Source organism: Bacillus cereus (assembly GCF_002577405.1).
Classification (GTDB): Bacteria; Bacillota; Bacilli; order Bacillales; family Bacillaceae_G; genus Bacillus_A; species Bacillus_A cereus_AU.
Window position 1 is genome coordinate 115,343 of record NZ_NULR01000006.1, and the last position, 47,346, is coordinate 162,688.

Genomic DNA, 47,346 nt, shown 5'->3' on the forward strand with positions numbered 1-47,346 from the left:
ATGGGAATTAGTTCTTTCTTGCCTGAAACGATTCGTTCTAGCAGCCTAGCGCTATTTTTATACACAGTCATCTTCTTTTCTATCGTATTTTGGCTTAGTTTAAATCCTTCTAAGCTCGTCGACCGTATCGGAAATATATTAACACCTATTTTATTACTCTCTATTTTCTTATTATTTGTTAAAAGTGTATTTACACCACTCGGGCAATCAGGACCAGCAATGCAAGAGTATCAAACTTCTCCACTCTTCAAAGGTTTCATGGAAGGATACTTAACGATGGATACCATTTCAGCACTTGCATTTGGCATTATCGTTGTAAATGCCATTCGTTCTAAAGGTGTGAATGATCGCAAATCCATTGCCATCGCAACAGCAAAAGCAGGGCTAATTGCCGCTACTGGGCTCGTACTTGTATATGGTGCACTTGGCTGGCTAGGTGCGACTAGCGTCTCTCTCGGATACGCAAAAAATGGTGGACAGCTGCTTACTGTTATCGTGCAGCAACTACTTGGTCCATCTGGTCTGCTTCTACTATCACTTATCGTTACACTCGCTTGCTTAACGACATGCGTTGGACTTGTATCTGCATGCAGTCAATATTTCTCAACATTATTGACAAAATTTTCATACAAAATGTTCGCAAGTATCATTTGCTTTTTAGGACTACTAGTTGCCAACTTAGGTTTAACAAAACTTATTGCAATCTCTCTTCCTATTTTACTTGTTGTATATCCAATAGCCATTGTACTCGTGCTACTATCGCTACTTCATAAATATTTCGGCGGATATCGCTCTGTTTATGTAGGTGCTTTAATTGGAGCAGCAGCTGTGAGCGTATTTGACGGGTTAAAGCAAGGAAACATTCCTGTTTCATTCATCACGTCTTATTTTGAATTTATTCCATTGTATAATGAAGGAATCGGCTGGCTAGTACCAGCATTAACCGGAGCTCTTATCGGCTTTACTACCGCTAAGCTAAGCGGTGCAAAAAAAGTACCACTAATAACCGACTCCCATGAAACAAAAGTATCCTAAAAAAACTCCCGAAAGGGAGTTTTTCACATTTGATAAGCACTATGATTAAAACTGCTTATTTTATACGCTTTCGTATAATAATCAATATCTGTATCTACTGTTTCTACTTTGACGACATCATAGCACTCTTCTTGCTTTACTAAAAATAAATAGTATTCTTCTGTCGCTTCAACAATAGTAATTCGATCTGTTTCAACATTATATTGCTCACAAAGCGCTTGTAATGCGTTCACATAATCCCCTAATTTTTTCGATTTATCCATTCCAAATATTGTTTGAACTAACATACACATTCTCTCCCTTGTATGTACTGTTAACACAACAATAATAACGCTTACATTAATAATCATCAATAAAAAGCTTTGGCAATATTAATAGCCAAAGCCCTTTATCATTTCGTCAATTGATGTCTAAAGGCATAAATGACTGCCTGCGTTCGATCACTCACATTTAACTTATTTAATATATTACTTACATGTGTTTTCACTGTTTTAAGAGCGATAAATAGTTCATCTGCAACTTCTTGATTGCTTTTCCCCTCTGCAATTAATAACAAAATCTCATACTCTCTTTCTGTTAACTCTTCATGCAAAGGTTGTTCCTTCTTTTGGCGCATACGAGACATCATTTTACCAGTAACTTTAGGCTCTAACACTGTCTCCCCATCATAAGTAGCTCGCACAGCGTCCGCAATATCACTCGCTCTTGATGTTTTTAATAAATAACTTGTCGCCCCAGCCTCAATAACAGGATACAATTTTTCATCATCTAAAAAGCTCGTTACAACAACAATCTTCGCTTCTGGCCATTCTTGAATAATTGCTCTTGTTGCTTCAACCCCATCCATTTCATCCATGACAAGGTCCATTAAAATAATATCCGGTCTTAATTGCAGTGCTAATTCTGAACCTTTCTTTCCGTTTTCAGCTTCTCCCACTACTTCAATATCTGGCTGTGTCGATAAATATGCCGATACACCCATGCGAACCATTTCATGATCATCAACAAGTAATACTTTGATCATACTTCTCCCCCGCTCTCAATCATAATCGGAACTTTTACTTCTATTTGCGTACCTTTGGCTGGAAAGCTAAGTACTTTTAATGTCCCACCAATTTCATGAACACGCTCTTGCATTGATCGTAAGCCGTATGAACCCACCTTATTAACTCCTACTTCAAATCCAACACCGTCATCAATAATTTTTAAAATCGCATATTGATCAATTTTACGAAGACGCACTTCCGTTTTCTTTGCCTTCGCGTGTCGTAACGTATTTGATAACGCTTCTTGTACAATACGGAATAAATGATCTTCTACACCTTTTTTTAATTCAATTGGCTCAATTAGCCATTCAATTTTCATATGTTGTTTTCTCGATAGTTCCGTTAATAATTCTTCTATACCTTCTGTCAGTTTTTTACCTTCCAATTGTACAGGACGTAAATGAAGAAGTAGTGCTCTCATTTCTGATTGTGCATTTACAACCATATTCTCAACAAGCTGTAACTGTTTTTTCGTCGTGTCTGGAATTTCAGCTACTTTTTCATTAATAGCTGACATCATCATCGACATTGCAAAAAGCTGCTGACTTACTGAATCATGCAGTTCCCTTGCTAATCGATGCCTTTCTTGAGAAATCGCTTCTTGTCTCATCTCTTCATTCCAATGAGCTCGTTCATTCGTTACTTTTTGAAATAGTCCAGCCTGCTCCTCTAATCGACGAGCAAGGCTGATTACTTTTCGTTCCACTTCATGAAATTCATCATCCGCAGTAAACGAAACATCACTTGGAAAATTTCCTCGCTCTACTTCAAACAGAAACGTATTTAATCCTTGTATACGCTGCTCTATATAATAACTGATTGCATACCCTACAATTCCTCCGATAAGAAGACTAGTACTCATAATAAACAAGCCAATTGGAACAGAAGCTATGGATTCTTTCCATAATAAATCATAAACTGGTTGCTCGCTTTTCCATACATATACAATTGTACAAATAAGTGCGATACTCACAGAGGACAACAGGGAATAACGAATATACATCCAGGAAATATTCTTTTGTTTTTTCATTATACTTTCCTCACTTCCGTATCGCCTACGACAAGCGAAGAAATAATTTTTATACGGCGAGGAGCTTCTTTATACTGTTCTGTTCTAAACGTAACATTACGATTAAATCCTGTTTCTTCGTGTCCTGGCAGAAGCACCCGCCCAACAATAACAGAGTGATTTAAAGACAGTTCCAAATCATACGGAACATATAACCGAATATTACCAACAACACCCCGAATAACAATTACCGTTTCTCCTTCTGGAATCATCGCATTCGTTAAATCTATTTCAACATCACAAGCACCATATTGAACATTTATATCTTCCAGTTCATAAATATGATCCATCATCCGGACATTACCTACAAACATATTTTTCAAATATGGCTCTGTACGATATATTTGCTTCTCTTCATCTATATATCCTTTTTCTTTAATTTCAACTTTCATCGTTTTTTGCTGATGCCCTTGCTGGATAAGTTGATAACCAATTAAAGCTAGACAAGCAAATACTACGAGTACAAAGGCTGCTGATGAAAATAAGAAGAATAAAAATACTATACCACCAACAAATAAAAATACATTTCCCCTTACATAACGATTCTTCTTCCGATAATGCCTACCAAACATAATCATAATAAATGCAAAAATTAGACCACCTGGTTCAAAATGTCCAAGTACCATATCAAGAAAAAGACCGAATCCAAATATGATGAGGAGCATCCCCATTAATTGTGTTTTTGAAAATTGCTTTTTCATTTCAGCTCCCCCCTTCTAATCACATATACATAGAAGAAAAGGCATTGCTTTCCAACACCTTTTCTTCTATCACTATATCATAAGCCTGTTTTATTATATACTACAATTATTTTGTTACTTCTTTCGTTAACGATACTTCATTTTTCTCTTTCATCTCACGCTCTAATTTTGCAATTTTCATATCAAATGTATCACGCTCATGCTCTTCATTTATACGAAGCTCTAAATCACGAATATGATCTTCAATTTCTTCGAATCGTAAGAACGGATTATTTTCATCCATTTTATGAATAGCAGTATTCATACGACGGTTTGCATGCGCCATATTTTCACGTGCCATTAATTCCATACGCTTTGCGTTCATTTCTTTTAATTTATTTTTCATTTCTGAAAGACGACGCTCTAACTCATCAATTTGCTCTACAACACCAGCATACATTTCTTCTAAGCGAGTTACTTGCCCTTCATAATATGCTACTTCTTCTAATGCACGTTCATGCAATTGGATTTCGCCTGCTTCTTGTGCGATGATAGCTTGCTTTGATCTTTTGTTAACGAAATAACGTGCTTGCTCAAGCTCACGAGCGAAGTTAGATTTTAATGTTTTATGACGCTGAATTAACTTCTCAATTTTTGTTATTTCACGCTCACTATCGCGTAAATATTGATTTAACATAGCAATTGGATTTTTTCTTTCTTTCTCATCTAACACATTATGAAAATCAGCTAAAATTGCATCGCGTACACGTCCGAATAAAGATTGTTTCATTATAAATCTTCCTCTCTTCTACTTTATAATTTGATTTATTTTATATTAGTTTTTCATTAACTTGTTCCACTCATCTTCAAAGTTGCTATATGGTTTAGAACTTTCTGGAGCAGAATCAACAACTACATTTTTTTCTTTTTTCCACTCACGGTATCCGTAGTATAAAACTACTAGTGCTGCGATACCGATTAATGCTGGGGAATGAGAAAGTGCAATGGACAAACCGATTAAACCAACAATACCCCAAGCTAACTTTCCAAAGAATGATTTAGCTCGCACAAATGATTTATAGCTCCAGTACACAACTCCTGCTCCAATTGCGAATCCTACAATACCAGCAAGACTACCAAGAGCAATTAAAGCCAAAATACCGGCCGCGATAAACGCTAGAAATTGTTTCATCTTGTGCTTGCCTCCCTTCGATTTGATACTCTTATCTTAACTATTTTTTCATTTTTCCATAACGAGCTTAAGAACCGTTTTCGCCTCAGACTTAAGACTGAGTTGAATTCAGCCTTTTGTAAAAACACAGGTGATTTACTCTTTTACCGCACATAAAAAGCCGTACAGAGAATGTTCTCTGTACGGCTTGGCTTCTGTTACTACTAATAAAATTCAATTTAATTATGCTGTTTTATGATACTCTTTCTTTCCCGCCACTTTAGAAAACCTCGGGAAACCAATTAATATAGAAATGATTCCACATACTCCAACTAAGATCGGATAAAACGCATATGGTAACAATTCAATCGGAGATAAAGCCGCAAATCCTGCTGCCGTTAACATTTGCGCACCATACGGAATTAACCCTTGCACACAACATGAGAAAAGATCTAGTACACTCGCTGATTTACGAGGATCAATTTCATATTGATCTGCAATGTTTTTCGCAAGCGGACCTGTAAAGATAATAGAAATCGTATTATTCGCTGTACACATATTCGTCATACTCACTAAGCCAGCAATACCAAACTCTGCTCCTTTTTTTGAACGAATATTACGTGTTAAAAGATTCATTAAATATTGAATACCACCATTATATTGAATCAGTTCGACCATACCACCAATTAAAATAGCAAGTAATACTAACTCCATCATACCGCCCATTCCAGTCGTTACACTTTTAAAGAAACTCTCTAACGTGTAACTGCCATCTAAAAGACCAATAACGCCGGATAATACAGTTCCACCAGTTAACACAATAAGTACATTCCAGCCAAGTAGCGCTGTAATAAGTACTCCTGCATACGGTAAAATCTTTATCCAGTCAAAGCTATGAGCTTTAATTTCTGTATCATTACCTAAAGTAATCATTACTAATAGTACAATTGTAATGATTGCAGCTGGTAATACAATTAAAAAGTTCGTTTTAAACTTATCTTTCATTTCTGTTCCTTGTGAACGTACAGCTGCAATTGTTGTATCTGAAATAAATGATAAATTATCACCAAACATCGCTCCGCCCACAACGGTAGCCATCGTAAGTGCAATTGAGATATCAGTTTGCCCACTAATACCTACAGCAATCGGTGCTAATGCAGCAATTGTTCCCATTGAAGTTCCCATCGCTAATGAAATAAATGCCCCTATAACAAAAATTCCAGCAACGATAAATCCTTGCGGCAAAATAGATAACGCTAAGTTAACAGTTGAATCGACTCCGCCCATCCCTTTTGCTGTTTCAGAAAACGCTCCTGCAAGTACAAAAATCAGAACCATAATCATAATATCTGGGTTCCCTGCACCTTTAGCAAATCGTTCCACTTTTACATTAAAGCTTTCTTTACGATTCATCGCTAAAGCGACTCCTACAGCAATTGAAATTGCTACAAGTATCGGCAATTTATAGAAATCACCTGTAATAATTCCAGAACCAATAAATAGCGCCAAAAATATCCCAAGCGGTAATAAAGCCAAACCATTTCCTCTCGTTTCTTTCAAAGTACCATCTCTCCCTAATTTCAACCTTTTTCTAATGAATAACAAAAGACCTCTTCCAATGAGAAGAGGTCTTATACATCTATAAGAAACGCTCTTCTCATCTTTCAAGCACATGCTTGCTGGATTTGGCACAGCACTCTGAAATCGAGTCCGCTGCCGAGGCATCGTAGGGCCAGTCCCTCCGCCTCTCTTTATAAGAAGGTTTCATATTTATTTTTTAATAATAATTTCTTCCCTAACTTTACTTGCTTACAAAACAAAAGTCAATTATTTTTTGTATAGATTTTTTTGGTAATTATACAAAAATTTGAATACAATAATCATTTTAACTTTTTTATTTCTTCTTCCAATATTGAAATCCAATAAAATTCACTCTTTTTTATTGCATCTATTATCCATTTCGTAGTGTACCAAGCTAACTCATACTCTTCTTTTGTAACATCGCCACTTTTATAAGCATCCTCTAACTCATCTTCATCCAATACATATATTTCACCATTTGGTAACAATACTACATCTAAATATAAATCATCAAAATAAGGTAAACCACGTTCGTCTATTTCATATTCCTTCGCTACGTCAATATAATATTGCACTAATTTTTGTTGATCGTCTAACATAGCTGTAATAGCAAAGTTTTTTCCGCTTATAAAATATTGCATCCATGTATACCCGTCATCTGCAATACAAAGCTCTTTACCATTGTATTCTTTATAACTAGGCTCTCTCACTTTTTTTATATCTAATATCCCTAACATACCTGCTTTAAATTGCTTGACTATATAATTCTTCTCTATTAGCCGCTTCCACGAAGAACCGTCACCATATTTACGTTTCATTACGTCCGCTCCTCTTCTATATATAGAAAAGCTCTCACATATTATGTGAGAGCTTTTTCATATTATAATTAAGCCGCTTGACCCTTTTCAGATATCTCTTTTAAATAAGCTTGTCCTTTTTCAGCGTCATATTGACCTTCCCACTTAGACATAACTACAGCTGCTAAAGAGTTACCTACAACGTTAACCGCTGTACGAGCCATATCTAAAATACGGTCAATACCAGCGATGAATGCTAAACCTTCAGCTGGAATACCTACTGTACCAAGTGTCGCTAATAATACAACGAATGATACGCCCGGTACACCCGCGATACCTTTTGAAGTAACCATTAATACAAGTAATAATGTAATTTGTTCCGTAATGGATAAATCAATATTGTACATTTGCGCTAAGAAAATTGCTGCAATTGCTTGATATAAAGTTGATCCATCTAAGTTAAATGAATAACCTGTCGGAATAACAAAAGATGTAATCGCTTTCGGACAACCGAATTTTTCCATTTTCTCCATAATTTTCGGTAAAACTGTTTCTGAACTTGCTGTAGAATACGCTAAGATCAGCTCGTCTTTTAAAATCTTAAAGAATTGGAAAATGTTAATTCCAAATATTTTCGCTGTAATTCCTAATACAACTACAACGAAGAAGATCATTGCTCCGTATACTACAATGAGTAATTTTCCTAATGGAATTAATGAAGAAAGACCAAATGTAGAAACTGTAACACCAATTAATGCGAATACACCAAATGGTGCAAATTTCATAACTTGGTTCGTAACGTAAAACATGGCGTCAGCTACACCTTGGAAAAATTGTAGAACTGGTTTACCACGCTCACCAATTGCTGCTACACCTAAACCAAATAGTACAGAGAAGAAGATAATAGCAAGCATGTCACCTTCAGCTAATGATTTCATAATGTTCGTCGGAACAATATTTACAAATGTATCCGCAAACGAATGACTTTGTACTTGCTCTGTTGTTTCTGCATATTTAGAAATATCTGTTTTTGTTAATTGATCCATATCAACGCCTTTTCCTGGTTGGAAAATGTTCGCTATTAATAGACCAACAATAATTGCAATTGTTGTAATAATTTCAAAGTAAAGAATTGTCTTTCCGCCTAGTCGGCCTAGTTTTTTTACATCGCCAACACCAGCAACCCCAACAACAATACTTGCTACAACAATCGGCACAACGATCATTTTAATTAATCGGATGAAAATATCGCCAATTGGTTGTAAGTACTTCGCAACTGCTGGATTATCAAAGAAAATCGCACCAACTGCAATACCTAGTGCAAGACCAATTAATATCTGCCACGCAAGTCCTATTTTTTTCATACTTGTTGTAACCCCCTCGATGTGTCACTCTATCTATCTCTCATTCTATTTATCTCTACAAAAATAAGAAATTAAGAGTATTACATATTATTCGACAATTCACTACATTTTGTCCCTGTTAAAAATCATAAATCAAAAATTTAAATCTGACAACAAAATAAGTTTGCCCGAACGCAAATAATTTTCTTGACAAAAACAAACCTCATGTCAGAAAACCTCACATGAGAACGATTCCTTACCAGTGTTTTATTGGCTTTTGCAATAATATTTAACTACATAAAACAAACGCACTTCCTCCCTTTATTTTACAGAAAAAGGACCAATACATTCTCTTTGCTGCACTTATAAAAAATGTAACTATCATGACAATTAAACTTAAAAGATGATAAATTCCGACAAAACTTAGCAATTTTATAAAATTTTCTTTACATTATGATTACAACGATAGACACTCCTCTTCTTATGATATATAACATTCATAGGGAAAGGAGCCAAACAACAATGAAAAAGAAATTTGCAGCGTTTAGTGTTTTAGCAGCAGGAACAATTTTTGTTTCTCCCCTACTTTCACCTGTATACGCTGAAACGAATCAAGATAAATTATCTAATATACAATCAGAATTAGATGGCAAACAAAATGACTTACAAAATAAATCAGCTGAGAAAGAACAAATAGAAAAAGAAATTCAAGAATTACAAAAGAAAATCGACGAATTAACTACTTCTATTAATAAAAACGAAGCTGAATTAAATGATACGAAAAAAGAAATTAGCAAAACACAACAAGTAATTGCTGACAAAAAGAAACATATAGAGCAATTACAAACAAACATAGATACGCGTCAGGAAATTATTAAACAACGATTACAATCTATGCAAGAAAAACCTCGTACAAATATGATTACAGAGGTATTAACAACTTCTACAAACATTGCTGATCTTGTTGATAATATGTACTCCGTAAGTTTAATATTAAACAGCGATACAGATATTGTGAAAAAACAAACAACTGATCAAGATGCTGTAACGACAGAAAAAGAAGCTGTTGAGAAAAAAGAGCAACAACTCAAAGAATCTGAGCAAAAATTAGTACAAAAACAGCAAGAATTACAAAATAACCAACAGCAGCAACAAACTTTTATTAACGATCTACATACGAAAGTAGCAAAAGTAGACTCAGAGATTGAAGGATTAGAAGAATCAAAAGGTATTTTAGAAAACCAGCGTCAAGCTGTTCAAAAAGCAATTGAAGAAGAAAAACGTGCTGAGGAAGCTCGTAAAGCTGAAGAGGCACGCAAGGCTGAAGAAGCTCGCAAACACGCTACCGCATCTGCTCAAGCTGCACCAACGCCACATGATACAAACATCGGTGGATTCATTAAACCAGCGGCTGGATCAAAAACTTCTGGATTCGGCGCACGTTCTTTAGATAACCATAAAGGAATCGATATCGCTGCTTCAGGAACCGTTCCAATTATCGCTGCTGCAGATGGCGTTGTTATTCGCTCAGAATTATCATCTAGTTACGGAAACGTTGTGTATTTATCACACCGTATAAATGGAAAAACATATACGACAGTATATGCTCATATGAGCAGTCGTTCTGTATCGAATGGACAAACTGTAAAACAAGGCGATCAGCTTGGATTTATGGGGAATACCGGTCAATCATACGGGCAACATTTACACTTTGAACTTCACCTTGGAGAATGGAATGTCGGTAAGACAAACGCAGTTGATCCATCTCCTTATATCGGATTATAAAAAACTCGGTGCATACCGAGTTTTTTACTACCATTTCACACTTTGTAGGCATTTTACATAAACTATAACTAAATGCCTATATTTTGCGGGGTGATAAATATGAATACACAATTACAAGAAGAAATAGAAGAAGCTAGAGAAGCATACATCGGCCGGTTATTCACATTCGGTGGCTCAGCGTTATTTTTAATTGGATCATTTATCGCAGTTGTCACAGCTTATAAAGCATATAATCGCTTATTAAATACTTCTACAACATAATAAAAAGACGGAGAAATCTCCGTCTTTTTATTATGCAAACATTTTAAATACGCCTATCGCATTTAAAAATACGATAATTACAGTTATCGGAATAACATAACGAAGTAAGAAGAACCAAATGTTAAATAATGTTTTCCCTTTCGTTTCCGTAACTTCTAATTCTTTCATTAATAACTCTTTACTCATTTTATTTGGTACAAATAGCGAAATGGCTAGTACTCCTAACGGCATTAATACATTACTTACCGAAAAATCGACGAAATCAAAGAATGTCTTACCAAATATTTTCACATCACTCATAATTCCAAACGATAACGCTGATGGAATTCCAACTGCAAAAATAAGAATACCAATTAATAACGAAGCTGACGGACGCTTCTTCTCATTATCTTTCGCAACAGATGCCACTACAATTTCAAGCATTGAAATCGCAGATGTTAAAGTCGCAAAGAAAAATAACACTAAAAACATAATGAAGAAAAATTGTCCAAATGGAATTTTCGCAAAGACAGCAGGAAGAATGATAAACAGTAGTCCTGGTCCTTCTGTCGGTTTAACTCCTAATGCGAAAATCGCTGGGAAAATCGCTAATCCTGCAAGTACTGTAATAAATACAGTTAAACTTACAATAGATGTTGCTGATTTCGCTAAATGCTCTTCTTTCTTTAAATACGAACTATACGTTACCATTACCGAGGCACCTACCGTTAGTGAGAAGAAAGATTGTCCCATCGCATATAAAATCGTATCTGCTGTAAGCTTTGAAAAATCTGGTTTTAAGAAGAACTCTACCCCAGCCATAGCACCATCAAGTGTTAAAGCACGAATAATGATAGCAATAAATAAAATGAATAATAGCGGCATCATATACTTACTTGCTTTTTCTATGCCTTTTTCCACACCTTTACTAACAACAAAAATGGTACAAAGCATAAAGATGAATTGCGCCCCAATCGCACTTACTGGATTTGAAATTGTTTCAGCAAACAATTGCCCATAATCGACTACTCCGTTCCAGAAACTACCTGTGACACTATAGTATAAATAAAGTAAAATCCATCCACCTACGACACTATAAAAAGATAGTACACTAAAACAAGTAACAACTCCCATACGACCAATCCAAGGATATAACTTGCTATTTGGTACTAATACTTTATAAGCTGTAACTGCCTCTTTTTGAGTACTACGTCCGATAACAAATTCAGCTATAAGAAGAGGCATACCAATAAATACAGTTAATAGTAAGAATACAAGGAAGAATGCGCCTCCCCCGCCATTACCTGCAACATATGGAAACTTCCATATTGCTCCAAGACCTACTGCGGCTCCCGCTGCTGCGAGTACAAAGCCTATTTTCGACGTCCATTGCTGTGTTTCTTTCATTATAACTTCTCCTTTTCTGAATATTTAAACTTTTATTAATTATACACTTTCATTTCATACTCGCACACCTCCTTTAGAAAATAAAAAAGTCCCCTACACGCAAATATGCATGTAGAGGACGATATATGTAATATAAATACCGTGGTACCACCTCAATTGGATCAATAAATCCCACTTGTTCAAGTACAGGAAAAATCCGATACTCTATCCTTTTAACGGCGGAACCCGGGTTGCCTACTATTCTGTTCAGCATACCTCTCGCAAGCCCATTCTGTATATTTTATCGTACCGGGCTCACACCTTACCCCAGCTCTCTGAACGCCTCAAATATACGTACTCTTCTTGCTCATCGATTTCATCTATTGAAGTTACTTGTGATTATAAATTATATTTTTATACTTGTAAAGTACAATTTACTTACTATCCTATATGAACTTTTTTCTCTAATTCCTGTAAAAAGAGTTCTCTTTTTAATTCATCTTGAACATATATCGATTTTAACACTTCTTGTAATGCTATATTTTTCTGCCGTTTCTCTAGTTGTAATTCTTTCACTTTCATTCTTACTTCATATAAAAAATCAAGATACGTTTCATACGTCTCGTCATATTTATTTGCGATATCGTCACGAATTTTTTTCGCAAGCTTCGGACTTGCTCCTCCAGTAGAAACAGCTACATTAAGTAGTCCACGATGAATTGCCGCCGGAAAATGAACATTTCCACTTTCCGGATTCGTAATAACATTTACCAATTGATTTACCGAGGCATCTTCAGCAATTTGTTCATTTAGTACCGAATCGCTAGTCGCTGCAACTACTAAAAAAGCATCTTTGATATCACTTTTTTCATACTCTCTTTGATACCAACGAATTTGCTTTTCTTCTACAAGTTTCACTAAATTCGCATCTAATTCTGTACTTACCACAACTATATCCGCACCTTGTTTTAGTAAAGGAATAATTTTAAACCCTGCTACTTTCCCTCCACCGATGACAACAACACGTTTCTTATCAACTCGCACTGTAAGTGGATACATACTGATCTCCCTTCAATATTTCCTCTGTTTTCTGAATTAACATCTCTCGAAACGCTTCATTCTTTCCTAAATATGGACTTATTCTTATCTCTTTCGACTCATATTGACGCACTTCTTTCTCAACATGTTTCATGAGTAAGCCTGTAAATAATAAGTAAGGTAACACAACTATATTCTCTTCTTTTCGTTCTACAACTTCTTTTAACTTCACCTCAAACTTCGGCTCCGCTGCCGCTAAATAACAAACTTCCACTTTTTTAATTTTCTTTTCTCTTTGAAATAAAGAAGAAATCCACTTTATGTCTCGTAAAGTTTCTGGGTCGCTACTCCCTCTTGCAACAAGCAAAAGTGTAACATCCTCTTCATAATCTTTAATGTCACTTCCATTATATACAGCCTTTACAAGTACTTCTGATACACCAAATGGGTTACCGTACACTATTTTGATATCCGGATATTCCTCGTTTAACTTTCGTAATTCAAGCGGAATATCTTTCTTTACATGTCCTGCCGCTAATAAAAAAACAGGAATAGCGATAACCTCTGTCGCACCACGCTTCACACATGTACGAAACCCTTCTTCAATAGAAGGGCTCGTTAACTCTAAAAAACAAACTTCTTGAATCGTTGCCCCTATACGGCTCATACATGACGTAATAAATTGGATCGCTTCTTCTTTCGCTGCCCTCAAACGACTTCCGTGACATATATATAAAACAGCCTTCATTTTACAGCACTCCGCTTACTGGATAGGCATTTTCCGTTTGTTTCTCAAACCAATGGATTTTTTCTCTAAAACGGACAACTTCTCCAATTACAATCATGCTCGGATTTTGAATTTGTTCTTTTTTCGCAACATCTACAATTGTCCCTAATGTCCCGACAACTGTACGCTGCATAGACGTCGTTCCTCGCTCAATAATAGCAGCGGGTGTACTTTTATCTTTTCCATACTTCATAAGTTGTTCACTTATGTAGGGTAAATTACTAACCCCCATATATATAGCTAAAGTCTCTACACCTTTCGCTAAATTCTCCCACTTCACTTCCTCTTCAGCATCTTCTTTCCTATGCCCTGTCACAATAGCAAAACTCGCACTTGCCTCACGATGCGTTACTGGAATTCCAGCATAAGCAGGTGCAGCTATTCCCGCCGAAATACCTGGGACGATTTCAAATGGTACCCCTTGCTTTGCTAGCGCTTCAGCTTCTTCTCCGCCTCTGCCAAATACAAACGGATCTCCGCCCTTTAACCGCGTTACAACCTTTCCTTTTTTTGCGTATTTAATAAGAAATGTGTTAATCGTCTCTTGCTTCATCGTGTGATAATTCGGGAGCTTCCCGCAATAAATTAAATCCGCTTCAGGCTTTGCGTACGAGAGCAACTCTTTATTCACGAGACGGTCGTATAAAATAACATCCGCTTTTTCAATACATTTCAATCCTTTAACAGTGATTAACTCTGGATCACCAGGACCCGCTCCAACGATATATACTTTTCCCATCATCTCGCCTCATTTCTACTATTAAAGTGAAACTTCCATCCTTATAGTATGAATGGAAGTTTACATTACTTCGTATTCCAATGTTCCTTACTCATGAATAACAAAGGCCGCACCTTTTCGAATCTTCTTTTTTTCAAACAAGGAAATCTCTTTTACTTCTGGCAACGGTAAAAAATGTTTTTCGAGCTCAATCTCCGCAAGCTTAAATGCCTGTTCTTCACTTTGAGCAACAACAACAATTGGAACAATAGTATTTGCTAATGCCGCTTCAAATCGATATAAATCCATACTATCCCTCCTAAGACGCTATAACTTCATCTAACACGTTATTCAACACTATTTGCAGTGCATCTACACCGATACGTTCAACAAAATCAAAAAACGTTTCAGCTGGTAACTTATTCTCTTTGAAATAGTTTATAAATGATGCGAGTACATCTGGTAAATCTTCACCATCTATTTTCCCTTTCAACTTTTGATTGTACGCTCCTCCATCCAGTAATGTGCCACCTACATATATTTCAAAAGCCTCAACAATTCCTTTCTCCTTCGTTTTCATCTTCACCCCTTGTAATCCAATGTCAGCAATTTGACGTTGACCACATGAATTCGGGCACCCTACCATATGAATTCGAACTGGAACATCGAGTGCAATTTGTGTATCTAAGTATTCTGCAATCTTTCGTAATCTTTCTTTCGTTTCTACTAGTGCAAGATTACAATATTCAATACCTGTACATGAAACCGCATGACCAATAAATGATTTCGGACTTGCAGATATCGCTTCAAACAACGGTTCACTAATTAACCCTGCTACGTTTTCTGGCGGAACATTCGGAATAATGAAGTTTTGTGAGTTGCAAGTACGAATTTGCCCGTTTCCATATTGCTTTGCAATTCTAGCAATTTCAAACATTTCTTCTGCATGTAAACGCCCTACCGGTACATTAAAACCTACATATTTTAATCCTTCTTGTTTTTGGTCTTGGACGCCATAAAAGTATCCTGCATTCCATCCTTTGAGTGCACTTTCTCCTTTACTTTGTAAAGGTCCTGTATACTCTAGTAGTTTCTCTTTAAATTTCTCAGCACCCCAGTCAGCAACAAGAAATTTCAAACGTGCTAAGTGGCGTTTTTCACGATATCCAAAATCACGGAATATAGTAGCAATTGCAATCGATACTGCCTTCACTTCTTCTGGTAAAACGAATACATCTAATTCTTCCGCCAAGTACGGACGAGCTGATAAGCCTCCGCCTACTTTTATATGAAAACCAACTTTTTTCTCACCATCTATTTCTTTCGTAGCAGGTGTAAATGCCACACAATTAATCTCTGCATTCGCTGAATTATAAATGTTAGAACTAATAGACATTTTAAATTTACGTGGTAAGTTAGAAAACTCTTCATTATGTTGAAAGTAGTCATATACCTCTTTCACAATATGCGTTGTATCAAACAGTTCATTTGCATCAATTCCAGCAAGTGGATTCCCTGTAATATTACGTGTAATATCACCACACGCCCCTGCTGAAGATAATCCAACCCTCGCTAATCTTTTAAAAATATCTGGAATTTGCCCAATTTCTAACCAATGAAACTGAATTGCCTGCCTTGTCGTAATATCGATTACATCACGTCCATAGTCCTCAGCGATAGAAGCAAGAACTTCTGCCTGCGCATTTGTAATAATCCCAGAAGGAATATTAACACGCATCATAAAATATCCAGCTTCTTTCGGACGTTGTAAATACAATCCCGCCCACTTAAAGGAATCCCACTCTTCTTTCGGAATAGATTCAAATCCATTCTCCGCATAGTAAGGAATATCATTAAAAATTTCTAATCCATCTTTTTGTAATTTCTTTTTCTCAGTCTGATTTAATTTTTCATTGTTAGCCCATACTTTTTCATAACTCATTTTTAAATCCCCCTATATAAAACTACGCTCTTGTAAGTACTTCACGATTTGTTCTGCACATTCTTCAATAGAATACTTGTGCGTTTCTACAATTAATTCTGCTTGTTTCGGCTCTTCATACGGTGAATCAATACCAGTAAATTCTTTAATATCACCTTGTCTTGCTTTTTTGTATAACCCCTTTGGATCACGTTTTTCACACTCTTCAATTGGACATTTCACAAACACTTCTATAAACTCATCTGCAGCTAATAAATCCCTAACTTGTTTTCGGTCTACTCGAAACGGTGAAATAAACGCTGTAAGAACAACAGTACCTTGATCTACAAATAGATTCGTCACTTCGCCAATACGCCTTATATTTTCCATGCGATCATTTTCAGAAAAACCTAAGTCTTTATTTAAACCGTGGCGAATGTTATCCCCATCTAATACATAGTTTCCGATATTCTTTTCAAATAGTTTCCGAGCAACCACATTCGCTACGGTAGATTTACCTGAAGCCGATAAACCAGTAAACCAAACTACAAAACTATGATGCCCATTCTTCACTCTTCTCTCATCTTTTGAAACAGAAGCTGTATGCCAAGTAATATTCGTATCCATCTCATTCTCTCCCTATTCTGTTACTACTTCTTTTATTAACCCTTTAATTAACACATCTACTACTTCTTTACGACTAAATGTACTTGGCGGAATCTCACCATTTCTTAACATCTCTCTTACTTTCGTACCCGATAAAATGACATGATCCTCTTTTCCGTGCGGACATGTTTTCGTTGAAGCCATAGCTTCACATTTCGTACAGTAAAAACTATGTTCAAAGAATAGCGGTGTAATCCCTAACTCTTCTACTGTAAAATTCGTAAAGATGTCTTGTGCTTCATATGTTCCGTAATAGTCTCCTACCCCAGCATGATCACGTCCTACAATAAAATGTGTACAACCGAAATTTTTTCTTACTAGCGCATGAAATATCGCTTCACGTGGCCCAGCATAGCGCATTGCTGCGGGAAATACCCCTAAAAAAACGCGATTTGCCGGATAATAATTTTGCAGTAATACTTCATAACTTTCCATCCTTACATCAGCAGGAATATCATCTGATTTCGTTTCCCCAACGAGCGGATTCAAAAAGAGACCATCTACAATTTCAAGAGCAGACTTTTGAATATATTCATGAGCTCGATGCACTGGGTTTCTTGTTTGGAATCCCACTACTGTTTTCCAGCCACGTTTTTTAAATTCTTCCCTCGTTTCAATTGGATCTAAATGATAAGAAGGAAACTGATTATTTTCAAAGCGTTTTGTAAGAATAATAGCTCCTCCAACGTAAACGTTTGGTCGTTCATATAATTTTTTCACTCCTGGATGAGCCTCATCCGTCGTTTTATATACAAGTAACGCTTCTTTTTCTTTATCTGGCACAAAAATATCTTCTATTTGAATAACACCATATACAGTTCCATCTTTAACCAGTTTTACTTCTTCTCCAATTTTCAATCTATCCGCTTCTTCTTCTGTTACTGGTAATGCAATTGGTATACTCCAAACACTCCCATTTACTAAACGAAGCGTTTCTACAACTGAGTCATAATCTCTCTTTCCTAAAAATCCTGTAAGTGGACTATATCCCCCTATCGCCAGAAGTTCTAAATCACTAAGCGCAATTTTGTCTAGCTCAATTTCTTTGACAATGTTCGATATGTCATATGTTTCATCAATACGGTTTACTAATTTATTTGTTGTACTCATCTTTTTATATCCCTTCTTAGAGTTATTTCAAGATCTATCTTATTGAAAATGGAGTCCGCATTCTGTCTTCATTTTCCCAGCCCATCTTCCATCTCTTGAGTCACCACCATCTCCTACAGGCAATGTACATTTTTCACACCCAATACTTGGATACCCAACATCATGCAGTGGATTATATGGCAAACTATGTTTGTATACATATCGCCAAACTTCTTTCCAAGTCCAATGAATGAGCGGACAAATTTTAATAGATTGAAAACGATGATCTTGATTCACAAATCTTGTATGTTTACGTGTCTCGGATTGTTCCCTTCTTAAACCTGATATCCACGCCTTTTCATTTGCTAATGATTTTTCTAAAGGTAAAATTTTTCTAATTTTACAGCAAAGGTTCGGATTACTTTCCCACAATTTTTCTCCATGAAGCTTCGCCTGTTCTTCAAGTGTAAGTTCTGGCTGTTTTTCTATAATATTTAATGAAGGAAATCGTTCCTTCACCTTTTGAATTAATTCATACGTTTCTTGAAAATGAACATTTGTATCCAAAAATACAACTTTAGCAGATGGATTTACTTGGTTTATAAGATGTAGTAACACCATACCCTCCACTCCAAAGCTACATGCGTATACAATTTCATCTTTATATTCTTTATAAGCCCAACTTAATACTGATAACGCGCCTTTCGTTTCATCTTCTTCTGAAAATGAAACGCTATTTTCTTCCCACGTTTCATACGTCAACATATTTTTTCCCCCTGTAAAAGCAAAAAGACGGTTTTAACCTAATAAAATAGATTAAAACCGCCTCTAGTTTTTCTAGTCAGCGCTTTTTACTTTAAACGTACTTTTTCACTTTTCTCTAATTGAATGACTTTTCCATCTTGAACAACAATTGTAATTGAACCATATTTCATATCAGCAAGCATCGCTTGAATCTTCTCAGACACTTCATCAAAATGCTCCCGTACGCTCACGCGAACAGCCCCCCTTTTATTCATAAAAAAAATCTTTCCCATTTCGAAAAGACTGTTCGGTAATATATTTTACCTTATCTTTCAAAATGGATTCCATTTTGCTGGATTTAGCACCTTGCTTTCTATAAGCAGGTTGCCGAGCTTCGTCGGGCCAGTTCCCTCCGCTTCTCTTGATAAGCTTTGTATTTGTATTTTATCACAATTCAGATTTTTTTCAATCCTAGTTTTCCGATATATTTAATTATTTTTCTTTTTTTTTTAAAGGAGTTGCCTTTACTAGACAACTCCTTCTTTCTCATTCACACCAGCTCTTTAATACGTATGCGATCGTTCCCGATAATATTTTCATATGTTTCACGCTCTACAACAATTTGTGATGTCCCACCTTTTGCAAAGACGACAGCTGGTCTCCGAATACGATTATAATTATTCGCCATTGAATACCCATATGCCCCCGTGCAAGAAATTGCTAGTAAATCAGAAGAAGCGACTTTCGGTAGATGAATATCCCAAATCAGCATATCTCCACTCTCACAGCATTTCCCAGCAATCGAAACGAGTTCCTCATTCGCATCATTCCCTCGATTCGCTAACATCGCTTCATAACGAGCGTTATATAAGGCAGGTCTTAAATTATCTGTCATTCCACCATCTACTGAAACATATTTCCTTATGCCAGGAATATCTTTCACCGATCCGACTGTATAAAGTGTCGTTCCCGCATCACCTACGATACTACGACCTGGTTCAACCCATATTTCTGGCAATGGATAGTTACATACTGTAAATTGTTCTCTTATCGTACTTGTTACAGCGTGCACATACGTTTCAAGTGTTAACGGTGTATCTGATTCCGTATAACGTATACCGAAACCTCCGCCCACATTTAATACTTTCATCACATAATGTGTTCGTTCTCTCACTTCTTCTAAAAATTGGCGGAGTACTTCAATTGCTCGAACAAATCCAGCCGTTTCAAATATTTGTGATCCGATGTGCGAGTGAATTCCTAGCACATTATAATTTGATTTTTGCAAGGCAAGCTCAATTGCTTGCATCGCTTGACCATTTGAAACACCAAATCCAAATTTCGAATCCTCTTGACCTGTTGTTATATATTCGTGTGTATGTGCCTCTACTCCTGGCGTTACACGGATTAGTATGTTTACAAATTTTCCATGTTGCACTGCTAAATCATGTAAAATTTCTAATTCTAAGAAATTATCTACTACAAAACAACCAATATTCGCCTGAAGAGCCATAATCATTTCTTCTTCTGTTTTATTATTTCCGTGAAAATGAATGCGCGGTGCCGGAAATCCTGCTTGGAGCGCAGTATATAACTCTCCTCCAGAAACAACATCTAAAGACATATTCTCTTCACGAGCTACTCGGCACATTTCCATGCACAAGAACGCCTTGCTAGCATATGCTACTTGATAAGAGAAACCACTTTCTTTAAAAGCGCGATGAAACGCACGACATTTCCCACGAATAGACTCTTCATCGTATACATAAAGTGGTGTTCCGTATTGTTTTGCTAACTGCGTCGTATCGCACCCTCCAATTTCTAAGTGTCCTTGCCCATTGATTCGGCTTGTGCCGTGTAAATACATTTGAATTCCTCCCTTATTTCCTCTAAAACTCATAACCCCAATCTTCTATTCATTGCAGCACGCTTTTAGATAGACAAAAAACGCGCGGAACAATGTTCACACGCGTTTCTTATTAGGAAAAATATATATTGAAAAAATAAACGAGTTGTTATCTTCTCAAAATAAGAAACCGCATCAACATCTCCAAATAGCTCTCCATAAAATAAATCTTATGACAGTACTACATTTATTCAATGTAGTCCCAATATATGAATAAGGTGGTCATTCTTATATTTCGGCAATAGTCCCTTTCAACCTATGATCACAGATTCCACTAAATCTCCCATAGCTTACTTTTTCCTATCGCGGCCTCTACCTTTGAGAGTAGATGAGGTAAGTCTATTTAATTTTCAAACATCTAATTGTTGCTATTAACAATACCAAAGGACCATTTTATTTGTCAAACAATTTTTTACATTGGTTTTTTACAGTTCAGTTTCGTATCATTTGGTAAGCGCTTTATAGATATTTTTGTAATAGTCCATTCTCCTTCTTCATTGTTAAATGTCATACTTATCTTCTCAAACGGAGGAAGTACTTTACCACCTATTCCTGATTCATATTTCGTTATTTCAATTACTGCTTGAAATAAATATGTACCGCTATAAAGTTTTTTTAAACTAATAATTTTAGGACAATCAAACGGTTTTAATTTTCCATATTGTTTCTCAATCGCTTCATTTATTTTTGGAAATAACACAGAATAAAGAGCATCTTCCATGAGCGGTGCATCATATTGTGCTACTGATACACTCGGTGAAACAAAAAGCACAAAACTAATGCATACTATAAGATATAATAATTTTCGCATCATAACCTCCGTACCATTACGCGATACTTTCTATGTTTAACGAATGATAATAATCGCACATAGAAATTCCATTTTATTGTCTCCCACTTCGCTTTTTCTACTCAATTGTTGCAAAAAAAGCCCACAACCCGCTTTTATTTTCGTATAATGATACTCATAGTATAATAATCATAATAATAAAGGACTGTTCGTATATATAAAGTGAGGCCCTATTCAAAGGGGTTTACAAGAACTGTCATGCTTTTAAGAGAGGAGTATATTATGCTACAACATCTGTTTCCAAAATTACGATTTGCACTCGTTGCAGTCGTTTTATTATGGATTAAAACATATATTGTGTACAAGCTAGCATTCGATATTAGAATTGATAACTTCTTTGAAGAATTTATGCTTTTTATTAACCCACTAGCTTCGTTACTTTTATTTTTCGGTTTAGCCTTACTTGCATCTAAGCACCGAAACCGGATTATTATCGGAATTAGTTTCGTTCTGTCATTTATTTTATTTGGAAATGCAATGTTTTACGGGTTTTATGATGATTTCGTTACGTTCCCCGTTTTATTCCAAACAAATAACATGGCTGATTTAGGAACGAGCATTAAAGAACTCTTTACGTATAAAACATTACTTTTATTTGCGGATGCAATTATTTTAATATTTATATCACGTAAATTCCCGGCATTTTGTGACAAAACACCACTTTCACGATCTGAAAAGCGCACTTTCTTTAGTGGTGTAACAGCTCTATTAGCACTGCAAATCGTTGTTTCAGTTATTTATAAGCCACAAATGTTCTCACGCTCATTTGACCGTCAAACTGTCGTGAAAAATTTAGGTTTATACACATATCACCTATTTGATATTACACTTCAATCTAAATCGTCAGCTGAACGTGTATTTGCAAGTGGGGACGAATTCTCTGAAATTAAAAACTATACTGACGCAAAAAATAAGCAAGTTGATAAAAACTTATTTGGAGCTGCAAAAGGAAAAAATGTAATTTTAATTTCAATGGAATCTACACAAAATTTTGTTATTAATAAAAAAATAAATGGAAAAGAAATCACTCCATTTTTAAACGAATTTATTAAAGATAGTTTTTATTTCGATAACTTCTATCATCAAACTGGACAAGGTAAAACTTCTGATGCTGAATTTATCGTGGAAAACTCACTTTACCCGTTAGATCGTGGTTCTGTGTTCTTTACTCATGCAACAAATGAATATACAGCCACACCAGAACAATTAAAGAAATACGGATATTCTTCTGCTGTCTTCCATTCAAACGATAAAGCGTTTTGGAATCGTGATGTAATGTACCCTGCGCTTGGATATGATCGTTACTTTAATTTAAATGACTACGTAGGCACAGAACAAATGTCTGTCGGTTGGGGATTAAAAGATAAAGAGTTCTTTGAACAATCTATTCCAAAACTAAAATCTTTACCAGAGCCGTTCTATACAAAATTTATTACTTTAACAAACCATTTTCCGTTTCTTCTAAATCCAGAAGATCAATATGTTGATGAGTTTAATTCGGAAAGTGATGTTTTAAACCGCTACTTCCCAACAGTTCGTTACACGGATGAAGCTCTTAAATCATTTATTAATCAATTAAAGGCAGAAGGACTGTACGACAATTCCGTTATTGTCATTTATGGTGATCATTACGGTATTTCCGAAAACCATAACGCAGCTATGGCTCAGTTCCTTGGGAAAGACGCTATTACACCGTTTGATGCTATGCAATTACAACGCGTCCCTCTCATTATTCATGTGCCTGGTCAAGAAGGAAAAGTCATTTCTAAAGTATCCGGTCAAATCGATATTAAACCGACGCTGCTTCATTTACTTGGTATTAAAACGAATCAATCAGTTGAATTTGGAACTGACTTATTTATAAAAGAAAAAGATCCACTTATGGTAATGCGCGATGGTAGTTTTGTTTCGGAAGATTATGTTTATACAAAAAATATGTGCTATAAAAGAAGTACGGGCGAAGAAACTAATTTAACACTTTGTCAGCCATATATTGAAAAAGCAAAAACAGAATTAAAATTCTCTGACAAACTAATTTATGGAGATTTATTACGATTCGATCCTAACAATCGATATAAAACTGGAACGATGACAACGAAATTTGAATAGTGTAGGAAGCAACTTTAGAAAAGTTGCTTCCTTTTTTTACTTATCTTTCAAATTGTTCCTCTATGAAATCTTTCACAAATTGGGAATTTCTTTCGTATGAAGAATAAATTTATGGTATGATAAAATGAGTAAACTTTCATACACTAATTAAGAATTCATTAAAGAAAGCAAGGGATCAGATTTTGTATAGAGCAGCTATTCCAAACTTATTTACGCTCGGAAATTTATATAGCGGATTTTTATCAATCGGCTATGCATCTTTAGGATATTATAAATCAGCTGCTATTTTAGTACTTATCGGGATGATGTTAGATAGTCTTGATGGGCGTGTTGCTCGTTTATTACGCGTTGATTCACAAATGGGAAAAGAGCTTGATTCACTTGCAGATGTTGTAACATTTGGCGCAGCACCTGCTGTTTTAATGTATTACACATCTTTCTCCAACTACGGAATCATCGGACTATACATAGCGGGATTATTCCCCCTTTTCGGAGCATATCGTTTAGCACGATTTAATGTAACACCATCTTCTACTTCAATGAAGTATTTCACTGGAGTTCCGATTACTGCAGCAGGAGGGCTTGTCGCTTTCCTAACATTATTTTCAGATACCATTCCAAAAATCGTTCTTATTACAGTATTTGTAACGTTCGCATTTTTAATGGTGAGCCGCATTCGTATCCCAAGTTTAAAAGATGTACCAATTCCACGATATAGCATCATTATTACACTATTTTTAGTTGGAAGCATTATCACAATGTACCAAACAGGTTTTGGTAATTTTTCTGTTTTCTTATTCATTGCCATTCCACTATATATTTTGTATATGCTATCTCAATTTCTTAGACAAAGACCATCTAAAAAAGAAAATAAAGAAAAATAAAAAGAAACCTTCCGAAATTGGAAGGTTTCTTTTTATTTTGTAACTAATACTTTTTGATTTACAGGTGTTACTGGTTCTTCACCATTTAATACAGCTAAAATATTTCTTACAGCCATTTCAGCCATCGCATCACGAGTTTCAAATGTTGCATTTCCTACATGAGGAGCGAGCACAACATTATTTAATCCCTTTAGCTCCTCTGTAATTTTCGGTTCAAATTCAAACACATCAAGAGCTGCGCCCTCAATTTCATTCGTTTTTAATGCATGAGCAAGTGCCGCTTCATTCATAATTGGTCCACGGGAAGCATTTACAATATATGCTGTTTTCTTCATCATTTTAAACTGTTCTTCATCGATCATATGATGTAACTTCGGATTATAAGCACAGTTAATTGTAATAAAATCTGCTGTTTGTAATAATTCTTCCAATGTCACATATGTTGCGCCCAGTTCACTTTCCGCTTCAGGCTTACGATTTGGTCCTGTATATAAAACATTCATTCCAAATGCTTTCGCACGCTTTGCAACTGCCTTCCCGATTTCTCCAAGACCAATAATTCCAATTGTCTTACCGTGCACTTCGCGCCCCAAGAAAAATAATGGTGCCCATCCGTTAAATCCAGTTGTACGACATAATGTATCCCCTTCAGGAATTCTACGTGCCGCTGCTAAAAGAAGTGCAAATGTTAATTCTGCTGTCGCTTCAGTTGATACTTTCGGTGTATTCGATACTGCAATCCCTTTTTCTCCTGCATACGTGAAATCAATATTGTCGTAACCAGCACCGTAGTTTGCAACAATCTTTAAATGAGGCGCTGCATCAATAACTTCTTTTGGCACCTTTGTCGAAAGTAAACTTAACAATGCATCTTTATCTTTTACACGCTCTGTTAATTCATCTAAAGAAATTAACTCCTTTTTATCGTACATTTCTACATCATGATCCTTTAATAGTTCTAATCCGATTTCTGGAATTTTCCCTGCAACTAATATTTTCGCCACTACTAACACCTCTTCTATGCAAAATAAGTTATCTCTTATATTTCATTGTAAGAAATCTACATATAAAAACCAAGGAATTTGATTATAGTTTTGAAAATCGTCATTTTTTCACATAAGAAAAGAGGAGATTCATCTCTCCTCTCTTCTTACGCTTTCTCTTGCGATTCTTTTCCAAGCTTCGCATCAATTGTTCCTTCTGCAACTGTATCGCTAATTTGTTCCTCGATAACTGAGTTAGCTGTATTATTCGTTTCAGAAGTATAAGCTTGATCTGTCACTTGATCTGTCGCTTGATCTGTTGCTTGTACGTTTTGTTTATTTTGTTGTTTCACCATTTTTCACCCTCCTTTTCATTCTTTCTTATTTTGAACAAAAAGGGTGGTTTTCATCAAAAAATCGTGTTTTATTTTGAAATTGTTACTTCTTCTTCAAGTTGTCTCATTACTCTTACTCGTTTCGAAAATGTTGCGATTTGAGTAATACCGTGAGCCTGTAATGTGTGCACATTTTCTTTTACGTATTTCCCTAGATCATTCGGATAATGAGCATCCGAAGAAATCGTAATTGGAACTCCATATTTAGCTAACACTTGTAAATATAGTGGACTTGGACACATTTCACGAACAGGATAGCGATAGTACAATCCTGCATTTACTTCTGTTGCGGTATTCGTTTCTACTAATGCACGTGCAATTTCTTTATAATAAGAAAGCTGTTCATTCTCATCCAATCGATAATTAAATACTTTTATGTTATCAAGATGAGCTATAATATCAAATAACTCGGAGCGAACTGCACTCTCAACTGTTTTGAAAAAAGTATCATATAGCGCATGTAAGTCATGCTCCTCAAAATATTCTTTCGTATCTGGATTATCAAATCCCCAACCGTTTAGAAAATGAACAGAACCAATTACATAATCAAAGTTTCCTAATGCTAATAATTCTTTTAACTCGTTTTCACCACCAATGAAATAATCCGCTTCAATTCCCAGTTTTAGTGTTACCCCCCGTTTACTCCATCGTTCTTTCGCCTCTTCAATTGCCTTTGTAAAATCATATAGTGAAACTACTCTTACTTGGTCTAACCATTCCTTCTGTAAACGACCAAGCTTTGAATCACTAATATCTACATATTTTTCATAATATCCTTTCGCCTCATGAAAACGATAGAAATGATCAACAATGCCAACTTCTTTTATACCTTTTCGCAACGCTTCTTCTAAATATAAATCAATCCACTTTGCTGTAAACGGCCCTTCCTTCACACGTCTTTGCAAACGCTCTTGTGTTTTCATAAGCCAATCGATAGAATGCCTTTCTTCTTGAAGCGGCTCATAATATTCCAGAGCCTCATTTATTTTAGCGAGCCACCCTATTGAATAAGGTCCTTCTTCTAAATGAAGGTGATAATCCACTTTCATATGTATTCCCCCTTATAATGTATCTATTTCTTTTCGATCTCCTACTCTCGAAAGCTTTCCATTTCTTTCTTTCACTTCTCGCATGACATCTTCCAGTGCAATATTTTTTTCAGCTAATAGAACAAAACAGTGATACAACACATCGACCATTTCTTTTACTAGTTCTTCTTTATCGTTATTTTTAGAAGCAATGATTACTTCAGTACACTCCTCACCAATTTTCTTTAAAATTTTATCTTCTCCTTTTGAGAATAAATAATTTGTATAAGATTCAGGAAGTGGATTTTCTTTTCGTTCCTCAATTGTTTCGTACAATAACTTAAAGACATTTTCCATATGTATCCCCCTATATAATTTTGTAATGAAAACACGTTTTCTCTCCCGTATGACAAGCAGGTCCTACTTGCTTTACGACAACAACGATTGAATCTTGATCACAGTCTAAATACAAGGATTGAACATATTGGACGTTTCCGGATGTACCTCCTTTATTCCATAACGATTGTCTCGAACGGGAATAAAACCATGTTTTTTTCGTTTCTAGCGTCTTTTCATACGCTTCTTCATTCATATAAGCTAACATTAAAACTTCTTTCGTATCTTCCTCGATAACAACAGCTGGTATCAATCCTTTTGAAAAGTTAGGTTTCATAACCGCACCTCAACATTTGCTTCTCTTAATTTCCTTTTCACATCCTGTACAGTCGCTTCACCATAGTGAAAGATTGATGCTGCTAATGCTGCGTCAACTGTTGTCTTTTGAAATACTTCTATAATATGATCCGCATGACCACATCCCCCTGATGCGATGACTGGAACGGAAACGCTTTTTGAAATTGCCTCTGTTAAACGAAGATCGTATCCATTTTTCGTTCCATCTGCATCCATACTCGTTAACAAAATTTCTCCTGCTCCGAGCTTAACAACGCGCTTCGCCCATACAATTGCATCCATTCCCGTATCAACTCTTCCGCCGTTGACGTATACATTCCATTTATCTTCTGCTACTTTTCTAGCATCAATTGCCACAACAATACATTGCGATCCAAAGTGTTCCGCTCCTTCTTTGATTAGCTGTGGATTTCTCACTGCCGCTGAGTTTATTGAAACTTTATCAGCTCCAGCTCTTAGTAAATTGTACATATCTTTAACATTTGAAATCCCACCGCCAACTGTAAGAGGAATAAACACTTTTGAAGCCGTTTTTTCTACAACATCTATAATCGTCTTGCGGCCTTCATGTGTCGCAGTAATGTCTAAAAATACAATTTCATCCGCTCCCGCATCATTATATACAGCAGCTATCTCAACAGGATCACCAACGTCTCGTAGCCCTATAAAATTTACACCCTTTACTACCCGCCCTTCTTTTACATCTAGACATGGAATAATCCGTTTCGCTAACATAACTTTGTTACCTGTAACACTTCTTCTAAATCAATCGTTTTCTCGTAAAGTGCCTTTCCAATTATGACGCCATATATATTCATATCATTTAATTTTTTTACATCTTGAATAGATGCTACTCCTCCAGAGGCAATGAGACGAACACTCACGCTTTTTTGTAGTAACTCTAATTGTTCAAAATTTGGTCCTGTAAGTGTCCCGTCTTTCGAGATATCTGTAAATACAATCGTTTGAACACCTAAACTTTCCATTTGCTTCGCTAAATTAATGTAAGAAATTTCAGATACATCAAGCCAGCCTCTCGTTGCTACGAAACCATTTTTCGCGTCAATTCCAACAATGATTTTCTCTTTATATAGACGAACTGATTCTTCTAAAAATGACTTATCATAAAGGGCAGCTGTTCCTAAAATCACTTTTTCTACACCGACTAATAATAACTTCTCTACTGCTGCAAGTGACCGAACTCCCCCTCCAACTTGCACTGGAATACGTACCGCCCTGCAAATGTTTTCAATGACGGGCAAATTTAATGACTCCCCAGCAATTGCACCGTCTAAATCAACAATGTGTAGTATTTTCGCTCCTAGCTTTTCAAATATGATCGCTTGCGCAACCGGATCTTCATTCATCACCGTTTCTTTACTAAACTCTCCCTGATAAAGCCTCACGCATCGTCCTTCTTTTAAATCGATAGCTGGGAAGATCTCCATGCTTCTACCACTCCTTTAAAATTTTTAAATATTTGCATGCCAATTTCGCCACTTTTTTCAGGATGAAACTGTGCGCCGAATATATTTCCTTTTGCTACAAAACCAGGTACTCGCACTCCATAATCACTTGCCCCGCACAAAATTTCATTCGGACAATCTGCATAATAAGAGTGAACATAATATACGAAGGAACCGTCTTCTATCCCATTCCAAAGCGGAATTTCTCTTTCTTTCTTTAATTCATTCCACCCCATATGCGGGATTTTATAAGGAACTTTTAACTTTCGAACGACACCTGGCAATAAATTTAATCCGTTACAGTCTTTTAATTCCTCACTTTTTTCAAATAAAAGTTGCATGCCTAAGCAAATACCCAGAAGCGGTTTCCCTGAACCCCCAACTTCTTTTAACACACATGATAAATCTTTTTCTTCTAGAACGTCCATCGCTTTCGGAAATGCACCTACTCCTGGTAAAATCACTCCATCACTTCTTAATATCTCTTCTGTATCATCTGTTACGATGTACTCTGCTCCAACATATTTTAATGCTTGTTCTACACTACGAATATTTCCCATTCCATAATCTATAATGGCAATCAATTACAACATCCCCTTCGTTGAATTTACCCCAGTAATGTTGGCATTTTTTTCAACTGCCTCTCTAAGCGCTCGACCAAATGCTTTAAATAAAGCTTCAATTTTGTGATGTGTATTACTTCCGTATAAAATGCGAGCATGTAACGTAATATTTGCAGCATGAGCAACTGCTCTAAAAAACTCTTCCGTTAATTCTGTGTCAAAATCTCCGAGCTTCGGATTTGTTAATTCTCCTTGAAACACACAATATGAGCGACCACTTATATCAATTGCGACAAAACCTAAGGACTCATCCATCGGTACATATGCAGATCCGTACCTATTAATCCCCTCTTTATTTTGCAATGCTTCTTTCAAGCAATTTCCGAGTACAATTCCAACATCTTCAACTGTATGATGAGCGTCGACAAACACATCACCTTCAGCTTCAACTTGCAAACCAAACCTTCCATGCCGTGCAAATAAAGTTAGCATATGATCAAAGAAACCAACTCCCGTTTGAACAGAAACATTCGTACTCTTATCAAGATGCAAACTTAATTTAATTTTTGTTTCTGTCGTCTCACGTACTTGACTCGACTGCCTCATTATTCTTCCTCCTCAAATCTAATTTGGATCGCTCTCGCGTGCGCATGTAACCCCTCTTTATTTGCAAGTTCTACAATATGTTGCTGTACACTTTTTAACGCTTCTTTCGTATAAGAAACGAAGCTTGATTTTTTCACAAAATCATCGACTGACAACGGAGAGAAAAATCTTGCCGTTCCACTTGTCGGTAATACGTGATTCGGCCCTGCCAAATAATCACCGAGTGGTTCAGGTGCATATGGACCAAGAAAAATGGAACCTGCATGCTTTACATAAGCTAGAGCATTCATTGGCTCTTTTATGTGTAACTCTAAATGTTCTGGAGCAATTTCATTTGATAATTGAAATGCCTCTTCTAAAGAAGGAACAATACAAATTGATCCATTTCTTTTTATGGATTCACGAGCGATTTCACTGCGTGGTAATGTCCCTAACTGTTTTTCTATTTCTCTTTCTATTTCTTTAGCAAGCTGTACATTTGTTGTAATACAAATAGCAGTCGCTCTTTCATCATGCTCTGCCTGTGATAATAAATCAGCAGCAATATACTTGGCATTTCCTGTTTCATCTGCGATAACTACAATTTCTGACGGTCCAGCAATCATATCAATATTTACTATTCCGTATACTTCTCGTTTTGCTAGAGCGACATACAAGTTCCCAGGTCCAACTATTTTATCTACTTTAGGAATCGTTTCTGTTCCATATGCTAAAGCAGCAATTGCTTGCGCACCACCAACCATATAAATTTCATCTACCCCCGCAAGGTTTGCGGCAGCTAAAATATGCGGATCAATTCCTCCTTTTCTCGGCGGTGTTACCATTACAATTTTTTTCACTCCTGCGAGTTTTGCTGGCAATACATTCATTAATACTGATGAAGGATAAGAAGCCGTCCCGCCCGGCACATACACACCTACATTTTCTAACGGCCGAATGAGCTGTCCTCTAATTACCCCTTCACTCACGCAATCGAACATAGATTGCCTTTTTTGCTTTTCGTGATACGAGATAATATTTTTCTTCGCCTCTTGTAACGCTTCTAAAAAAGAATGCTCTACAAACATACTTGCTTGTTCTATTTCTTCCTCACTTACACGAAAATTTGTAATCTCCACACCATCAAACTTTTTTGTGTACAAAGATAAAGCCTCATCCTTACTCTCTCTTACATTTTGAACAATTTCTCTAACATTTCTTTGAACAGTTTCTTCTATTATATTAGCGCTTTCTCGTAGCAGTTTTATTTTGGATAACGCCTCTTTGAAATCTTCATAAACTATCTCCATTTTAAGCCTCCTACTTCCCTGACAAAATTTCTTGCTCCATCATATTTATAATACTGAATATTTCGTCTTTTTTAGTTTTTAAAGCTGCTTTATTTACAATCATCCTCGCTGATATAGAGCACATTTCCTCAAATACAATTAACCCATTCTCTTGTAATGTTTTTCCAGTTTCAACGATATCCACAATCGCATCTGCCAATCCTAGAAGTGGCGCAATCTCTACGGATCCTTCTATTTTTATAATTTCTACATCCTCTCCTTTATCATGAAAATAAGTAGAAGTGATATGTGGGTATTTCGTAGCAATTCGTTTCTTCCGGTAACTCTTCGGATTGTACGTAGGAATAGAAGCAACACAAAACTTACACACACCTACTCCTAAATCCACCATCTCATATATATCTTTCTCACATTCCATTAAAATATCTTTTCCAACGACCCCAATATCAGCTACGCCATGTTCTACATAAGTAGCAACATCTACCGCTTTCACTAAAATAAATGAAATATTTGTGTTTTTACTTTTAAACACAAGTTTTCTTCCTTTATCTTTAAGCTCCGAACAATCAATTCCAATTTTCTCAAACAGTGGAATCACATGCTTTTCTAATCTTCCTTTCGTTAACGCAATTTGAACGTTACGCATGAAGCCTCCCCTTCTTTCTGGATGATCCATTTCTCTTTCCATACATATTCCACTAGTGAATCACTCTTCGTCTCAACGACTGTCATTATTTTATTCTTTTTTGCGAATTGAAACGTATCGTTTAAATTAGAGAACAAAGATAGCTCTACTTTTTTCCCGTCCTTTTGAAGTAAATTTCGTAATCTTTCCGCTTCTGCTAATCTATTTAACTCATAATGAATCATAATATCTATTCTCTTTCGTTTATATGGTTCTTGTTGCTCTTGAAGTGCCTTAACAATTTGATTTACTTGCACCGCGAGTCCAACAGCTGGCATCATTTCCCCAAAATTTCCAATTAACTCATCGTATCTTCCGCCACTAATAATTTCTTCTCCAATTTCATATATATACCCTTTGAAAATAACTCCTGTATAATAATCCAAATGTTGAACCATACCTAAATCAATTGATATGTACGAGCCATATCCTAACCTTTCAATTGTTTCATATATTTCTTTCACTCTTGCAATAGCCATCTTCATTTCATTACTTGATGCGAGTTTTTCCGCTTCCTCAATAACATCTAAACTCCCAAATAACCTTGGCAATCTCTCAAGTAATCTTACTGTTTCATCACTTCGATCTAACTTTTTTTCTTCGATAAAATTTGAGAGACCGGCATAATTTTTACTCTCAATATATGCCCTAAGCACACTCTCTTCTTCATCATGAATGGAGAGTTTTTTTACAATACATTTATATAACTGTACTTGCCCAATCTCGATTGTAAAAGATTGTACCTTCAATTTTTGAAGTGCTTGCATTACACTTATGACACACTCAATTTCCGCTCTTACATTATCAATCCCGATAATTTCAATACCACTTTGTACCATTTCATTATATTTTCCAGAAAGAGACTCATTCGCCCGAAATACATTTCCGCTATACGTCACTTTAAGAGGAGTGTCCCATCTCTGCGTTCCAATTACTCTTGCTAAAGGAATTGTCATATCTGGGCGTAAGACGATTATCCGCCCTTTTTCATCGAAAAATTTATATATCTTCTCTTCATCTATCGGTCTGTTTTGAAATGCAAAAACATCGTAAAATTCAATTGTAGGTGTCCTTATTTCTTCATAACCCCTATCTAAAAAAGTCCGTCTTAATTTTTGTTCCACTTCTTCAATTAACGTACATTCTTCAAATAAGTAATCCCTCGTTCCATTCGGATTTGCACGCTTCCACTTTGTCATTTCATTTCACACACCCTTCCCTCTCTAATGTATGCCTATTTCATTCACCTAAACCGAAAATAAAAAGAGCCTTGTAGAAAAAATACCTACAAGGCTCTTTAGTAGAGTGTAGGTACAACGGGAATAACCCTTGTGCCTACACGTTTTCACGTTAGGTTCAAGGGTTTCATGTATGATGATGTAATTGTGTAAGCATTTTAATAGATTGTATTGTATTCATAATACTTACTCCCTTTCTCCTCTGATTTTCACATAGTATATAACAGTTAATTCTGAATGTAAATAGATTTTCAATATTCCGTTATTTCTTAATATATAGCTACTTCCCTTTCGTACTCTTCAATTTCTTGTCCATATTGCATTGTAATGCTGATTTCATCTAGGCCATTTACTAATTTTTCTTTCCACATTTTCTCGATTGTAAAATGGAATCTGTGTGTGTTCGTAGTAATTACTTCATTCTCTAAATCAACTTCTATTTGATCTCTCGCGTCCGTCTTAGTAAGTTTTTCGCGCATATCTTTATCCATTACAATCGGTAACATGCCATTCTTCATACAATTCATATAAAAAATATCAGCAAATCCACCAGCGATAATAACGCGGAAACCGTAATCAGCAAGCGCCCACGGAGCATGTTCTCTGGAAGAGCCACACCCAAAATTATCACCCGTAATTAATATACTCGCACCTTTTCTTTCTGGTGCATTAAGCGGAAAATTAGGTTTTTCATGCCGCTCATTATCATAACGCCACTCATCAAATAAATATTTTCCAAATCCCGTCCTTTCAATTCTCTTTAAGTATTGCTTCGGAATAATTTGATCTGTATCAATGTTATCATTCATAAGTACTACGGTAGTACCTTTATGAATACGAAATGGCTCCATCATAACTCTCCTTTCTAATATCAACAAAATGACCATATAACGCAGCCGCTGCCGCCATTGCTGGGCTAACTAAATGCGTTCGTGCGCCTTTTCCTTGTCTTCCTTCAAAATTTCGATTTGAAGTAGATGCACAATGTTCTCCTTCAGGCACTTGATCCGGATTCATTCCAAGACACATTGAACATCCGGGCTCTCTCCATTCAAATCCAGCTTCTTCAAATATGTGATGCAATCCTTTTTGCATCGCGGCTTCTCTTACTCTTTTAGACCCAGGCACAACAAGTGCTCGCACACCGTCTTTTACCTTTCTCCCTTTCACAACAGATGCGGCAATTTCTAAATCGGATAATCGAGAATTTGTACAAGATCCAATAAAGACATGCTTAACTGGAATTTCATACGTACTTTGTCCAGGGCTTAATCCCATATACGAAAATGCTCTTTCATCATTTGCATCATGCTTTTCTGGCAACTTTTCATCAATACGAACACCCATACTCGGATTTGTTCCCCAAGTAACGTACGGTGCTAAATCCGTAACATCTATCGAAATATGTAAATCATAAACTGCATCTGAATCTGTATAAAGTTCCGACCATTTTTTCTTAATAGATTCATAGTCTTTCGGTGCATATTTACGCCCTTTTACATAAGAAAATGTTTTTTCATCTGGTGCGATAATACCCGCTTTTGCTCCCCCTTCAATTGCCATATTGCAAAGCGTCATCCTCTCTTCCATCTCCATATCATGAATCGTCTCTCCGTAAAATTCCATTACATATCCAGTTCCAACTGCTACACCGTACTTTGAAAGGAGATGTAAAATAATATCTTTCGCATAAACACCTTGCGGTAACTTTCCTTTTAACTCAATGCCCATCGCTTTCGGCTTTCGTTGCCATAACGTTTGCGTTGCCAATACATGTTCCACTTCACTCGTACCAATACCAAACGCTAGTGCACCAAAAGCACCGTGTGTTGCTGTATGGCTATCACCACAAACAATCGTTTTTCCCGGTTGTGTGAGTCCAAGTTCTGGCCCGATAACATGAACAATCCCTTGCTCTTCATCACCAATATCTGCTAATGGCACCTGAAATTGTTTGCAGTTTTCACGAAGTGTATCTAATTGTTGCTTTGCAATGCGATCGGTAATATTCCAAACATCTTTCGTTGGAATATTATGATCCATTGTTGCAAATGTTAAATCCGGTCTCCGGACCGTTCGATTTGCCAGCCGCAAGCCTTCAAAGGCTTGCGGTGACGTTACTTCATGAACGAGATGAAGATCGATATATAATAAATCCAATCCATTCTCGTTTGTCGCAACTACATGTCTCTCCCAAAGCTTATCTAGTAATCTTTTTTCCATTATCGTCCTCTCCCTACTAGCGCTTGCTCTTCCATCTCTTGCATAACTGCCTTCGTAAATGAAGTTGTCGTTTCATCCCCCCCGATATCTGCTGTACATTTTCCTGATTTAAGAACTGCAGAAATTGCGAATTCAATCGCATACCCTTCTCTCGTTAATCCAAATGATTGCCCAAGCATCATTGCAACAGAACGCATCATCGCAATTGGATTCACCTTATTTTTCCCAGCAATGTCCGGTGCTGATCCGTGAATAGGTTCGTATAACGAAGGGCCATTTTCAGCGTGACTTGCTGATGGAAGCATTCCTAATGATCCAGCCAATACAGAAGCCTCATCACTTAAAATATCACCAAATAAATTCTCTGTTACAATAACGTCAAATCTCCTTGGATTCCGAATTAACTCCATAGCAGCTGCATCTACTAAAATATGCTCTAATTCCACATTTGGATAGCGCAGTGCTACTTCCTCTGTTACGGTTCTCCATAGTTTACTAGACTCTAAAACATTTGCCTTATCAATTGATGTTACTTTTTTCTTCCGCTTACTCGCTAATTGAAAAGCATACGAAACGATACGTTCAATTTCATGGCGATGATACGTAAGTGTATCTGTCGCTACTTCTTCCGTTCGTTCTTTCGGATAAGAAAAATAGATTCCTCCTGTTAATTCACGAACAACAACGAAATCAATTTCTTCAGCGTTTTTCAATGGAGATAAATGTGCAGTTTCACTTTCTACTGTTACAGGACGGACATTCGCAAATACACCGAGTCCTTTTCTTAATGCTAATAATCCTTTCTCCGGCCTTTCTTTCGCATGATCCCACCTTGGTCCACCCACTGCGCCAAGTAAAACCGCATCACTCGCTAAACAGGCGGCAAGCGTTCGCTGTGGTAATGGCTGACCAGTTAAATCAATAGCAGCCCCGCCAAAACACTCATCTTGCAAATGAAAATGATGTCCATATAGCCTCTCTACCATATGCAATACTGCCTTCGCACTTTCCATAATTTCCGGGCCAACACCATCACCAGCTAAACAAACGATACGTTTTTCCAATGTAAACACTCCTTCTTTATCTGAATTTTCAGAACTTTAATTTGATAGGTGAGGAAAGTTTCCCTCACCTATCAAAAACTTACTTTACAAGTGATATAAAAGATTTCAATTTCCCTGCTGCATGGACGTAAGCTCTCGCCGATGCTTCCAATACGTCTTGCGCAACACCAAAACCTGATACTTGATGAGTTCCTTCTTTCAATTCAACATGAACGTGAGCAAGTGCGTCTTGACCTTGTGTAATAGATTGTATGCGATAATCTGCCAATTCACATTCTAAACCTAAAATTCTTTGGATTGCATTGTATATTGCCTCAATACTTCCAGAACCAGTTGCTGCATCTTCGTATACATTTCCTTCCTCATCTTCCAGAACGACTGTCGCGCATTGTGTACTATTGGATACGAAATGTACTTGCAATTGCGTAATGTTATATTGCTGCGCTGCAAATGCTGCTTCACCAAGCATAAGTGCCCGTAAATCTTCTTCTGTAATTTCCTTTTTACGATCTGCCAATTTTTTAAATGCCTCAAACACCACATCCCGTTCTTCTTTTGTAAACTCATAACCAAGCTCTTTCATTTTTTCCGTAAACGCATGACGCCCAGAATGTTTACCAAGTACAAATAAGTTTTGAGATTCTCCTATAAGTGACGGTTCAATAATTTCATATGTCGTTACTTCCTTTAAAACACCATCTTGATGAATACCCGATTCATGAGCAAAAGCATTTGCTCCAACGATTGCTTTATTTTTCGGTACAACCATACCTGTTAAACGACTTACTAACGTACTTGTCGATTTAATCTCTTTTAGTGTCATAGAAGACTCCGCTTTATAGAAATCTTTCCTAATATGAAGAGCAACTGCGACCTCTTCTAGAGCTGCATTCCCCGCTCTTTCTCCAATTCCATTAATTGTTCCTTCTACTTGCAGTCCTCCACCTTCAACCGCAGCTAATGAATTTGCTACTGCCATCCCAAGATCATCGTGACAGTGACAAGAGAAAATTGCTTTTTCATACGAAGGAACAGATTCTTGTAAGTATTTAAATAAAGAATAGTATTCTTCTGGGTTCGTATATCCAACTGTATCCGGAATATTAATTACATTCGCTCCTGCGCGAATCGCTACTTCTACTGCTTCAGCTAAAAATGCCCTTGATGTTCTTGTCGCATCTTCTGCAGAAAATTGTACTGTCGGAAATAATGATTTTCCGAGCGTAACCGAGCGATGAATACTATCTAACACATCTTCTTTTGACATACAAAGCTTATATTTCATATGAATGTCACTCGTAGCTAAAAATACGTGTAGACGAGGAGATACAGCACCTTTCACAGCTTCATAGGCTCTTCGAATATCACTTTCTTTCGCCCTAGCTAAACTCATAACCGTAGCATTTTGAATGGTATTTGCGATACGTTTTACCGATTGAAAATCACCTTCAGAAGCTGCTGCGAATCCCGCCTCCATTACATTAATACCAAGTCTCTCTAGTTGCCTTGCAATCTGTAATTTCTCTTGTTCATTTAAATTAACTCCTGGTGATTGTTCGCCATCACGAAGCGTCGTATCCATGAACAAAATCTGCTTCATATTATTTAATCCCTACCTTTACTCGCGGTTGTACGAAAGGCATCATTTCACGTAATTTACGTCCAACTACTTCGATTTCATGTTCATTTTCTTTCTCATTTGTCGCCTGGAAATTTGGTCTTCCTGCTTTATGCTCTGCAATCCATCCTCTTGCAAATGTACCATCTTGAATTTCCGCTAGTACTTCACCCATTGCTTTCTTCGTATCTTCAGTAACAACACGTGGTCCTGATACGAAGTCTCCCCACTGCGCTGTATCCGAAACTGAATATCTCATATTTTCAAGTCCACCTTCATACATAAGGTCAACAATTAGTTTTAGTTCATGTAAACATTCAAAATATGCAAGTTCAGGTTGATATCCTGCATCAACTAACGTTTCAAACCCTGCTTTTACAAGCGCAGTCACTCCGCCGCAAAGTACAGCTTGCTCTCCAAATAAATCTGTTTCTGTTTCTTCTTTAAACGTCGTCTCTAATACACCTGCTCTCGTAGCTCCAATTCCGTCAGCATAAGAAAGTGCCTTTTCGTTCGCAACTCCTGTTGCATCTTGATATACTGCAAATAATGCTGGAACAGCACCTCCCTCACTAAACGTACGGCGCACTAGATGCCCAGGACCTTTTGGCGCTACTAGAAATACATCTACATTCGCCGGTGGTTTTACTTGATCAAAGTGAACATTAAACCCATGTGCGAACACGAGAGAATTTCCTGCCTGTAAATTTGGTGCAATTTCCGCTTCATATACTTCCGGCTGCAGTTCATCAGGTAGTAGAATCATTACTACATCTGCTTTTTTTGCTGCTTCTGCTACTGTATATACAGAAAAGCCATCTTCTTTCGCTTTATCCCAAGACTTCCCTTTCCTTAACCCTACTACTACATCAAATCCGTTATCACGTAAGTTTTGTGCATGCGCATGACCTTGCGAACCATATCCGATGATTGCTACTTTCTTTTCCTTTAATACATTTACCGTTACGTCTTTTTCATAATAAACTTTTGCCATTTTCTTTTCCCCCTATATTTAAATGATTATTGAATTAACATAACTTGCTTATCTTGCTTTTTCATACTACGTGTAAATGCTGTTACACCTGTTCTCGCAATTTCTTTCAAACCGTATGGTCGAAGTAATTCAATTAACGCTTCCACTTTATCCTGCGTACCTGTTACTTGCACAACTATGGAATCCTTCCCAACATCTATTACAGCGGCTCGAAACGGTTCAATTAAACTATATAATTCCGCCCTTGCTACAGAAGTTGCTACTTTAATAAGAGCAAGTTCTCTAGCAATCATTGCTTCTTCTGTAATATCTGATACTTTCAGAACATCGATTTGCTTATGAAGTTGTTTAATTAACTGCTCAACTTGCTGTTCACTTTCCACATGCACAACTATCGTCATCCGTGAAATATCCGATGATTCTGTATGCCCTACTGAAATACTTTCAATATTAAAATGCCTTCGGGTCATAACACCTGTAATTCTATTTAACACACCGCTCTGATTACGAACTGTCGCTGTAACAATTCTCTTCACCTTTTTTCCACTCCTTCCATTTGGTGAACACCTTTCCCTGGCGCAACCATCGGCATAACTTTCTCAGATTGAAGTACACGGCAATCAATTAAGACTGGTTCTTGTAATTCAATCGCATGCTTCAATTGCTTCTTTGCAAGAAGTGGATCATCAATACGAACACCTTTTATACCATACGCATTCGCAAGAGCGACAAAATCTGGTTGACACGACAATAAAGAATGTGAATATCTTTGATTATAAAATTCGTCTTGCCATTGCCTTACCATCCCTAAAGCTTCATTATTTAAAATAAATACTTTAACGGGTAAAGAATGTTCTTTTAATACACTTAATTCTTGCAATGTCATTTGAAATCCAGCGTCACCGACAATTGCAATGACTAGTTCATCTGGCTTTGCAATTTGTGCACCAATTGCTGCCGGAAATCCAAACCCCATCGTCCCTAGCCCTCCAGAAGTTACCCATTTATCTGGATTTTTCAGCGGATAGTATTGTGCTGCCCACATTTGATGTTGCCCAACGTCTGTTGTTACAATCGCTTCTCCTTTCGTGATTTCATATAACATATCAATCGCGTATTGAGGTTTAATACTTTCAGAATTTCGTTTATAAGTTAATGGATACTTTTCTTTTCTACTCTTTAATAAAGAGAGCCATTCATGATGATTTTCTTTCCTTCCATCTGTTTGAAGTAATACTTCTAACGCCCGCTTAGCACTTGCAACAATAGGAATTTCAGTCGGCACATTTTTCCCAATTTCTGCTGGATCAATATCGATATGTGCGACAGTCGCCCCTTTAGCAAAATAAGCTAAATTCCCAGTAAGACGATCGTCAAATCTCGCACCTATATTAATCAGTAAATCGCATTCATATAACGCCATATTGGCTGTATAAGAACCGTGCATTCCCCCCATCCCAAGAAATAATTTATCATCTGGTGGAAAACCACCAAGGCCAAGTAATGTATGCACAACAGGAATTTCATATTTACGAGCAAAGCTTGTTAATTTTTTTGATGCTTTTGCATGCAATACACCCGCTCCAGCTAAAATTAACGGCTTTTTTGAAGTCGCAATCGCTTGTAATAATTTGTTTATTTGTAGTAGATTCGGTTCGTAATTAGGCTGGTATCCTGGTAAATCCATTTGTACATCACTACATCGCTCACCTTGCTCTACTACCATATCTTTTGGAAGGTCAATTACGACTGGACCCGGTCTTCCTGTTCTAGCGATATGAAATGCTTCTTTAATAATTCGGGGTAAATCCGATGCTTTTCGCACTTGATAATTATGTTTTGTCACCGGCATCGTAAGCCCCATAATATCAGCTTCTTGGAAAGCATCACTCCCGATTAACGTTGTTGCTACTTGCCCTGTAAATACAACAAGTGGCAATGAATCGATCATCGCGTCAGCTAGACCAGTAATAACATTTGTAGCACCAGGACCGCTTGTTGCAATTACAACTCCTGGATTCCCAGTAATTCTGGCATACCCTTCAGCGGCGTGAATCGCACCTTGCTCATGCCTTGTTAAAATATGCGGAATTTCACAGTCATAAAGTGCATCATATAAAGGTAAAACCGCACCTCCTGGATAACCGAAAATCACTTCTACTCCTTCCTTTTCTAGCGCTTCTAACAATAGCTGTGCACCAGTTGCCAGTTTCTCTTCCGTTTTTGAAGACATTATTCTTATAAGCCCCCTTTTAAAAACTTTTATAAATAAAAAAAATCCTACGTCCACACTCCAGCTATGTGCTGAAGGGACGAAAGATTTCGCGGTACCACCCTTCTTCGCAAGAATACTCTTGCCTCAGTGACCCATAAATGAGTCTAGCTAATAACGGAGCTACCGTCTAAGCCTAGACAAACGCTTCAGCTTAGCACTCAAGGGCGATGTTCGTCGACGTGAACCATCGGTTTTCAGCAACCACCGACTCTCTGTGAGGCTTCACAATCAACTACTACTCCCTATCAACGCTTTATCATGTCATAAAGGATTATTATCCAACTTTATTTTCTTCGTAAATTTTCTCACCATCTTCTACAACTAATTTACGGAATTCTTCTAATAGACGATTCGTATTTGGACCTGTTTTTCCTAAACCAATCGTTCTACCATCTACTGTCGTAACAGCAATGACTTCAGCAGCTGTTCCTGTTAAAAACACTTCATCAGCTACATATACATCATGTCTTGTAAATAACTCTTCTCTTACGTCATACCCAAGTTTTTCACCTATTTCTAAAATTGCGTTTCGCGTAATACCTTCTAACGCTCCAGCAGAACTAGGCGGTGTAATTAACTTATTTCCTTTTACAATAAATACGTTATCTCCAGAGCCTTCAGCTACGTATCCTTGATCATTTAACATAAGTGCTTCTTGTACGCCAGCTAATTTCGCCTCAATGCGAACTAAAATATTATTTAAGTAATTTAAAGATTTTACTTGTGGCGACAAAACATCCGGACGATTACGACGCGTTGCAACTGTTATAATCGGAATTCCTTTTTCATAATATTCTTGCGGGAATAAAGATAGTTGTTCTGCGATTACCACTACATTCGGTTTCTTACAAGAATCAGGATCTAAGCCAAGATTCCCTGCTCCCCTTGATACAACAAGGCGAATATATCCATTAGATAATTTATTTTGTCGAATCGTCTCAACAACAATATTTGTTACTTCATCTAACGAATATGGAATTTCTAACATAATGGATTTTGCTGATTCATATAACCGGACAAGATGCTCCCTCAAACGGAAAACATTACCGCTATAAACTCTAATCCCTTCAAATACGCCATCGCCATATAAATAGCCATGATCGTATACTGAAACTTTTGCTTCGTCTTTTGGAACAAATTCTCCATTTAAGAAAATCCATTGCTCGTTCACTGGAAAGCGCCCCCTATGTTCTATGATTTTTTTATTGTTTCCTAGTTTACTCTCCTTTCCAAATAAATCAAGTGAATTTTTAGAAAATTTTTAATTTTTAATCGTACGTACATCTTTGATTATATTGATTTAACAACATTGTTAACGTTTACAAAAAGTCAAAAAATTTTTTTCGCCAATTTCCACTAAAAAAAATATTTGTTTAAAAGAAGGAGTTTCGTCAATTAATACGAATCTATTGTATTCAATAAACGGACGTCCGATTTTACAAATTCGGGAATATATAACGACTTTTGCTGAAAAAGGGGGAAAATAAAAAAATTAACGCTGTCTAAAAATAACATTCATATTTTTCATTTCAGAATCATAATCCTATTTTTAAAAAACAATTTGTCAAAATGAAGGAGGAAATAAATATGGCGTGTGTACAAATTAAAGGAACGAGACAAGAGGTAGTAGAAATGCTACAACTATTTGATCTAATGGATACGAAAGGGTTTTGTAAATTCGATAATTACGTTGAAGTAGAACCAAATAGCAGGAAACATAACAACTATACAGCTTCAATCGATATTCAATCTAATAACAGTTCAGCACAAGATACATTAAATGATCAATTCGTTAGTCAAATGCTTACTGGTGTATATAACGACTAAACAAATATTCTCTTCCTACCATCTTTTCATAAATATATGCTATGTACTTGAGCATACTAGCAACTAGATGGTAGGAGGTGAGAATTATGGCTAAAATCGGCGTTGAGAACTCTTTAACTGATGTTCAACAAGCTCTTCAGCAACAAGGACATGAAGTCGTTTCACTTAACTCTGAAAATGATGCACATGGGTGCGATTGTTGCGTTGTAACCGGGCAAGATTCTAATATGATGGGCATTGCAGATGCATCGATAAAAGGATCTGTAATTAAAGCACATGGTTTAACAACGGATGAAATTTGTCAACAAGTTGAAAGCCGTACTTAAAAATGAAAGAGGACTCCTTTTGGAAAGGAGTCCTCTTTTTTATATTCACCTAACGGGAAAGTAACATATACTGGATGAAAGCCCTACCTCTCTCTCATCATTACGGTTCCACTGACCGCTCCTTGATTCACTAGTATACATATAAAGCTTACAAATACAATTTATAGGGTTTGTTCACAAAAGTTGTTGGTAAGATTACCCGATCTTTCGCAAACTTTTCGTATTATATTCATAAGAGTTATTTACTTTACACTAGCTGTAACCGAGACACGAATTAAAATTTTAACACCAATACAATAACTTGTCAACATTTTTCCACAAATTAAAAACAGACAGTAACGGTTTGTCTGTTTTAGAATGGAGCTTTTTCTTTAATTACATATACAACAAAGCCGCTTACTAACATAAATAAGCCAACTACTAAGTTTTTAATGTTAATCATAAATTCCTCTCCCTTATTCCTTACATCATATATATTTACAGTTCAATTATTCCGATCATCTCAAAGCGCACTTTTTCTAATATATCATAATTCCTAAAAAATGCAAGTTCACCTTTAGCGATCGTTCACAAATTTATCTACAGTGCTTGGTACAGCATTTAAAGCTTTTTCAATTAAATGTGTACTACTGTTAAGGTGCAAAACTTGTACGCCATTAGAACCAACTACTAAAAAAGCCACTGGACTAATGGAAACCCCAGCACCACTTCCGCCTCCAAATGGATGGCTTTGCTTGTTCTCTTTATGCTGGCCTTGTCCGCCATTATGTTTTTCAGTAGTGAAATCCCCTTTAAAGTCACTTCCACCAGCTCCAAAACCAAAAGCCACTTGAGATACCGTTAATACTACCTTTCCGTCAGCTGTTGAAACTGGACTTCCAACAATCGTATTTACATCTACCATCTCTTTTAAATTTGTCATTGCTGTTTTCATTAAATTTTCAATTGGATGTTCCATTATGTACTACACCCTTTCTTCATTATTCCTTTTTATACTTTCCAAAATAGAGGAAGTCATACTAAGTTTTCCTATTTAGAAAAAACAATTTCCTCCTTCCAAATGGATATTACTCCCTGTACAAGCTCGAATAAAAAGGAAAAAGAGATACATACTACTATTGAACCTTGTTATGAAAGGAGTCATGACTTTGACTGAGAAATTTGATGAGTATAAAAAAAGAGATAGAATAGATAGTGATTATAGTGACTATAAAGAAGAATACGCAGCTGAGGTCGCACCACAGCACATTGATTTCGATGATAAAGATGATAAAAATGATGTAAGATCATCTGCTGCTGGATCGACTGCTGGATTTATTGCTCTTGCTTTAGCAATATTATCACTCTTCACATTCCCAACACTATTTGGTCTTGTGTCTGTGTTACTAGGAATTTACGCTTACAATCGCGGAGCTACTGTAACTGGTAGTATCGCTGCGATTGTGGGTGGTATTGCAGCACTTGTCGCGATTTTATTCCGTGTAGCACTTATCGGCTTATTGTTTTCCCTTTTTTAAAAAAAAGAAAAAGGTATCTCGCTTTTTGCGAGATACCTTATCCTGTAAATACATCTTCCGATGGATATTTTATTTTTTGTTTTGCTGGGCGCGCTAAAGAAAACACAAGTGTTAACGGTCCAATTAATCCACAAAACATAACAAACATAATAATACATTTGCCGAACGCTGATAGCTTCGCAGTAATCCCCATCGTTAATCCCACTGTACCAAACGCTGAAATTGTCTCAAATAATAACTGAATAAAACTGAAGTCTTCTGTAAGCATTAATACAAATACAGCCGTGAAAATAAGGATTTGACTGGCTACGACAATCGCCAGCGCTCTCGTTACTGTCGACATTTTAATGGTACGCTGAAATAAAACGATTTCCTCCTTCTTTCTAAAGAAAGAAAGGACAGATGTAATTAAAATAACAAACGTTGTTAATTTAATCCCTCCACCTGTTGATACACTTCCTGCACCAATAAACATTAAAACCATCGTAAATAATATAGTTGATTCTTCCATACCTCCATAGTCAACCGTATTAAAACCAGCTGTCCGTGGTGTAATGCCTTGGAAGAAAGAAGCCCATAACTTTTCATTTAAAGATAAATTCCCTAACGTTTTCACATTATTATATTCCAATACAAAAACCACAATCATCGCTATAACATTTAGCGCTACCGTTCCAACAATCATAATTTTGGAATGAAGCGATAGTTTTCGAAAACTGCGACTATACCATATATCAATTAATACGGTAAAACCAAGGCCACCTATTACAATTAAAGAGCAAATCCCAATATTAATAATAGGATCTCCTACATACCTTGTTAAATTATCCGGCCAAAGAGCAAAGCCAGCATTATTATAGGATGCAATTACATGGAATACACTATAGTATAAACCTTTTCCAAAACCGAACTCTGGAATAAAGCGAAAGGATAAAAAGACCACTCCAATAAGCTCAATACAAATAGAAAAAATAAAAACTCGTTTCACTAATTTTACAAGACCACCGATATTTGTTTGATTAAAAGCTTCTCCAATTAATAATCGGTGACGTAAACCAATTTTTTTACCTAATACCCAAACAATTAAGATGGCAATTGTCATAAGACCGAGACCACCTGTTTGAATTAAAAACATAATAACAATTTCACCAAACATCGTAAACGTACTTGCAGTATCTACAACTCCTAAACCCGTTACAGTCGCTGCCGACGTAGCTGTAAAGAAAGCATCTACCCAACTAATATGTACTTTCGTTGCAAACGGTAACTTTAATAGCAAACCTCCAACCACAATTAAACAAAAAAAGCCTAATGCTAATATTTGTGGCGGGTTTAATCGTATAAAACGATTATATAACCATTGTCTTTTGGCTACTTGCATATTCACTAACTCCCTTATTCTCCTCATAAATAAAAGCTTTTTAAGAGCCCAACGTAGTTGAGCATAATCCTTTTTTTCATAGATTTCAACTTTTATTTATATTCGGACTTCATTTCCTCTTATAACGGAAAACTTTCTATTATAACTCGCTTTACTCTACAACTCTTACAACAATAACTTCATATCTATCATTTTTCAAATCCCCATATCTTTCACTCTATGTTCACATGGGGGTCACATCTATCTTTTATAGTATACATATCGAAGCTGTTCCTCCCTAATTTATAAGACATTCCCCAGTGTCTAGAAGCAGCTTCCATCCCTAATTAA

General features: G+C 36.4%; 52 protein-coding genes, 1 pseudogene, 3 riboswitches and 2 other annotated features (1 of these 58 running past the window's edge). Of the genes and pseudogenes, 8 read left to right on the forward strand and 45 right to left on the reverse strand.

Annotated elements, in window-relative coordinates; genetic code table 11:
- Positions 1 to 1,035 carry the 3' portion of a branched-chain amino acid transport system II carrier protein BrnQ3 gene (gene brnQ3 / locus COC96_RS08885; RefSeq protein ID WP_395940807.1) on the forward strand. Its footprint begins 321 nt before the window's first position, so the window shows 1,035 of its 1,356 coding nt (coding positions 322-1,356); the start codon falls outside the window, past its left edge; the stop codon is at positions 1,033 to 1,035.
- Positions 1,036 to 1,058: 23 nt separating this feature from the next.
- Here brnQ3 and COC96_RS08890 read toward each other — a convergent pair whose 3' ends face one another.
- From COC96_RS08890 to gltP, 9 genes are all read right to left on the reverse strand, one after another.
- Positions 1,059 to 1,385: a DUF3992 domain-containing protein gene (locus COC96_RS08890; RefSeq protein WP_142339978.1), complete on the reverse strand. Its 327-nt coding sequence runs from the start codon at positions 1,383 to 1,385 to the stop codon at positions 1,059 to 1,061.
- Between the two features lie 41 nt (positions 1,386 to 1,426).
- The gene (locus tag COC96_RS08895) at positions 1,427 to 2,059 is read right to left on the reverse strand and encodes a response regulator (protein ID WP_098267184.1); all 633 of its coding nucleotides are present in this window, start codon (positions 2,057 to 2,059) and stop codon (positions 1,427 to 1,429) included.
- Positions 2,056 to 3,111 carry a sensor histidine kinase gene (locus tag COC96_RS08900; protein ID WP_098267183.1) on the reverse strand — a complete coding sequence of 352 codons (1,056 nt, stop codon included), beginning with the start codon at positions 3,109 to 3,111 and terminating at the stop codon, positions 2,056 to 2,058. Before COC96_RS08900 ends, COC96_RS08895 begins: the two co-directional genes overlap by 4 nt.
- Positions 3,111 to 3,851, reverse strand: coding sequence for a cell wall-active antibiotics response protein LiaF (gene liaF, locus COC96_RS08905; protein ID WP_097902370.1), 741 nt, complete (start codon positions 3,849 to 3,851; stop codon positions 3,111 to 3,113). The genes COC96_RS08900 and liaF overlap by 1 nt, the downstream gene beginning before the upstream one ends.
- Before the next feature lie 106 nt (positions 3,852 to 3,957).
- Positions 3,958 to 4,620, reverse strand: coding sequence for a PspA/IM30 family protein (locus tag COC96_RS08910; RefSeq protein ID WP_098267182.1), 663 nt, complete (start codon positions 4,618 to 4,620; stop codon positions 3,958 to 3,960).
- Positions 4,621 to 4,665: 45 nt separating this feature from the next.
- Positions 4,666 to 5,022 carry a lmo0954 family membrane protein gene (locus COC96_RS08915; RefSeq protein WP_000808645.1) on the reverse strand — a complete coding sequence of 119 codons (357 nt, stop codon included), beginning with the start codon at positions 5,020 to 5,022 and terminating at the stop codon, positions 4,666 to 4,668.
- Positions 5,023 to 5,244: 222 nt separating this feature from the next.
- A complete protein-coding gene (locus COC96_RS08920; RefSeq protein WP_098267181.1) occupies positions 5,245 to 6,561 on the reverse strand; it encodes a Na+/H+ antiporter NhaC family protein in 1,317 nt (438 codons plus the stop codon).
- 94 nt (positions 6,562 to 6,655) lie between these two features.
- Positions 6,656 to 6,761, reverse strand: a riboswitch (SAM riboswitch).
- Between the two features lie 120 nt (positions 6,762 to 6,881).
- Positions 6,882 to 7,400: a DUF402 domain-containing protein gene (locus COC96_RS08925; RefSeq protein WP_098768659.1), complete on the reverse strand. Its 519-nt coding sequence runs from the start codon at positions 7,398 to 7,400 to the stop codon at positions 6,882 to 6,884.
- A gap of 68 nt (positions 7,401 to 7,468) precedes the next feature.
- On the reverse strand, positions 7,469 to 8,743 hold the full coding sequence (gene gltP, locus COC96_RS08930) for a glutamate/aspartate:proton symporter GltP (RefSeq protein WP_098267179.1): 1,275 nt from the start codon (positions 8,741 to 8,743) through the stop codon (positions 7,469 to 7,471).
- Positions 8,744 to 9,244: 501 nt separating this feature from the next.
- Between gltP and COC96_RS08935 the strand changes: the two genes are divergently transcribed.
- Together COC96_RS08935 and COC96_RS27500 are read left to right on the forward strand one after the other, a co-directional pair.
- Positions 9,245 to 10,507 (forward strand): murein hydrolase activator EnvC family protein, encoded by a 1,263-nt coding sequence (locus COC96_RS08935; RefSeq protein WP_098267178.1) that lies wholly within the window; start codon positions 9,245 to 9,247, stop codon positions 10,505 to 10,507.
- Between the two features lie 99 nt (positions 10,508 to 10,606).
- On the forward strand, positions 10,607 to 10,768 hold the full coding sequence (locus COC96_RS27500) for a hypothetical protein (protein ID WP_164881575.1): 162 nt from the start codon (positions 10,607 to 10,609) through the stop codon (positions 10,766 to 10,768).
- 30 nt (positions 10,769 to 10,798) lie between these two features.
- Here COC96_RS27500 and COC96_RS08940 read toward each other — a convergent pair whose 3' ends face one another.
- From COC96_RS08940 to COC96_RS09000, 12 genes are all read right to left on the reverse strand, one after another.
- On the reverse strand, positions 10,799 to 12,154 hold the full coding sequence (locus tag COC96_RS08940; protein ID WP_141535958.1) for a sodium-dependent transporter: 1,356 nt from the start codon (positions 12,152 to 12,154) through the stop codon (positions 10,799 to 10,801).
- Between the two features lie 111 nt (positions 12,155 to 12,265).
- Positions 12,266 to 12,513, reverse strand: a binding site (T-box leader).
- Between the two features lie 61 nt (positions 12,514 to 12,574).
- Positions 12,575 to 13,192 (reverse strand): NAD(P)-binding protein, encoded by a 618-nt coding sequence (locus COC96_RS08950; RefSeq protein WP_098267176.1) that lies wholly within the window; start codon positions 13,190 to 13,192, stop codon positions 12,575 to 12,577.
- The gene (locus COC96_RS08955; protein WP_098267175.1) at positions 13,167 to 13,919 is read right to left on the reverse strand and encodes a sirohydrochlorin chelatase; all 753 of its coding nucleotides are present in this window, start codon (positions 13,917 to 13,919) and stop codon (positions 13,167 to 13,169) included. The genes COC96_RS08950 and COC96_RS08955 overlap by 26 nt, the downstream gene beginning before the upstream one ends.
- 1 nt (position 13,920) lies before the next feature.
- Positions 13,921 to 14,697, reverse strand: a complete 777-nt coding sequence (cobA, locus tag COC96_RS08960; RefSeq protein ID WP_098267174.1) for a uroporphyrinogen-III C-methyltransferase — start codon at positions 14,695 to 14,697, stop codon at positions 13,921 to 13,923.
- An 87-nt stretch (positions 14,698 to 14,784) separates the two neighbouring features.
- Entirely contained in the window at positions 14,785 to 14,985 is a 201-nt protein-coding gene (locus COC96_RS08965) for a DUF3906 family protein (RefSeq protein WP_097902378.1), read from the reverse strand.
- A gap of 10 nt (positions 14,986 to 14,995) precedes the next feature.
- Positions 14,996 to 16,618, reverse strand: a complete 1,623-nt coding sequence (locus COC96_RS08970) for a nitrite/sulfite reductase (RefSeq protein WP_098267173.1) — start codon at positions 16,616 to 16,618, stop codon at positions 14,996 to 14,998.
- Between the two features lie 12 nt (positions 16,619 to 16,630).
- A complete protein-coding gene (gene cysC / locus COC96_RS08975) occupies positions 16,631 to 17,224 on the reverse strand; it encodes an adenylyl-sulfate kinase (RefSeq protein ID WP_098768660.1) in 594 nt (197 codons plus the stop codon).
- A gap of 12 nt (positions 17,225 to 17,236) precedes the next feature.
- Complete coding sequence (sat, locus tag COC96_RS08980) at positions 17,237 to 18,373, reverse strand: sulfate adenylyltransferase (RefSeq protein ID WP_098267171.1); 1,137 nt, start codon at positions 18,371 to 18,373, stop codon at positions 17,237 to 17,239.
- A gap of 39 nt (positions 18,374 to 18,412) precedes the next feature.
- Positions 18,413 to 19,117, reverse strand: coding sequence for a phosphoadenylyl-sulfate reductase (locus COC96_RS08985; RefSeq protein ID WP_098267170.1), 705 nt, complete (start codon positions 19,115 to 19,117; stop codon positions 18,413 to 18,415).
- 86 nt (positions 19,118 to 19,203) lie between these two features.
- Positions 19,204 to 19,347, reverse strand: coding sequence for a YezD family protein (locus tag COC96_RS08990; protein ID WP_000116159.1), 144 nt, complete (start codon positions 19,345 to 19,347; stop codon positions 19,204 to 19,206).
- Positions 19,348 to 19,418: 71 nt separating this feature from the next.
- Positions 19,419 to 19,527, reverse strand: a riboswitch (SAM riboswitch).
- Between the two features lie 119 nt (positions 19,528 to 19,646).
- Entirely contained in the window at positions 19,647 to 20,963 is a 1,317-nt protein-coding gene (gene lysA, locus COC96_RS08995; RefSeq protein ID WP_097902383.1) for a diaminopimelate decarboxylase, read from the reverse strand.
- 180 nt (positions 20,964 to 21,143) lie between these two features.
- Positions 21,144 to 21,325: riboswitch (Lysine riboswitch) on the reverse strand.
- Positions 21,326 to 21,414: 89 nt separating this feature from the next.
- Positions 21,415 to 21,813 carry a DUF3888 domain-containing protein gene (locus tag COC96_RS09000; RefSeq protein ID WP_097902384.1) on the reverse strand — a complete coding sequence of 133 codons (399 nt, stop codon included), beginning with the start codon at positions 21,811 to 21,813 and terminating at the stop codon, positions 21,415 to 21,417.
- A 261-nt stretch (positions 21,814 to 22,074) separates the two neighbouring features.
- Here COC96_RS09000 and COC96_RS09005 point away from each other — a divergent pair, with 261 nt between their 5' ends.
- Together COC96_RS09005 and pssA are read left to right on the forward strand one after the other, a co-directional pair.
- Positions 22,075 to 23,961 (forward strand): LTA synthase family protein, encoded by a 1,887-nt coding sequence (locus COC96_RS09005; protein ID WP_098768662.1) that lies wholly within the window; start codon positions 22,075 to 22,077, stop codon positions 23,959 to 23,961.
- Between the two features lie 182 nt (positions 23,962 to 24,143).
- On the forward strand, positions 24,144 to 24,845 hold the full coding sequence (gene pssA, locus COC96_RS09010) for a CDP-diacylglycerol--serine O-phosphatidyltransferase (RefSeq protein ID WP_098267167.1): 702 nt from the start codon (positions 24,144 to 24,146) through the stop codon (positions 24,843 to 24,845).
- 32 nt (positions 24,846 to 24,877) lie between these two features.
- On the opposite strand, the gene COC96_RS09015 is transcribed toward pssA, so the two are convergent.
- The 21 genes and pseudogenes from COC96_RS09015 to COC96_RS28355 form a co-directional block, all read right to left on the reverse strand.
- Positions 24,878 to 25,849, reverse strand: a complete 972-nt coding sequence (locus COC96_RS09015) for a 2-hydroxyacid dehydrogenase family protein (RefSeq protein WP_098768663.1) — start codon at positions 25,847 to 25,849, stop codon at positions 24,878 to 24,880.
- A gap of 146 nt (positions 25,850 to 25,995) precedes the next feature.
- Positions 25,996 to 26,184, reverse strand: coding sequence for a DUF4025 domain-containing protein (locus tag COC96_RS09020; protein WP_098267165.1), 189 nt, complete (start codon positions 26,182 to 26,184; stop codon positions 25,996 to 25,998).
- A gap of 68 nt (positions 26,185 to 26,252) precedes the next feature.
- A complete protein-coding gene (locus tag COC96_RS09025) occupies positions 26,253 to 27,272 on the reverse strand; it encodes a histidinol phosphate phosphatase domain-containing protein (protein ID WP_098267164.1) in 1,020 nt (339 codons plus the stop codon).
- Positions 27,273 to 27,284: 12 nt separating this feature from the next.
- Positions 27,285 to 27,608 carry a phosphoribosyl-ATP diphosphatase gene (hisE, locus tag COC96_RS09030; protein WP_088231660.1) on the reverse strand — a complete coding sequence of 108 codons (324 nt, stop codon included), beginning with the start codon at positions 27,606 to 27,608 and terminating at the stop codon, positions 27,285 to 27,287.
- A gap of 10 nt (positions 27,609 to 27,618) precedes the next feature.
- Positions 27,619 to 27,924: a phosphoribosyl-AMP cyclohydrolase gene (hisI, locus tag COC96_RS09035; protein ID WP_098267163.1), complete on the reverse strand. Its 306-nt coding sequence runs from the start codon at positions 27,922 to 27,924 to the stop codon at positions 27,619 to 27,621.
- The gene (gene hisF / locus COC96_RS09040; protein ID WP_098267162.1) at positions 27,921 to 28,679 is read right to left on the reverse strand and encodes an imidazoleglycerol phosphate synthase cyclase subunit; all 759 of its coding nucleotides are present in this window, start codon (positions 28,677 to 28,679) and stop codon (positions 27,921 to 27,923) included. Before hisF ends, hisI begins: the two co-directional genes overlap by 4 nt.
- Positions 28,673 to 29,392 (reverse strand): 1-(5-phosphoribosyl)-5-[(5-phosphoribosylamino)methylideneamino]imidazole-4-carboxamide isomerase, encoded by a 720-nt coding sequence (gene hisA, locus COC96_RS09045; protein ID WP_098267161.1) that lies wholly within the window; start codon positions 29,390 to 29,392, stop codon positions 28,673 to 28,675. Before hisA ends, hisF begins: the two co-directional genes overlap by 7 nt.
- On the reverse strand, positions 29,365 to 29,994 hold the full coding sequence (gene hisH, locus COC96_RS09050) for an imidazole glycerol phosphate synthase subunit HisH (RefSeq protein WP_098267160.1): 630 nt from the start codon (positions 29,992 to 29,994) through the stop codon (positions 29,365 to 29,367). Before hisH ends, hisA begins: the two co-directional genes overlap by 28 nt.
- Complete coding sequence (gene hisB, locus COC96_RS09055) at positions 29,995 to 30,579, reverse strand: imidazoleglycerol-phosphate dehydratase HisB (protein ID WP_098267159.1); 585 nt, start codon at positions 30,577 to 30,579, stop codon at positions 29,995 to 29,997.
- A complete protein-coding gene (gene hisD, locus COC96_RS09060; RefSeq protein ID WP_098267158.1) occupies positions 30,579 to 31,868 on the reverse strand; it encodes a histidinol dehydrogenase in 1,290 nt (429 codons plus the stop codon). Before hisD ends, hisB begins: the two co-directional genes overlap by 1 nt.
- A 10-nt stretch (positions 31,869 to 31,878) precedes the next feature.
- Positions 31,879 to 32,514 (reverse strand): ATP phosphoribosyltransferase, encoded by a 636-nt coding sequence (hisG, locus tag COC96_RS09065; RefSeq protein ID WP_097902396.1) that lies wholly within the window; start codon positions 32,512 to 32,514, stop codon positions 31,879 to 31,881.
- Positions 32,490 to 33,752: an ATP phosphoribosyltransferase regulatory subunit gene (locus tag COC96_RS09070; protein ID WP_098267157.1), complete on the reverse strand. Its 1,263-nt coding sequence runs from the start codon at positions 33,750 to 33,752 to the stop codon at positions 32,490 to 32,492. Before COC96_RS09070 ends, hisG begins: the two co-directional genes overlap by 25 nt.
- Before the next feature lie 308 nt (positions 33,753 to 34,060).
- A complete protein-coding gene (leuD, locus tag COC96_RS09075) occupies positions 34,061 to 34,642 on the reverse strand; it encodes a 3-isopropylmalate dehydratase small subunit (protein WP_098267156.1) in 582 nt (193 codons plus the stop codon).
- On the reverse strand, positions 34,620 to 36,014 hold the full coding sequence (gene leuC, locus COC96_RS09080; RefSeq protein ID WP_098267155.1) for a 3-isopropylmalate dehydratase large subunit: 1,395 nt from the start codon (positions 36,012 to 36,014) through the stop codon (positions 34,620 to 34,622). The genes leuD and leuC overlap by 23 nt, the downstream gene beginning before the upstream one ends.
- Positions 36,014 to 37,078, reverse strand: coding sequence for a 3-isopropylmalate dehydrogenase (gene leuB, locus COC96_RS09085; protein ID WP_098267154.1), 1,065 nt, complete (start codon positions 37,076 to 37,078; stop codon positions 36,014 to 36,016). Before leuB ends, leuC begins: the two co-directional genes overlap by 1 nt.
- Before the next feature lie 79 nt (positions 37,079 to 37,157).
- Positions 37,158 to 38,678 (reverse strand): 2-isopropylmalate synthase, encoded by a 1,521-nt coding sequence (gene leuA / locus COC96_RS09090; protein WP_098768664.1) that lies wholly within the window; start codon positions 38,676 to 38,678, stop codon positions 37,158 to 37,160.
- 1 nt (position 38,679) lies between these two features.
- Positions 38,680 to 39,690: a ketol-acid reductoisomerase gene (gene ilvC, locus COC96_RS09095; protein WP_098267152.1), complete on the reverse strand. Its 1,011-nt coding sequence runs from the start codon at positions 39,688 to 39,690 to the stop codon at positions 38,680 to 38,682.
- Between the two features lie 26 nt (positions 39,691 to 39,716).
- Positions 39,717 to 40,226 carry an acetolactate synthase small subunit gene (gene ilvN, locus COC96_RS09100; RefSeq protein WP_000822952.1) on the reverse strand — a complete coding sequence of 170 codons (510 nt, stop codon included), beginning with the start codon at positions 40,224 to 40,226 and terminating at the stop codon, positions 39,717 to 39,719.
- Positions 40,223 to 41,923: an acetolactate synthase large subunit gene (ilvB, locus tag COC96_RS09105; protein ID WP_098267151.1), complete on the reverse strand. Its 1,701-nt coding sequence runs from the start codon at positions 41,921 to 41,923 to the stop codon at positions 40,223 to 40,225. Before ilvB ends, ilvN begins: the two co-directional genes overlap by 4 nt.
- 72 nt (positions 41,924 to 41,995) lie before the next feature.
- Positions 41,996 to 42,223: a binding site (T-box leader), on the reverse strand.
- A gap of 16 nt (positions 42,224 to 42,239) precedes the next feature.
- Positions 42,240 to 43,136 (reverse strand): branched-chain-amino-acid transaminase, encoded by an 897-nt coding sequence (gene ilvE, locus COC96_RS09110; RefSeq protein ID WP_097902404.1) that lies wholly within the window; start codon positions 43,134 to 43,136, stop codon positions 42,240 to 42,242.
- 141 nt (positions 43,137 to 43,277) lie between these two features.
- Positions 43,278 to 43,493 (reverse strand): annotated as a pseudogene (locus tag COC96_RS28355) (hypothetical protein).
- A gap of 59 nt (positions 43,494 to 43,552) precedes the next feature.
- Between COC96_RS28355 and COC96_RS09120 the strand changes: the two are divergent.
- Complete coding sequence (locus COC96_RS09120) at positions 43,553 to 43,792, forward strand: DUF3911 family protein (RefSeq protein ID WP_002011724.1); 240 nt, start codon at positions 43,553 to 43,555, stop codon at positions 43,790 to 43,792.
- 86 nt (positions 43,793 to 43,878) lie between these two features.
- On the forward strand, positions 43,879 to 44,118 hold the full coding sequence (locus COC96_RS09125; protein ID WP_141436224.1) for a YkuS family protein: 240 nt from the start codon (positions 43,879 to 43,881) through the stop codon (positions 44,116 to 44,118).
- 352 nt (positions 44,119 to 44,470) lie between these two features.
- Here COC96_RS09125 and COC96_RS09135 read toward each other — a convergent pair whose 3' ends face one another.
- The gene (locus tag COC96_RS09135; protein ID WP_000608227.1) at positions 44,471 to 44,560 is read right to left on the reverse strand and encodes a hypothetical protein; all 90 of its coding nucleotides are present in this window, start codon (positions 44,558 to 44,560) and stop codon (positions 44,471 to 44,473) included.
- Positions 44,561 to 44,674: 114 nt separating this feature from the next.
- Entirely contained in the window at positions 44,675 to 45,076 is a 402-nt protein-coding gene (gene ytfJ, locus COC96_RS09140; RefSeq protein WP_098267149.1) for a GerW family sporulation protein, read from the reverse strand.
- Between the two features lie 190 nt (positions 45,077 to 45,266).
- On the opposite strand from ytfJ, the gene COC96_RS09145 reads away from it, so the two are divergent.
- Positions 45,267 to 45,635 carry an imidazole glycerol phosphate synthase gene (locus COC96_RS09145; RefSeq protein WP_098267148.1) on the forward strand — a complete coding sequence of 123 codons (369 nt, stop codon included), beginning with the start codon at positions 45,267 to 45,269 and terminating at the stop codon, positions 45,633 to 45,635.
- A gap of 37 nt (positions 45,636 to 45,672) precedes the next feature.
- On the opposite strand, the gene COC96_RS09150 is transcribed toward COC96_RS09145, so the two are convergent.
- A complete protein-coding gene (locus COC96_RS09150) occupies positions 45,673 to 47,016 on the reverse strand; it encodes a TrkH family potassium uptake protein (protein ID WP_098267147.1) in 1,344 nt (447 codons plus the stop codon).
- Positions 47,017 to 47,346: the final 330 nt, after the last annotated feature.

Coding starts and splice junctions, on each gene's coding strand:
- COC96_RS08890 (WP_142339978.1), bottom strand. CDS start 1,385: ATGATTATTAATGTAAGCGTTATTATTGTTGTGTTAACAGTACATACA.
- COC96_RS08895 (WP_098267184.1), bottom strand. CDS start 2,059: ATGATCAAAGTATTACTTGTTGATGATCATGAAATGGTTCGCATGGGT.
- COC96_RS08900 (WP_098267183.1), bottom strand. CDS start 3,111: ATGAAAAAACAAAAGAATATTTCCTGGATGTATATTCGTTATTCCCTG.
- liaF (WP_097902370.1), bottom strand. CDS start 3,851: ATGAAAAAGCAATTTTCAAAAACACAATTAATGGGGATGCTCCTCATC.
- COC96_RS08910 (WP_098267182.1), bottom strand. CDS start 4,620: ATGAAACAATCTTTATTCGGACGTGTACGCGATGCAATTTTAGCTGAT.
- COC96_RS08915 (WP_000808645.1), bottom strand. CDS start 5,022: ATGAAACAATTTCTAGCGTTTATCGCGGCCGGTATTTTGGCTTTAATT.
- COC96_RS08925 (WP_098768659.1), bottom strand. CDS start 7,400: ATGAAACGTAAATATGGTGACGGTTCTTCGTGGAAGCGGCTAATAGAG.
- gltP (WP_098267179.1), bottom strand. CDS start 8,743: ATGAAAAAAATAGGACTTGCGTGGCAGATATTAATTGGTCTTGCACTA.
- COC96_RS08935 (WP_098267178.1), top strand. CDS start 9,245: ATGAAAAAGAAATTTGCAGCGTTTAGTGTTTTAGCAGCAGGAACAATT.
- COC96_RS27500 (WP_164881575.1), top strand. CDS start 10,607: ATGAATACACAATTACAAGAAGAAATAGAAGAAGCTAGAGAAGCATAC.
- COC96_RS08940 (WP_141535958.1), bottom strand. CDS start 12,154: ATGAAAGAAACACAGCAATGGACGTCGAAAATAGGCTTTGTACTCGCA.
- COC96_RS08950 (WP_098267176.1), bottom strand. CDS start 13,192: ATGTATCCACTTACAGTGCGAGTTGATAAGAAACGTGTTGTTGTCATC.
- COC96_RS08955 (WP_098267175.1), bottom strand. CDS start 13,919: ATGAAGGCTGTTTTATATATATGTCACGGAAGTCGTTTGAGGGCAGCG.
- cobA (WP_098267174.1), bottom strand. CDS start 14,697: ATGGGAAAAGTATATATCGTTGGAGCGGGTCCTGGTGATCCAGAGTTA.
- COC96_RS08965 (WP_097902378.1), bottom strand. CDS start 14,985: ATGGATTTATATCGATTTGAAGCGGCATTAGCAAATACTATTGTTCCA.
- COC96_RS08970 (WP_098267173.1), bottom strand. CDS start 16,618: ATGAGTTATGAAAAAGTATGGGCTAACAATGAAAAATTAAATCAGACT.
- cysC (WP_098768660.1), bottom strand. CDS start 17,224: ATGGATACGAATATTACTTGGCATACAGCTTCTGTTTCAAAAGATGAG.
- sat (WP_098267171.1), bottom strand. CDS start 18,373: ATGAGTACAACAAATAAATTAGTAAACCGTATTGATGAAACATATGAC.
- COC96_RS08985 (WP_098267170.1), bottom strand. CDS start 19,117: ATGTTGACGTATGAAACGTGGGAAGAAAATAGCGTTTCATTTTCAGAA.
- lysA (WP_097902383.1), bottom strand. CDS start 20,963: ATGTATTTACACGGCACAAGCCGAATCAATGGGCAAGGACACTTAGAA.
- COC96_RS09000 (WP_097902384.1), bottom strand. CDS start 21,813: ATGCGAAAATTATTATATCTTATAGTATGCATTAGTTTTGTGCTTTTT.
- COC96_RS09005 (WP_098768662.1), top strand. CDS start 22,075: ATGCTACAACATCTGTTTCCAAAATTACGATTTGCACTCGTTGCAGTC.
- COC96_RS09020 (WP_098267165.1), bottom strand. CDS start 26,184: ATGGTGAAACAACAAAATAAACAAAACGTACAAGCAACAGATCAAGCG.
- COC96_RS09025 (WP_098267164.1), bottom strand. CDS start 27,272: ATGAAAGTGGATTATCACCTTCATTTAGAAGAAGGACCTTATTCAATA.
- hisE (WP_088231660.1), bottom strand. CDS start 27,608: ATGGAAAATGTCTTTAAGTTATTGTACGAAACAATTGAGGAACGAAAA.
- hisI (WP_098267163.1), bottom strand. CDS start 27,924: ATGAAACCTAACTTTTCAAAAGGATTGATACCAGCTGTTGTTATCGAG.
- hisF (WP_098267162.1), bottom strand. CDS start 28,679: ATGTTAGCGAAACGGATTATTCCATGTCTAGATGTAAAAGAAGGGCGG.
- hisA (WP_098267161.1), bottom strand. CDS start 29,392: ATGGAGATCTTCCCAGCTATCGATTTAAAAGAAGGACGATGCGTGAGG.
- hisB (WP_098267159.1), bottom strand. CDS start 30,579: ATGAGGCAGTCGAGTCAAGTACGTGAGACGACAGAAACAAAAATTAAA.
- hisD (WP_098267158.1), bottom strand. CDS start 31,868: ATGGAGATAGTTTATGAAGATTTCAAAGAGGCGTTATCCAAAATAAAA.
- hisG (WP_097902396.1), bottom strand. CDS start 32,514: ATGCGTAACGTTCAAATTGCGTTAACGAAAGGAAGATTAGAAAAGCAT.
- COC96_RS09070 (WP_098267157.1), bottom strand. CDS start 33,752: ATGACAAAGTGGAAGCGTGCAAATCCGAATGGAACGAGGGATTACTTA.
- leuD (WP_098267156.1), bottom strand. CDS start 34,642: ATGGAGCCATTTCGTATTCATAAAGGTACTACCGTAGTACTTATGAAT.
- leuC (WP_098267155.1), bottom strand. CDS start 36,014: ATGGAAAAAAGATTACTAGATAAGCTTTGGGAGAGACATGTAGTTGCG.
- leuA (WP_098768664.1), bottom strand. CDS start 38,678: ATGAAGCAGATTTTGTTCATGGATACGACGCTTCGTGATGGCGAACAA.
- ilvC (WP_098267152.1), bottom strand. CDS start 39,690: ATGGCAAAAGTTTATTATGAAAAAGACGTAACGGTAAATGTATTAAAG.
- ilvB (WP_098267151.1), bottom strand. CDS start 41,923: ATGTCTTCAAAAACGGAAGAGAAACTGGCAACTGGTGCACAGCTATTG.
- COC96_RS09120 (WP_002011724.1), top strand. CDS start 43,553: ATGGCGTGTGTACAAATTAAAGGAACGAGACAAGAGGTAGTAGAAATG.
- COC96_RS09125 (WP_141436224.1), top strand. CDS start 43,879: ATGGCTAAAATCGGCGTTGAGAACTCTTTAACTGATGTTCAACAAGCT.
- COC96_RS09135 (WP_000608227.1), bottom strand. CDS start 44,560: ATGATTAACATTAAAAACTTAGTAGTTGGCTTATTTATGTTAGTAAGC.
- ytfJ (WP_098267149.1), bottom strand. CDS start 45,076: ATGGAACATCCAATTGAAAATTTAATGAAAACAGCAATGACAAATTTA.
- COC96_RS09150 (WP_098267147.1), bottom strand. CDS start 47,016: ATGCAAGTAGCCAAAAGACAATGGTTATATAATCGTTTTATACGATTA.